At 68.6% G+C, this 57671-nt stretch carries 44 protein-coding genes and 1 pseudogene (1 of these 45 cut by a window edge); 23 read left to right on the top strand and 22 right to left on the bottom strand.

What is annotated here, in order from left to right; all coding sequences use genetic code 11:
- Positions 1-20 precede the first annotated feature (20 nt).
- A complete protein-coding gene (locus WME95_RS05765; RefSeq protein WP_437907428.1) occupies positions 21-3611 on the top strand; it encodes a hypothetical protein in 3591 nt (1196 codons plus the stop codon).
- A 153-nt stretch (positions 3612-3764) separates the two neighbouring features.
- Here the strand turns inward: WME95_RS05765 and WME95_RS05760 are convergent, their stop codons facing one another.
- From WME95_RS05760 to WME95_RS05735, 6 genes are all read right to left on the bottom strand, one after another.
- Entirely contained in the window at positions 3765-4304 is a 540-nt protein-coding gene (locus WME95_RS05760) for a hypothetical protein (protein ID WP_437907427.1), read from the bottom strand.
- A 280-nt stretch (positions 4305-4584) separates the two neighbouring features.
- Positions 4585-5148, bottom strand: a complete 564-nt coding sequence (locus tag WME95_RS05755; RefSeq protein WP_437893571.1) for a hypothetical protein — start codon at positions 5146-5148, stop codon at positions 4585-4587.
- Complete coding sequence (locus WME95_RS05750) at positions 5145-5912, bottom strand: hypothetical protein (RefSeq protein WP_437907426.1); 768 nt, start codon at positions 5910-5912, stop codon at positions 5145-5147. Before WME95_RS05750 ends, WME95_RS05755 begins: the two co-directional genes overlap by 4 nt.
- Positions 5909-6448, bottom strand: a complete 540-nt coding sequence (locus WME95_RS05745) for a hypothetical protein (RefSeq protein WP_437907425.1) — start codon at positions 6446-6448, stop codon at positions 5909-5911. The genes WME95_RS05750 and WME95_RS05745 overlap by 4 nt, the downstream gene beginning before the upstream one ends.
- A gap of 1251 nt (positions 6449-7699) precedes the next feature.
- Positions 7700-8194, bottom strand: a complete 495-nt coding sequence (gene tnpA, locus WME95_RS05740) for an IS66 family insertion sequence element accessory protein TnpA (protein WP_437910955.1) — start codon at positions 8192-8194, stop codon at positions 7700-7702.
- Positions 8195-9056: 862 nt separating this feature from the next.
- Entirely contained in the window at positions 9057-9524 is a 468-nt protein-coding gene (locus WME95_RS05735; protein WP_437907424.1) for a hypothetical protein, read from the bottom strand.
- 1295 nt (positions 9525-10819) lie between these two features.
- Here WME95_RS05735 and WME95_RS05730 point away from each other — a divergent pair.
- The 5 genes and pseudogenes from WME95_RS05730 (at position 10820) to WME95_RS05710 (ending at position 20674) form a co-directional block, all read left to right on the top strand.
- Positions 10820-11983 carry an IPT/TIG domain-containing protein gene (locus WME95_RS05730; RefSeq protein WP_437907423.1) on the top strand — a complete coding sequence of 388 codons (1164 nt, stop codon included), beginning with the start codon at positions 10820-10822 and terminating at the stop codon, positions 11981-11983.
- A 223-nt stretch (positions 11984-12206) separates the two neighbouring features.
- On the top strand, positions 12207-15689 hold the full coding sequence (locus tag WME95_RS05725) for a hypothetical protein (protein WP_437907422.1): 3483 nt from the start codon (positions 12207-12209) through the stop codon (positions 15687-15689).
- Complete coding sequence (locus tag WME95_RS05720) at positions 15659-19552, top strand: hypothetical protein (RefSeq protein WP_437907421.1); 3894 nt, start codon at positions 15659-15661, stop codon at positions 19550-19552. The genes WME95_RS05725 and WME95_RS05720 overlap by 31 nt, the downstream gene beginning before the upstream one ends.
- A gap of 400 nt (positions 19553-19952) precedes the next feature.
- Positions 19953-20060: pseudogene (locus tag WME95_RS05715) on the top strand (IS5/IS1182 family transposase); the annotation flags it as partial.
- 476 nt (positions 20061-20536) lie between these two features.
- Positions 20537-20674 carry a hypothetical protein gene (locus tag WME95_RS05710; RefSeq protein ID WP_437907420.1) on the top strand — a complete coding sequence of 46 codons (138 nt, stop codon included), beginning with the start codon at positions 20537-20539 and terminating at the stop codon, positions 20672-20674.
- Between the two features lie 300 nt (positions 20675-20974).
- Here the strand turns inward: WME95_RS05710 and WME95_RS05705 are convergent, their stop codons facing one another.
- The 6 genes from WME95_RS05705 to WME95_RS05680 form a co-directional block, all read right to left on the bottom strand.
- Entirely contained in the window at positions 20975-21616 is a 642-nt protein-coding gene (locus tag WME95_RS05705) for a papain-like cysteine protease family protein (RefSeq protein ID WP_437907419.1), read from the bottom strand.
- Positions 21617-22332: 716 nt separating this feature from the next.
- Positions 22333-24876 (bottom strand): protein kinase domain-containing protein, encoded by a 2544-nt coding sequence (locus WME95_RS05700; protein WP_437907418.1) that lies wholly within the window; start codon positions 24874-24876, stop codon positions 22333-22335.
- A gap of 515 nt (positions 24877-25391) precedes the next feature.
- Positions 25392-26738: a DUF1552 domain-containing protein gene (locus WME95_RS05695; RefSeq protein WP_437910954.1), complete on the bottom strand. Its 1347-nt coding sequence runs from the start codon at positions 26736-26738 to the stop codon at positions 25392-25394.
- A gap of 119 nt (positions 26739-26857) precedes the next feature.
- The gene (locus WME95_RS05690) at positions 26858-27649 is read right to left on the bottom strand and encodes a DUF1588 domain-containing protein (RefSeq protein ID WP_437910953.1); all 792 of its coding nucleotides are present in this window, start codon (positions 27647-27649) and stop codon (positions 26858-26860) included.
- A 37-nt stretch (positions 27650-27686) separates the two neighbouring features.
- Entirely contained in the window at positions 27687-28325 is a 639-nt protein-coding gene (locus WME95_RS05685) for an NADPH-dependent F420 reductase (RefSeq protein ID WP_437907417.1), read from the bottom strand.
- 28 nt (positions 28326-28353) lie between these two features.
- Positions 28354-29217, bottom strand: coding sequence for an inositol monophosphatase family protein (locus tag WME95_RS05680; protein ID WP_437907416.1), 864 nt, complete (start codon positions 29215-29217; stop codon positions 28354-28356).
- A 122-nt stretch (positions 29218-29339) separates the two neighbouring features.
- On the opposite strand from WME95_RS05680, the gene WME95_RS05675 reads away from it, so the two are divergent.
- Positions 29340-30248, top strand: coding sequence for a LysR family transcriptional regulator (locus WME95_RS05675; RefSeq protein ID WP_437907415.1), 909 nt, complete (start codon positions 29340-29342; stop codon positions 30246-30248).
- A 107-nt stretch (positions 30249-30355) separates the two neighbouring features.
- Here WME95_RS05675 and WME95_RS05670 read toward each other — a convergent pair whose 3' ends face one another.
- Positions 30356-31291, bottom strand: coding sequence for a LysR family transcriptional regulator (locus WME95_RS05670; RefSeq protein WP_437907414.1), 936 nt, complete (start codon positions 31289-31291; stop codon positions 30356-30358).
- 109 nt (positions 31292-31400) lie between these two features.
- On the opposite strand from WME95_RS05670, the gene WME95_RS05665 reads away from it, so the two are divergent.
- The gene (locus tag WME95_RS05665; RefSeq protein ID WP_437907413.1) at positions 31401-32132 is read left to right on the top strand and encodes an SDR family NAD(P)-dependent oxidoreductase; all 732 of its coding nucleotides are present in this window, start codon (positions 31401-31403) and stop codon (positions 32130-32132) included.
- Complete coding sequence (locus tag WME95_RS05660; protein ID WP_437907412.1) at positions 32122-32439, top strand: DUF1330 domain-containing protein; 318 nt, start codon at positions 32122-32124, stop codon at positions 32437-32439. Before WME95_RS05665 ends, WME95_RS05660 begins: the two co-directional genes overlap by 11 nt.
- A 9-nt stretch (positions 32440-32448) precedes the next feature.
- Here WME95_RS05660 and WME95_RS05655 read toward each other — a convergent pair whose 3' ends face one another.
- Positions 32449-32925: a hypothetical protein gene (locus WME95_RS05655; protein WP_437907411.1), complete on the bottom strand. Its 477-nt coding sequence runs from the start codon at positions 32923-32925 to the stop codon at positions 32449-32451.
- 376 nt (positions 32926-33301) lie between these two features.
- Between WME95_RS05655 and WME95_RS05650 the strand changes: the two genes are divergently transcribed.
- Positions 33302-34048: an outer membrane lipoprotein-sorting protein gene (locus tag WME95_RS05650; protein WP_437907410.1), complete on the top strand. Its 747-nt coding sequence runs from the start codon at positions 33302-33304 to the stop codon at positions 34046-34048.
- Between the two features lie 537 nt (positions 34049-34585).
- On the opposite strand, the gene WME95_RS05645 is transcribed toward WME95_RS05650, so the two are convergent.
- The gene (locus WME95_RS05645) at positions 34586-35521 is read right to left on the bottom strand and encodes a helix-turn-helix domain-containing protein (protein WP_437907409.1); all 936 of its coding nucleotides are present in this window, start codon (positions 35519-35521) and stop codon (positions 34586-34588) included.
- Between the two features lie 279 nt (positions 35522-35800).
- Here WME95_RS05645 and WME95_RS05640 point away from each other — a divergent pair, with 279 nt between their 5' ends.
- Positions 35801-36964, top strand: a complete 1164-nt coding sequence (locus WME95_RS05640) for a DUF418 domain-containing protein (RefSeq protein ID WP_437907408.1) — start codon at positions 35801-35803, stop codon at positions 36962-36964.
- 241 nt (positions 36965-37205) lie between these two features.
- Here the strand turns inward: WME95_RS05640 and WME95_RS05635 are convergent, their stop codons facing one another.
- On the bottom strand, positions 37206-37913 hold the full coding sequence (locus tag WME95_RS05635) for a helix-turn-helix domain-containing protein (protein ID WP_437907407.1): 708 nt from the start codon (positions 37911-37913) through the stop codon (positions 37206-37208).
- A gap of 250 nt (positions 37914-38163) precedes the next feature.
- On the opposite strand from WME95_RS05635, the gene WME95_RS05630 reads away from it, so the two are divergent.
- The gene (locus tag WME95_RS05630) at positions 38164-39366 is read left to right on the top strand and encodes a cytochrome P450 (protein ID WP_437910952.1); all 1203 of its coding nucleotides are present in this window, start codon (positions 38164-38166) and stop codon (positions 39364-39366) included.
- Between the two features lie 330 nt (positions 39367-39696).
- On the opposite strand, the gene WME95_RS05625 is transcribed toward WME95_RS05630, so the two are convergent.
- Positions 39697-41958, bottom strand: coding sequence for an SdrD B-like domain-containing protein (locus WME95_RS05625; RefSeq protein WP_437907406.1), 2262 nt, complete (start codon positions 41956-41958; stop codon positions 39697-39699).
- Positions 41959-43086: 1128 nt separating this feature from the next.
- Here WME95_RS05625 and WME95_RS05620 point away from each other — a divergent pair.
- Positions 43087-43545, top strand: a complete 459-nt coding sequence (locus WME95_RS05620; RefSeq protein WP_437907405.1) for a hypothetical protein — start codon at positions 43087-43089, stop codon at positions 43543-43545.
- A gap of 157 nt (positions 43546-43702) precedes the next feature.
- Here WME95_RS05620 and WME95_RS05615 read toward each other — a convergent pair whose 3' ends face one another.
- On the bottom strand, positions 43703-44278 hold the full coding sequence (locus WME95_RS05615) for an exonuclease domain-containing protein (RefSeq protein ID WP_437907404.1): 576 nt from the start codon (positions 44276-44278) through the stop codon (positions 43703-43705).
- Positions 44279-44325: 47 nt separating this feature from the next.
- Between WME95_RS05615 and WME95_RS05610 the strand changes: the two genes are divergently transcribed.
- The 4 genes from WME95_RS05610 to WME95_RS05595 all read left to right on the top strand — a co-directional run bounded on the left by WME95_RS05610 (position 44326) and on the right by WME95_RS05595 (position 47020).
- The gene (locus tag WME95_RS05610; RefSeq protein ID WP_437907403.1) at positions 44326-45333 is read left to right on the top strand and encodes a hypothetical protein; all 1008 of its coding nucleotides are present in this window, start codon (positions 44326-44328) and stop codon (positions 45331-45333) included.
- Positions 45334-45526: 193 nt separating this feature from the next.
- Complete coding sequence (locus WME95_RS05605) at positions 45527-46360, top strand: hypothetical protein (protein WP_437907402.1); 834 nt, start codon at positions 45527-45529, stop codon at positions 46358-46360.
- Positions 46361-46493: 133 nt separating this feature from the next.
- The gene (locus tag WME95_RS05600; RefSeq protein WP_437907401.1) at positions 46494-46826 is read left to right on the top strand and encodes a hypothetical protein; all 333 of its coding nucleotides are present in this window, start codon (positions 46494-46496) and stop codon (positions 46824-46826) included.
- 62 nt (positions 46827-46888) lie between these two features.
- Positions 46889-47020, top strand: coding sequence for a hypothetical protein (locus tag WME95_RS05595; protein WP_437907400.1), 132 nt, complete (start codon positions 46889-46891; stop codon positions 47018-47020).
- 40 nt (positions 47021-47060) lie between these two features.
- Here the strand turns inward: WME95_RS05595 and WME95_RS05590 are convergent, their stop codons facing one another.
- Positions 47061-48245 carry an FAD-dependent monooxygenase gene (locus WME95_RS05590; protein WP_437907399.1) on the bottom strand — a complete coding sequence of 395 codons (1185 nt, stop codon included), beginning with the start codon at positions 48243-48245 and terminating at the stop codon, positions 47061-47063.
- A gap of 205 nt (positions 48246-48450) precedes the next feature.
- Between WME95_RS05590 and WME95_RS05585 the strand changes: the two genes are divergently transcribed.
- Together WME95_RS05585 and WME95_RS05580 are read left to right on the top strand one after the other, a co-directional pair.
- Positions 48451-49410, top strand: coding sequence for a TetR/AcrR family transcriptional regulator C-terminal domain-containing protein (locus tag WME95_RS05585; protein ID WP_437907398.1), 960 nt, complete (start codon positions 48451-48453; stop codon positions 49408-49410).
- 365 nt (positions 49411-49775) lie between these two features.
- The gene (locus WME95_RS05580; RefSeq protein ID WP_437907397.1) at positions 49776-52028 is read left to right on the top strand and encodes a hypothetical protein; all 2253 of its coding nucleotides are present in this window, start codon (positions 49776-49778) and stop codon (positions 52026-52028) included.
- Between the two features lie 30 nt (positions 52029-52058).
- Here WME95_RS05580 and WME95_RS05575 read toward each other — a convergent pair whose 3' ends face one another.
- Together WME95_RS05575 and WME95_RS05570 are read right to left on the bottom strand one after the other, a co-directional pair.
- On the bottom strand, positions 52059-52949 hold the full coding sequence (locus WME95_RS05575) for a LysR family transcriptional regulator (RefSeq protein WP_437907396.1): 891 nt from the start codon (positions 52947-52949) through the stop codon (positions 52059-52061).
- A 169-nt stretch (positions 52950-53118) separates the two neighbouring features.
- On the bottom strand, positions 53119-54024 hold the full coding sequence (locus WME95_RS05570; protein WP_437907395.1) for a LysR substrate-binding domain-containing protein: 906 nt from the start codon (positions 54022-54024) through the stop codon (positions 53119-53121).
- 214 nt (positions 54025-54238) lie between these two features.
- Between WME95_RS05570 and WME95_RS05565 the strand changes: the two genes are divergently transcribed.
- From WME95_RS05565 to WME95_RS05555, 3 genes are read left to right on the top strand one after another with little or no spacing between them, the layout of a single operon-like run.
- Positions 54239-54694 (top strand): DUF6640 family protein, encoded by a 456-nt coding sequence (locus WME95_RS05565; RefSeq protein ID WP_437907394.1) that lies wholly within the window; start codon positions 54239-54241, stop codon positions 54692-54694.
- A gap of 16 nt (positions 54695-54710) precedes the next feature.
- Entirely contained in the window at positions 54711-55343 is a 633-nt protein-coding gene (locus WME95_RS05560) for a HupE/UreJ family protein (RefSeq protein ID WP_437907393.1), read from the top strand.
- Between the two features lie 23 nt (positions 55344-55366).
- Entirely contained in the window at positions 55367-55525 is a 159-nt protein-coding gene (locus WME95_RS05555) for a hypothetical protein (protein ID WP_437907392.1), read from the top strand.
- Here WME95_RS05555 and WME95_RS05550 read toward each other — a convergent pair whose 3' ends face one another.
- Entirely contained in the window at positions 55526-56746 is a 1221-nt protein-coding gene (locus WME95_RS05550; RefSeq protein WP_437910951.1) for an FAD-dependent monooxygenase, read from the bottom strand.
- An 84-nt stretch (positions 56747-56830) separates the two neighbouring features.
- Between WME95_RS05550 and WME95_RS05545 the strand changes: the two genes are divergently transcribed.
- On the top strand, positions 56831-57671 hold the 5' portion of the coding sequence (locus tag WME95_RS05545; RefSeq protein ID WP_437907391.1) for a LysR family transcriptional regulator. 116 nt of this gene lie beyond the right edge of the window; 841 of the gene's 957 nt are visible here — the first part of the coding sequence; the start codon lies at positions 56831-56833; its stop codon lies beyond the right edge, outside the window.

Genomic DNA, 57671 nt, shown 5'->3' with positions numbered 1-57671 from the left:
AGGCCGTCAGGAGGTGCGTCGTGACGCTGACTTCGAGTCAAGCATTGTTGCTGTTGATGGCGGGGTGCGCCTCGGCGTGCAGCGCGCCTGGACCGCAGGCGGCGGGGAATGGTCCTGCCGGGCGCCCCGCGGAGCGCGCGCTCCGGCCGAGCGGCGCCGCGCCGGTCGAGCTCGGGCGGATCGTGAGCAGGGCGCGGGCGAGCTTTCGATCCACGCGACAAGGGCTCTCCGCCGAGGGCGCCGCCCACCGGATCGACCTCGAGGGCGGCGCGGCGCGGATCCGCGCGAAGCCCTCGGCGAGGGCGGCACGCAGGGGGCGGGCGAGGCAGCTCCAGGCGCTCGCCGAGGCGCGCACTGCCGCCGAGCTGACGGCGCGCCGCCGCGCGCTCCGCGGGCCTCTCGTCGAGGGCGCGCCCGGCGAGCTCCAGCCGGGGAGCGCGCTCACGCTCACGACGCGATCGATCGCCCGCGCCGGCCACGAGTGCGTGAACGGCGAGGGCCGCGTGCGCATGGCGGCGGACGGCGGCGCGGAGCGCGCGTTCGGGACCTGCAGCGAGCTGTGGAAGAACCACGAGGCGAACGCCGAGCAGGCGTTCCGGTTCCCCGAGCGGCCCGGGGGGCGCGGCGATCTCGTCGTGCGCGTGAGCGCCCGGCTCGGCGCCGCGGACGCCGCGCCCTCGGTCGCGAGCGACGCCCGCGGCCTCGTCCTCGGCGCCGCGCCGGGGCAGCGGTTCGTGTACGGCCACGGCACGTGGATCGACGCGTCGGGCCGCCGTGTCCCGGTGCCCGCCCGCTGGGCGGACGGCCACATCGAGCTGCGCGTGCCCGCCTCGGTCGTCGAGGAGAGCGGCTATCCGGCGCTGCTCGATCCGGAGGTGGGCCCGGAGATCGGGACGGAGCCGCCCGTGCCCGTCCAGCACGACGTCGGGTTCGATCCGGAGATCGCGACCGACGGGACGGGCTACGTCGTGGTCTTCGAGGATCTGTCGCGCATCCGCGCGGTCCGCGTCGGCGCGCGCGGGGACGTGCTCGATCTCGACTGGCTGGATCTGGGCGAGGAGTCCGCCGGTCAGTACCTGCCCAGCGTGGCGTACGGCGGAGGCCGCTACCTCGTCACCTGGAGCCAGTACGGCGACGACGCCCGGATCACCATCCGCGGCCGCGTGATGCGACCCGACGGCACGCTCGAAGGGCCGGCGAGCTTCGCGATCTCGACGTCGGACGAGGGCGTGTATCCCTCGGTCGAGTGGAACGGGGCGCGCTTCGTGGCCGCCTGGCTCAGCCTCGCCGACGATGGGGCCGACGACGTCCGCGCGACCCTCGTCGACCCGAGCGGCAGCGCCGTTCCCGGCGCCGAGCGCGCCCTCTCCACGAGCGGCCGCGCGTCGCGCCCGGCGGTCGGCGCCGGGGCGGACGTCTCCGTCGTGGCCTGGGACGAGGACGTCGGCGGCGGCGCGCGCGCCATCCGTGCGACGCGGGTGGCCAGCGATGGGACGGCGCTCGACGCCGGGGGCGTTCCGATCTCGGAGGGTCCGGGCAACACGCGGCTGGCCGCGCTCGCCTCCGGCGGGGCGAGCTTCCTGGCCACGTGGGTACGGGACGATCCCACGAGCACGATCCGGGGCGCGGTGCTGCGCGCAGACGGCACGATCGCGGCAAGGGACTTCCCGATCTCGCGGCCGAGCCCGGGCACCGGGGCCCCCACCGCGGCGTTCGACGGCAGCAGCTATCTCGTGGCCTGGGCCGACGAGCGGGACGGTCGCTCGATGTACGGGGCCCGCGTCTCGGCCGAGGGCGTCGTGCAGGGGACCGACGACGTGAGGCTCGCGGACGGGTCGCCTCGCTCCATCTGGGATTCGGATCGGAGCTCGCTCGCGTGGAACGGCTCGCGCTTCCTGCTCGCGTTCCAGGGCCACGGCATCGAGGGCAGCCTGATCGGCCCGGATCTCGCGCTGGCCGCGGGCCGGCTCGGGCTCAGCCCCCTGCCGAACAAGCAGGGCGCCCCGCGCGTCGCCTGGACCGGCGAGAGCTACCTCGTCGCCTGGACCGACGAGCCGGACCCGGACCGGGAGCGGATGACCGCGCGCGCGGTGCGCGTGAGCGCGGCAGGCGAGGTCGTCGATCCGGTCGGGATCGAGCTCGCGAGCAGCGCCTTCGCGATCGATCTGGCCTCGAACGGCGGCGGCGCGTCGGTGCTGACCTGGAGCGCGCTCGGCGCCGGTGGGGATCACCTGCGGCGGGTGTCGAGCGACGGCGCGCTCGGGGAGAGCGTCGCCGTCTCGTCGCTCCACCTGTCGGCGACGCCGTCGGTCGCCGGCAACGGCGACGGCTATCTGGTGACCTTCGTTGAGAGGACCGCGGAGGAGCCCTTCGTGTACACCGCGTCCGGCCGCCTGCTCGGCGCTTCGGGGAGCGCTGGCCCGGTGTTCCCCATCGTGCCCTCGGTCGGGCCGGAGTCGCACGCGATGCCGCTCCACGCCGGGCGGGACTACCTGGTGGCCTACGTGAAGGCGGGCCTGCATCTCGTCCCCGTGAGCCGCACGGGAGGCGTCGGGGAGGGCTTCCTGCTGTCGAGCGCACCGGCCGCCATCGCCGGGGCGACGGACGGCACGGACACGCTCGTTGTCTGGACGGAGTCCGCAGGTAGCTGGCCGGAGGGCGGTGAGGGGCCGGTGCACGGTCGAATCTACGGCACGGGCGGCTGGCGGGGTGAAGCGTTCCTGATCTCGCCGACGAGCGCCGGTCATGCGGCGGCCGTGGCCTGGGACGGCGCGAGCTACCAGGTGGTGTGGGAAGAGGCGGAGACGCACCGGCTCCGGATCCGCGCCGTGGCCCCCGATGGGACGCCGGGCATGGAGGCGCTGCTCGTCGATGACGAGTGCAATGCGCCGATGCTGGCCCGCGGCGAGGATGGCCGGTTCCTCCTGAGCTATGACAAGCTCGGCCCTGCTGCGCGCACGCGGCGCGTCGTCTCGCGGCTGCTCAGCTGGGAGCCCTCACCCGGGCTGGCCGCAGCCGGCGGCGCGGGTGGAAGCGGCGGCGCAGGGCTCGGTACGGACGGAGGCGGCAGCGTGGAGCCCGGCGCGGGCGGGAGCGGCGGTGCGGAGCCGGGGGTTGGCGGAAACGGCGGTGCGGAGCCGGGCGCGGGCGGCCGAGCAGAGAATGGCGGGGGCGGCGGCACCTCCAGCGTGGCCGCCGGCAGCAGCAGAATGGATGGGACGGACGACACAAGCAACGACGCACAATGCAGCGCTCACGGCGCTGGCAGCAGGTCCGCGTACATCGGGCTCACCGTCGCCCTGTTCGGTCTCGCCCTCATTGCACGACGGCGGGAGGTTCCGGTACCGGAGCAGGGGCGCCGTCGTTCTGCGCCCCCTTCTCGAACGCACGCATCAGGTTGTCCTCGGACGCCACCTCTCCATCGTCATCGCCGGCAGGGCGATTCCCTTCGTGTTTCGAGCATTCGGCGCTGCGCGCGGCGCAGGCACGGGCCGGCCTGTGTCCACCCCGCCGAAGAGAATCTTCTCTTGGCGTCCTTGGTGTCTTGGCGGTTTATTTCTCGCTTGATCAACGTGATCGCTATTCTAGGGCAAAGCCCCTGGACCCGGTGATCGCTTCCGAGGTGCGAGCCGCCTGAGCTATCCCCGGCGAGTATCGCCGCGGACGCGCCGTCGTCGAGGGGGCGCCGCCGAGCTTGCCTCGAGCGCCTCGACGGCGAAGCGCCCGAGTTCGGCCACGCGGGCGGCATCCACCCAGGGGAACAGCTACGGATCCACCCAAGTCCACACGACCGAGAAGAGGCACACGTAGATTGTCGCCTGGCCCATCGACACCCCGTCCATGTCCACATCCGGCACCACCTCGTTCCCGAGTTCCGGCGGGATCAGCTGGTAACCGGGGTACGTGGCCTCGATCTCCCCAGCGATCTCGCGCGCCACCGGCTCCTCCTCCGGGATGCCGGCGAGGTGGATCCCGTAGTATGGCCCGAGCAGGGACACGTGGAAACTGAGCGCCGCATCATCGGTGAGCCAGATGCGGGCCGAGTACGCCGGTTCGACCCACCCCGCCAACAGGCTGAGCGACTCGTTCTGAAGGCTGCATCGCTCCCCCAGCCTGTCGATCATGACCTTCCACCTTGGGTACTCCGCTTGCCCTCGTTTTGCGGCTTCCACTAGGCGACGGCGCTCCTCCGTGTCCTCGTAGACGAGCTCGTCGGGGGGCACATGGATGCGCGTGATTTTATGCACACCGCGCGGGTAGAAGCGGTAAACAACGTCGAGGAGCTCGGAGCGAGTTATCATCATGGACTGGTCACCTTGGCGCCGAGTCTCTTGTACTTGGACTTGAACGCAGCGTCCGCCGCGCGGTGAAACCTATCGCAGAAGGATCACATAGAATCACGTAGTGTCGTTCAGAAAGTCCGAAAGCTTATCCGGACACCCATCCCTGGAGCAGATGATCCCTGCCGAGGAGCGAGCCGCCTGAGCTCCCCACGGCGCATAGCGCCGCCGAGCTCACCTCGAGCGCCTCGCCGTCCGTGCGACCGAATGCGGTCACGTGGACGGCGGCCGCCCGGGGCTGTGGTTACGGATCCACCCAAGTCCAGACGTCCGAGAAGAGGCACACGTAGATCGTCGCCTCGCCCATCATCACCCCGTCCATCGCCACATCCGGCACCACCTCGTTCCCGAGCTCCGGCGGGATCGGCTGGTAACCGGGGTACGTGGCCTCGATCTCTTCTGCGACCGCCGCCGGTATCTCGTCGGGCTCGCCCCTGCTGTGGATTCCATAATAAGGCCCGAGAAGGCTCACGTGGAAGCTGAGCGAAGCCCTGCTGCTGAGCGAAGGAGCGGGCTCGAAGTCCTTGGGGCGATAGATGCGGGCCGAGTACGCCGGGTCGATCCCCCCCGCAAACAGGTTGAGCGACTCGTTTTGAAGGCCGTATCGTTCGTACATACGGTGGATCATCGCTTCCCACCTCGGGTACTCCGCTCGCCCGCGGTTTGCGGCTTCCACCAGGCGGCCGTGCTCCTCCGTGTCCTCGTAGACGGGCTCGCCCGGAGGCACATAGATGCGCATGATTTGTTGCACACCCCGCGGGTAGAATCGGTAGATAACGTCGAGCAGCTCGGAGCGAGTTGTCTTCATGGACTCGTCACCGACGCGCCGAGTAGCGGGTACTTGGACTTGAACGCGGCTTTTGCCTGAGTGGCAAATCTTGTGCAAAAGATCCCTGGCGGCAGGTTGTAGTCCATGACGTTGGCAACATCCTCCGTGATCTCTTCGCTGAGGCTGGCTGCACGAAGTGGATCGATTTTCCCCATAAACTCAGTCCGGATCGGCATTTTGATGGTAACAGCGCAGGACCACTCGGTGGTGCCGCCTGAAAATACGTGCTTGAAATTCAGGTTTGTCTTGGCCTGTTGCCACCCGCCCGCCTTCCCCCGGCCGTCATCCTCGACAATGGTAACAAACGTAAAGAACGACGAATCGAAATCTACCCAGAGAAAGTGGGCCATTCCAGGCTTCGGACACTTCGGGCTGCATGCACCGCTACAGCTCAAGAAGGTCGCTCCGGCTCCCGCTACATCGCCGGCTCCGGGGCACTGGTCTCGCGGGCTCTCCGGGCGGTATGTCGTTGGGGTCTCCGAGCTGTCGCTCGGTCTCTCCTCTTCGTCTTCAAGCTCCCACTCGTTGCACGCGATCTTTCGCTCGCCGCCGCCTTGGGGGTCGGCCCCGAAGTCACCGGATGCGGAGGAGGTGAAGACGGGGCGTGGCTCGGAGCCCGGACCGGCCCCTGCACCCGAAGTTCCTTCCCCGACAGGATAGCAGTCGCCGAACGTCATGCTGCACGCCGCCAGCGCCCAAACCGCGATGACCAAGATCAATAATAGAAGTTTTCTCGCGTTCATTTCTCACTCCATCGAAGCACAGGACCAGCAACAACGACGACGGACACATAGCCCGGGAGCACCAGACTGCCCCGACCGACCCAATCCACGTTGACGCTCACCGACACCCCCAGCGGTCCGGCGACGTACGCGTTGGTCTGCGCGTGGCCGCCTACGGCCAAGCCACCGACCTGGCCGCACAAGGTGACGCCGCACGCCGGCATGAGGTAGAACGCGACAGACGGTCCCGTGCTGACGTTGCCGTCCTTCCACGCGTACCCGATGTCAACCGAGGTCTGGTTGTAGATCCCGAGCCCGTCCTCCTGGATCGGGGGTAGGATCGTGCACAGGTCGTGCACCGTGAACAGGATGTCTCGCTGGATGGGCCAAGATATGCCCGCGTGCGGCCCCACTGCGAGGCGCGGAACGGTACCGGCCTGGAGCCACCCGAGGCTCACACCAGCGCTCAGCTCGGAGGCCTCTCCTTGCGTCGGTACGACGACGAGCAGCGGGATGACCAGGATCGCCCATGGGATCCGCCGCCTTCTTGTGCCCATCGTCCCCTTCCCGTCTTCCGCAACTCGTGAGCAACGTGCCGACGCGGGGCATTCTTCTGATCAGAGGATCGGCGTCAAACGGAATCTAGGCGAGCACACTGCACTGGCCAGGGGTCGTACCGTCCAGAGCGTGCGCCGGCGAGCAGCTACCCGCGCGGCGCCAGCGCGTGTCGACGTGCTGGCGCCAGCTGCCTGGCCGCTCCGCCGCGGGTCCGCGCGACAGGCCACGCGCCCCGCGCTGCACGATGTCGGCTGCAAGCCCGACCCAGCGCGGCACCGTGCCCAGGCAGCGGTGACCGCGCGCCGTGACGCCCACGCGCGTGGCACCATGCGACGTCGCTCGCGCGGCCGCGCTGCCGCGAGCGCGGCGCCTGGCGATGGCCTGCACGGTCAACGATGACGACGCGCTAGCGCTCACGCGCCTGGAGCCGCACGACGTTGCTCGCGCGTCTGCGCCGCCCGCGAGCGCCACGCATCGCGGCGGCATTGGCGGGGAGCCACGAGACCGGCTACGGATGGCCCGATGGGGCTCCGCAGGCACCGCAGCCCGGATGGTCCCGCAGCCCTCGCCACTGCTCGAGGGCGTCGCCGCTGTTGCCCCGGCCGGCGGGTCTCTCGGCGTCGTCGAGTTGCCGAGCCGCGACTACGCCGATCACCTCGCGCAGGCGATGCAGATCGCCCAGGAGCGCCATCACCTCCATCACACCGCACGCGGTACACCGGCGAGCGGGGCCGGAGAACGGACGGATCAAGAGCTCGACCATACCGCTGCGCAGCCGCGGTCTTCGGTCGATGGCGCCCGCGGCGACAAGGGCGGCCGCACCGCGCCTCACGATTCTGCAGTGCCGCGACCACGCGCTGCTTGGACGCCCGCGTTCAACGAGCGACGGTCCGGCCCGAAGCGCTTGACCACGCGAACATCGATGGCCCCGAACTCGCCGGCGTCCACCTCGATCCCTGCGCGCGGAGCGGTCGCGGACCTCGACCCTGCGGCCTGTCTGCTCGAGCGCCATGTAGCGCGCCGTCGGCGGCCCCGCACACCTGCGGCCGCTCCGGAGCGAGAAACGCAGCATTCCTGTCTGCTCCGGCGCCATGTACGACGCCAGCGCGATCGCGGGCGCTCGCCGGCGTCCTCCTCGACGCCCGCGGCCGCTCCGCGGTCAACCAGGGGCCGCAGCGCCGAGCACGCACTCGAGGAGCTCGCCGGCGACGGCCACGAGCTCACGCGGCGCTTCTACCTGAAGGAGATGATCACTTCGCCGAGAGGCGAGCCTCTCGAACGCTCTCGGCGCGCTCATGCGCCGCCGGACGGCGCCGCAGCCCGCGGGATCTTGCGCCGCGCCGCTTCCCGGAGGGAGAAAACCCGCGGTCGTGTGCCTCGTGCTGCGCCGCCCGTGCCTGCCCGCGGAACGGCTCGAGGACCTCGTCGACCGAGAGCCGGCCGAGCGGTGCGCGAGGCATCGGGCCAGTGCTATCCCTATACGTCAGGGAAGTTGTCGCCTCCTCAGGCCGGCAGTCCGGCCCAAGGAGGCGACAACTTCCCTGACGTATAGGGACGACGAGCTCCGCAGCGCTGCTCGTCATGGCGGGCGTCTTCGGCACCAGGCGCAGAAAGCGCGGGGCCTCGGTCCGCGACAGTCGGCTCGACCAGCCGTGCAGCGTCGAAGCCGCAAAGCCACGGCTCCGCGCGAACTCCTCCGCCGTTTCACCGCTCTCGCGCCACGCCCGAACGCGCTCGGACCACATCGCTTCTGTCGCCTTCGTCCTTGTCATGCTCGCCATGATGAACTGGACGGCGCCGCCGGGGTGAGACGGCGCTTCGCGCAGCGCTTACAAACAGGCGGACGCCATGGAGACCGCTACCGTTTCCGGCGACCGCTCGTCATTACCGGTTTTTCTAGCGGGACTGTTCTGCGGGGGCGAACCGCCGTGAGCCATAGCTTTCCCCGGAGTTTCATGGGGCGTGACGACGGATCGCACCGGTTCGAAGGGCATGGACCCAACCCGGGCCCAACGGATAGGCGGTTGCGGGACTGCGCCTGAGCAGCAGCGGCGGCAAGGTTCCGGCGCAGTCCCGCAAACGTCGGGTTGGACCGGTCCGGTTCGCGGCCGGGCGAGGCGGTCGCGAGGCCTGTGGAGATCCTGCCCGAGAAGGCAGGAGGGGGCGGGCTCGGCGGGGCTCGCACGCGGGGTGCATCCCGCCGCCACGGCGTCGGGCGCGGACGTGCCGAGACAGAGCGCGGCGCCGACGCAGGCCCAGGAGCAGCCACGCCGCCGCCGTGGACGGCGCAGAAGACGGATGGATGCCTGACCGCCGCGCCACGGAAGTGGTGTTGTTGCTCCTGCCCAGGTCAGCGATGCTCATGACGTGCCCGGAGGAGCAGCGGAAGAGGCGACGACGCACGACGGCAGCAGTCGGCGAGCCATCGCAGCCTGACCGCAGCGAGGACAGATGGATGAGTCAATCCCCGTGAGCGCGACGAGCAGCGTGCACCAGTCGACCTTGACGACGGAGCACCATCCAAGCTCCGCGGGAGTCCTTCATCTCTCCGACGTAGAGGCGATTCTTCGGCCACGTCATGAATGAGAGACTTCTCCCTACCGCTGCTCAGTCGGGGTTGGTGACACTACAAGGAGGAGAGCCGTCGTAATGCGGATGGGTCCAGGCTCTCCATGGCGTCCATTTTTCACCGGCCATGCGCCAGATATCTCTAGCGCACATAGCATTCGAAACGGGGTCTTTCAATTTCTGTTTTCCGCCGCACATATTCCAATTTGCCGAATTAATCTGGAAGAGTCCAATATCGACCGTTCCGTCACTGTTTGTGTTCTCGACTTCAGTCCATCCGTCAGACTCGTACCGGATGATGCAAAGAGCCTGGTAAGCCAAATTGGGGTGCTGCGGCTGATCGCCCCAGACTCGAGCTATGATGCCCATCTGCTCGTCATCGGAGAGTTTGCGGCCACCGTGCCTGGCCTCCTTCATCGGCGACTTCCAGCGCTCGGTGCAGCTGGTGAGCGAGACGGCTGACGCAAAGCCGATTCCAAGGCACATCAAAAACTTCGACCTTTTCATACGTCTTCCTCTTCTAGAGTTGTGTGCAACATCCACACTCCGGCAGATTCCCGCTCTGGACCGGGAAGAATAGATTCACGAGAGGGCGACCGTGGGTTGGTTCACGGCGTCCTCTTCCCCTTGGCAAATCGGGCGCACCTGGCGGCGCGGTGTGCAAGTCGCCGCTCTTGCATCGGCTCGTGGCTCGATCACAACGAGTCTAAAGTCGGCGATCACCCCTGCAAAGGTCTGATGTCGTAAATGAAAAAAGGAACCCCGAGCTCTTCGGAAAGAGTCAAGCCTCAGTCGGGGAACCTGCCCCGGGTTGACAAACATTGTTCTATACAATCTAATAACCCCTGAAATGCGGCGCCAAGCCAACACTTTCCGTGCATCGAAGGAGCCGTCTTCACTCCACAGCCTTCGGGAGCTTGTCGATAGATTGATACGTCAGGGAGCTTGTCGCCTCCTCCCGATTGATCAGTCCTTCGGCAATAACGCAGGAGAGCAGAGGGGGTTGACATGCTGCTCGCTCCTTCCTTGCTCGCCTCCACCTCGCTCTCGGCTCGCCCCGCGCTCGCCGAGCCGCCACCGGCGCCTCTCGCGCCCTCGGTCACGCTGCCGTCGTAGCCCCCGCCGCCCGTTGCGCCTTGGGCAGCTCCGCTCGCCGGCACACGACGGCGCGGCTCCGGCGTCAGGGGCCGGGGTATCTCTACGGCAGTACGCGCACGGCGCGCGCTGGGCGCGTCGGTCCCCGGTCTCGGTGGCGGCGGCGAGCACACGACACATCGTGCGGATCGAGGCGAAGTAGACACCTCGAATCACGAGCGTTGGAGTGCCTCGACCTCGTCGCGCTGGGTGCATGCGGCCGCCTGTCGAACCATCCGCAGCTTCTCGGCAACCGTGAAGGACCGCCTCTTGCCCGGCTTCGGCTCGGCTTCAACGGTGACGCCGCTGGGGCGGTCAGCAGCGTTAGGCGACGCGGGGCGGGTGTAGGGTTGATCGATCGGAGTTGGGACGGCTTGGGCACGGGTCAGGTCCATTCTCCGCCCTCGGCTCACAGGTTACCAGGAGGAGGCTGTCTCGCTCGACATTGGCACAGAGGGCAAGGAGACGCGGAATGAGAGCTGACAGGCAAGTCTATACCAAGACGCTACCAGCATGAAAAACACCCCGAAATCAAACGGAGTTGATGGTGTGCCAATTCCGCCCACGGCCCCGCGGCGTGGAACCTGCACCCTTATGACGCACGAGAGCGCGCGCCGCGGCGGCCGTTACCTCGCGCGCACTCAAGATGGCCGACGAAGGGACAATCCATGGATATTCCGCCCGAAATGATCGCCGCGCTGGAGAGCCACCGCTACGAGATACTCAATATCAATGGAGTCCTTGGGATCGACATCGGCTTTACAGAGCCTGGTGGCGTGCCGACCGATGACATCGCGATCCGCGTGCTGGTGCCGGACCTCAATAACGTTCCAGCTGGCATCCCCGACGAGCTGGAAGGATTCCCGGTCGTCGTCATCCAACGCAATGTCGAGTTCGACCAGGATCTCGCGCGCTACGACCCCGTCCAGGGGGGCATTTCGGTGGGGCGCAGTGCGGGCATCCTCGGGTTCTCAGGCACTCTTGGTGGGATTGTTCTAGACGCCACCACCAAGGAGCTGCGCGGACTGAGCTGCAGGCATGTCCTTTGTCACGACCCTTTCGCCGTGGGAGATGTGATCCAGCAGCCGGAGCCCACCTCCAGCGTGGTCAATCACCTCGGCACGCTCCTCCGGTGGTCCCAGTGGACGCCTGGCGGGCCTCCGTGGCCGCCGGGCACGCAGCTCGCCTACTCCGACGCCGCCATCTGTACGATCGACCGCGTCGTGGGCTGGCCGACGATCGTGGACATTGGTCCAGCCATCCGCACGGCCACCCCTCGTCTGAAGGACCGCGTGCGCAAGCGCGGCAGAACCACCATGCTCACGCACGGGATTGTCAACGCGGTGATGCGCACCCACCTCAATCAAGAGGGGGTCATGCTGTTGGATGATTTCGAGGTGCGCGTCGACAGTGCCCTGTCCACCGTATGGTCGGATCACGGCGACTCGGGCTCCCTGGTCGTCAACGACACTGGCGATGTGGTCGGCCTCAACTGGGGTAGGGATCGATCGACGGGTATGGGATGCGTGAACTACATCGGCAGTCTCGCCACGGATCTCGGCATCTCGCTGGACTGGCCGATCCCGCAGATCTGGTTGATGACGCCCGCCGAAGGCTCGAGCTCCGGGGGAGAAACCGTCGTCATCTCCGGCGTTGGTTTCCAGCTCGCCTCCGAGGTGAGGTTCGGCGGAGTCCTCGTTCCAATGTTCTTGCGCCAGGGAAACAGCGATAATGTGATCGTCGCCACCACGCCCCCTGGGACGGGCACCGTGGAGGTGACGGTGACGGCGCCGGGCGGCACGTCGCTCGGGTCGACCTTCACGTACGTCTGACGCGGGACGTTTCGTCCTTCGCATGAAGGCGGCGACCGGCTCACGGCTGGGGCGCACCCGACTTGAGAGCGGGCTCGATCGGTGGATATTTCTCGTGGTGCTCGACGTCGGCGCCGTTCAGATCCGTTGAAGAACGGTTCGGCGATACCACGTCCAGGCCTGGCGCCGGCGGGCGCGGGCTGCACAACATCATCTTGGAACGACGCTTGCCAGTAACTGCAGCATGGCACGCAACGCCCGCCGTCGATCCCGCGCCCGTAAAGCGCCGGCACAGAGCGAAGACGCCGGCGCGCGATCCCTCTCGGTCGACGTCAGCGTGTTCGTCGTACGTCCCGAGGACCTGTGCGTACTGAGTCTTCGATTCATCAATCTGCGCAGCGACGACGGCGTGAACCTTCGGAAGGTGCGCGAGGGCGAGCCGAGCTTCGTCGTCATCGAGCTTCCCCCGCAGCACATCGCGGAGAGGGCGATATTCAAGGCGCAGAGCGTGCCGCCTCTCCCAGTCCCCCATGTCATCGCCGGTCCGTCGCAAATCGTGTATGAGCACCGGGGCGGAGTCCTCCCCTATTTCCTGGAGCTCCTCCTCCGGGATCTCTCGCACGGCACGCTCAGCGTGCCCGCCAACGCCAGGCCGCCGACCCTGCACGCCGCGCCCGTGTTCTCCGAGCCGCCGCCATTCTCCGAGGGATTTACGACCTTGCTGATCCGGGACAGCCGGGCCCGCACGGAGCGCGCCGTCGACGCCGAGCTCGGGGGCGGCGAGCTCCGCAACGTCGTCGATAGCCGTCCAACCACGCCGCTGGCGGCGCCCGCTCCTCACGAGACGGCGATCGAGCTGCCAACGCGCTTGATCCTCGCCCCCCACGTCGGCTCGGCCTTCGCCCACGTGAGGAGGCCCTATCGGCCGGAGGGCGCGCGCCGCGTCGAACTCTGGAGCACGCGCCTCGGCACGCGCGTCTTCGACGAGGCCGGCTGGCACGTCGATGAACGAGGCGGCGGCGGGAACAGGGTGCGCGCGGTGTGGACGCCCGACCTTACCGGCGCGCCGCCGCCGCCGTTCGAGATCCTCCCGAAGGCCGAGCATCGCAAGGCCATCGTCGAGCAGACCGCGCTCTTCCAGAACCCTGCGCGACCGGGGTACGAGCCCGTCGCCATCGAGGTGAACAGGCTCGCGCTCACCGCCCTGGGCGCGTCGTTTGACGCACACGTGCGGTTCCCCGACATTGATCCTGCAAACCCATTCCCCGTGGAGGAATGGAGCCACATCGCGACGATGGGACGCGACGAGTACGTGCGCGTCGTGAGCCGCGGCTTCCTCTCGTGCGGTCACCAGGCCACGATCATCGAGATCGCCGAGAGACGGCTCTCGCCGGCGGGCGCGGTCGACGCCCCGGTCGCCATGCTGGTGCAACGTCGCATGCTCGTCGTGCGCCAGCCATACCTGGACTACACGGGTGAGCCGGGGGGTGGGGCGGGCCCCTTCTACAAGGAACGGTTCAAGCGACGGTTTCCCTTCAAGAGCATCCGCATCACGACGACGACGACACCCGACCTCAGCAACGCGCCTCCCGAGGGGAGGGGGTTCTGGCCCGAGGTCGGCGGCAAGCCGTTGCTGTTCACGTGCGTCGCCCTCGACGTCGAGGGGAACGTCCTGCGCTTCGACGCGCCGTTCGCGTATTTTCCGGCGGGAGCGGAGAACGAGCACGACGTCCTCGACGAGGAGGGCGCACCGCGCAGCACCGCCGCGCTGCGCAGCCAGCGCTTCGCGGTCGCGCAGGCGAAGCGCCCGGGCGACACGGTCGTCGACACGACCGCGATCCGGTTCGGCGTCCTCTGGGACCGTGAGCACCTGTCGAACGGCGCGCGGTTCGTCCCCGTGGTCGCGAGGGTCACGGCGTCCATCCCTGCGCTCCGCCAGTGCGCCGGCCTGAACGAGGCGCGTGAATTCCGATTCCCGGACCCGTATCTGTGGGTGGGCTTCGACGCCGCGACAAACCCCCAGGAGCTATTCCTCCAGCTCGTCGACGAGCCGCCGCTCGATCTCGACTTCAGCAGGCAAAGCGATCGCTCCGGCGGCTTCGTGACGCCGAACTTGCAGATCCGCGGCGTCTCGCGCATTTCCGGCCCGTATGCGGGCACCGTGACGTCCGCCACCGGAGAGCTGCCGGCGACCGCCGACATCGATCCGAAGGAGTACTTTGCTGGCGTCCTGGGCCGCGAGGCCAAGCTCTTCGGCGTCATCAACCTCGCCGACCTCATCGTGAAAGGCCCCCTCTACGAGGCGGCGCCTTCGTTCGCCGCAGACGCGTTCGACGAGCTGCAGTCGTTCCTCATGGCCCTCGCGCGCCTCGAAGTTGCGTTTGTGGCGCTCCAGACCGCCTTGCAAGCGGCCTCGGGAGGCACGGACGTCGGGAGGGTGGCGGACGCGATGAATCAGTTGTCCGCGTCCGCCGAGCGCGTCTATGCCGACCTGGAGCAGGGCGCTGCAGGCTTGCAGCAGCTCGCGCAGGGCGATCTGGACATGTTCGTTACGGCCTCGGGCGCTCTCGCCCGCGCGCTCGAGCTCGACCGCGCGACCCCGGGCTCGCTCGGCCTCTCCCGACAAGCGGCAGAGGACATGAACGCCAGCCTGCGAGACGTCGCGCGCTTCGCCGGCGACACGCGAGCGTTCATAGGCCGCTTGCAGGGGGCGACGCAGGCCGTCGAGAACGCCAAGGGCCTCACGACGCGCATCGACTGGCGTCCGAAGATCCAGAAGGTCGCCATCTTCGACCCTAAACGCGCCGACGGCCTCCTGCTTCGCGCCGAGATCCGCGCCAAGCAGGTGGGCGACAAGAGGGCGGGCGTCGATCTCCTCGCCTGTCTCGAAGACTTCACCCTGGACCTGTTCGGCAGCCCATCCATCATCAGGATCCCGTTCAAGCGGCTCCAGTTCAGCATGGAAGCCGGCAAGAAGCCCGACGTCGACTGCGTGCTCGGCGACATGGAGTTCCTCGGAGCGCTCGCGTTCCTGCAGGCGCTCCAGAAGCTCATCCCGTCCGGCGGCTTCAGCGATCCGCCCTTCATCGAGGTCGACACCTCGAGCATCCGCGCGGGCTTCACGCTGGCCTTCCCGAACATCGGCCTCGGCATCTTCAGCCTCGAGAACATTGCGCTCTCCGCCGAGCTACAGATACCGTTCCTCGGGCGTTCCCCATCGTTTGCCTTCGCGTTCTGCTCACGAGACAACCCCTTCCGGTTGACGGTCTCGCTCCTCGGCGGCGGCGGCTTCTTCGGGCTCACCGTCGGGATGGGGGGCCTCGAGATGCTCGAGTGCGCGCTGGAGTTCGGGGCGTGCGTCGCGATCAACCTCGGCGTCGCGAGCGGCTCGGTGTCGCTCGTGGCCGGCATCTACCTGCGCATGATCGGCGACGGGACCAATCTCTCGGGCTACGTGCGCATCCGCGGTCAGGTCGAGGTCCTCGGGATCGTCTCGATATCGATCGAAGTGCGGCTCGAGCTGGGCTACGAGACGTGGCCCAAGAAGCGCGCTTATGGGCGCGCCGAGATCATCCTCGAGGTATCCATCGCGTTCTTCAGCATCAGCGTGAGCGCGAGCTGCGAGAAGAGCTTCTATCCGGACAACAGCGATCCCACGTTTGCAGAGCTCATGGCGCCCGAAGGCGACTACGTGCCTTGGAGGACGTATTGTCTGGCGTTCGCCTAGCGCTGCGAAATCCCGTCCACGAGTCAGGAGACCTCATGCTCGCATTAACCCTCATGTGCACCGCCCTCCCGCGCCGCACCCGGAACGGAGCGCTGGAGCTCACCGCGTTCCTGTCGATGCGGCTCGAGCCGGGTACGGCCGCCAACTACCCGTTCCTGAGCTCGTGGCCGGCGCAGCTCTCGACGGCGCAGTTCGTCGTCCTCTTCTCGGATGGAACCAGCGCGGTCGCGCGGGCGACGCTCGCAGGAGATCGCGCCGTCTTCGAGCAGGTCTTTCCGCTCTCGACGCCCATCCGCGACTACCGATCGGAGAGCCTCGTGAGCTCGGGCGAAGCGGTCACGTTCGACGCTGCGGGCCTCGACGCGCTCGTGCGCGACGTGTACGCGACGGTCGCGGCCGACCCCGCCACGTCGTCCGCGCCGCCGCGGCTCGCGGACTCGGCTCGCGTGAAGGATGTCGTCTGGGAGATCGGGCCGCTGGTCCGGCGCCGGATAGCGCGGGAATCCATCGACCCCCGCGACCTGTCGCCGGAAGCACGTTTGGCTCACGAATTCGAGGAATTTCATGGGCGCTACACCCCCCGGCAGCAGCTTCCCCTGGGCGATGTCCAGCCATTCGACTTCCACGAGCGCGCGACGCTGCTCGGTGACTTTCCAGCGCTCCTGCGCAAGTGCGGCTTCGCCGTCGACCTGACGGTCGATGATCCGGCCGTGATGGGCGCGCCGCCGATCGGCGAGCTGACCGTGACGGTGTCCTTCGGCTCGGCCATGGATCCCACGCCGACGATCCTCGCCAACTCCACCGCCTATGAGCTCGACGCCGCGCGCGGCGTCTTCCGCGCCGCGCCGCGCACGGCGTCCAGCGACGTGAGGGAGGGCATGCTTCGGCTCGGCGGCGGAGGCTGGTCGCTGGCCCAGGGCGAGCTCGACGGAGCCGCCTCGAAGCTCATCGATTTCTGCGCGAACACCTACAAGCGAGCCGTCGAATGCCCGGCGGCAGAGCGCGAGCCTGTGGCGCTGCCGGCGCTCGCATCGGGTGGGTTCACCGTGTTTCGCGCCGGGCGCCTCGATGCGGTGCGCGCCGCGCTGGACGAGTGGCGCAGCCGCGATCAGCACGTACGACAGGGGCGGCCGTCGCCGGACGCGCTCTACGCCGAGGACCTCGTGCGGGGGTACCGCATCGACGTGCAGCGCAACGACGAGCCATGGCGGTCGCTCTGCCGCCGCGCAGGCATCGTCACGTTCCCCGACGCGGCGCTCCAGATCCCCATCGACGACGAGGGCTATGTAAAGGCCGCGAGCGCCTCGGTGACGCTCAACGTCGACGGGCACCCTGAGCGCGTGAAGGTGCACGAGGCGACCTTCGGCTGGGATGGATGGTCTCTCTGCGCGCGGCGCCCGGGGCGGTTCATCGGCGAGCCGACGGGCGCCCCCGGCGGCGCACCCATCCAGCGGCTGCACAGCGTGACGCCTCCGGGCGCGGGCTTCTCGATGGGCACCGAGATCGACGCCGCGCCCGGTACGCTTCCGCGCCTGCGCTTCGGCGACAGATACCGCCTGCGCGCGCGCGTCGTCGACCTCGCGGGCGACGGCCTCTCGCTCGCGGAGGGCCTCGAAGCATACGCCACCCCGCGACAGACCTATCTGCGCTTCGAGCCAGTGCCGTCCCCCGTGCTCGTGCCGCGCGAGCGCATGGTCGAGGGCGAGTCGGTCGAGCACGTCGTCGTGCGCAGCATCGTCGACGACGAAGCCCTCGCGCACGCGTTCCCGGCCGTCTCGAAGGACAGCTCCGACCGTCACGTCGCGCCGGCGAAGACGAGCCAGGCGGAGGCGGAGATCCACGGCGTCTTCGACGCGTTCATGACCCGCGACATCGAGGGGGCTTATCTGCTCGCGCTCCGCGAGGAGGGCACGTTCCTCGATCGCGAGGTCCGCCTCTCGGACGGCCGGACCGTCCCTGTCACCGACATGGAGATAGTCGCGCCGCCCGGCGTGTCGACGAGTCCTCCCCGGGTGCGGGGAGACGGGCTCGCGCCGGGCGCCTACGTGATCCACAAGGGCGAAGAGGTGCGCGTGCCCTATCTGTCGGACGCGTTCGCCAGCGGCGTGTCGCTGCGCGCTCCGTTCGGCGACGTCGCTCGCGCCTTCGAGGGGAGCTGGCCCGGCGTGCGCGCGACGCGGCTCCGCGTCGTCAAGACGAGCGGCGCGGTCCCGACGATCTCCGCGGGCACGGGCTCGACGCCGATCGAGATCGCGCTCCCGCCGGCGACCATCGTGCGCGTCCAGGTAAGCTCGACGATGCGCGCGGACGACGTCTCCCGCATGTGGGTCTTCGGCCTCATCGAGGAGCGCGCCTCGGCGGCGAACGTGGCTCGCTCGCGACAGCTCGCCGTCGACGGACGCATCTGGATGATGACGCCGGCGCGCGAGCTCACCCTCGTGCATGCGGTCCAGAAGCCGCTGCGCGCGCCGAGGGTGACGGGCGCGACGCTCTCCCGCCCGCTCGGCGCTACCTGGGTCGATTGGACGTCGATCGCGCTGGACGTGGACGCGCACAGCACGGGCGTCGTCGACGTCACTGCGGAATGGACGGACGTCGTGGACGCCGGCGGAGTCCGTGCGGACATCGCGCGCAGCGGTCACGCGTGTCACCTGCGTGTCCCGTATGACGACACGACTGGCATCTACCCCAAGGAGGCGCCCGAGCCCGCTGGATGCCGTAGAGATGAAGGTGGAGGCGGGCCGCCGCCGCCGCGGATGCGGCAGGAGATCGGCGACACGAAGCACCACGCGGTCAAGCTGCGGGCCACGGGCACGACGCGCTTTCGCGAGTACTACCCGCGCGACCTGTGGCTCGACGAGCGGAACCTGGAGAGCGTGGGCGCAGTCTCCCCGCGCGAGGAGGACGTCCTCCACATCCCGAGCTCGACGCCTCCGGACCCGCCCAAGATCGCGTACGTGCTCCCGACCTTCGAGTGGAAGGAGTCGAGCGAGAACGCGCGCCAGCGCGTCGGCGGCGGGTTGCGCATCTACCTCGAGCGCCCCTGGTACGGCACGGGCGCGGGCGAGTTGCTCGCGGCGCTCGTCCCGGCGAGCGGCCAGAGCGTGAGCGCGGACGACGCGAAGTACGTCTCGCAGTGGGGACACGATCCGATCTGGTCGCCGGCCAACCGCAGCACTCTCCCGGCGCAGCTCACCGCGGCGCACTTCGTCAAAGCGGACGGCGATCCCTTTCCGATGACGGTGAGCGCGCCCCTCCTGCTGCCCGAGCAGCCCTCGCTGCGCGTCGTCGCCGTCGGCTTCGAGCCCAAGTTCAGCGATGAGCGCGGCCTGTGGTACGTGGACGTCGAGCTCGACGCTGGGACTGCGTACTTCCCCTTCGTGCGCCTCGCGCTCGCGCGATACCAGCCCCACTCGATCGAGTCGTCTCCTGGCGCGCCGGGCATCGCACTCTCGCGCGTCGTCCGGGCCGACTTCGTGCAACTCACCGCGAACCGGACCGCGACGCTCGCATACGACGTCGCGCGCACCGCCGTCGTCGTCACGGTCGCAGGCCCGACAGCCTCGAGTGCCGGTCGCGCGGAGCCCGGCGGCGCGCACCGCGTGTCCGTGGTCGTGCAGAGCCGGCCCCCGCTCGGCAGCGATCTCCTGTGGCGTGACGAGCCCGGCGGCGTCGACGCGCTGCCGCTCTCGGGGCTCGGCGGCGACGGTGTCGCGATGTGGAGCGGGACGGTCCCGCTGCCCGCGCGCGTGGGCGAGCGCGAGTACCAGATCTTGATTACGGAGCGGGAGATCTACGCGGCCGAGCCGGGCGCCGCCGAGCGCGCGCGCATCGTGTACGCGGACGCATTCCCACTCATGTGATTCGGCCGCTGCCGCCAGGCTGAGCTCGATCGGCGTCCGATGAAGCGAGGGCCGTGCGCGCAGGCCGCCAGGCCCCGCAGGTTGTGGAGTGAAGGCAGCCGCTTCCATGCATGGATAAATTATCAATATAGCGTCTTTCTTCAGGAGGGTCGGATCGCATAGAAGAATGTTCCGTCAACCGAGGGCAGGTCCCGCAGTTAGGGCTTGGTCTCTGGCGGCGAACCCCATCACGACGTGGCGCCCGCCGAGCCACGGCAAGGCGATCTCGGCCGCATTGAAGCGTCGGACCGGGGGAGGAGCCAGGCTCGACGCGCTGGGGAGGCCAGCACGACGAGCAGCTGCGAGGGCGTGAGGATCAAGTCGGCGTCGCGCATCAGCACCCAGCGCCGCAGCGTGCGCGGGCTGGATGAATCGCTTCCGGTGGTCGAAGCGCGCCGACACCTACCTCGCCCTTCTGCACTTCGCCCGCGGGGTCATTACCTGGCGCGCGGCCGGCCTACAGGGATAGGTTCTAAGTCAGTCCGCAGCCTACTATCCTTCCAGATTCGCCCACGTCAGACCTTGCCCATGGACGTTGGCTTGCATCACGTCGCCACCATGCAGACACTCATGAGATCCAGGTACAAGGCCACACACATCCTGCGCTGCGCCGTTACACTCGCGCTATTTGTGTACATCACGCGCGCGTGGTCACTATCGGAACATGCATTTGCTGTCGCTGATATGCCAAATGCGAAATCCGAATCAAAGTTTAACACAAGTACGCCTCAACAGGACGGAGCTCCACCATCTGAGCCTATACCAGAGCCGGTCGAGGAAATCTATTGCAGTGGCTGCTGCGAGAGTCAGTGCTACGCAACCTACTGCCCGTCCGGTCAGGAGTGCTTCCTGAGTTGCGTAGGTCCGTACATTGGCATGTTCTGCTATGCGCCGGCGTAGCTGTCCGATCGCACCATCACCCGCCGCGAATAATGAGAGTCATTCTTGAACCCAGGTCCCGTCCAGGTGACCTTCCTCGCCCCGCGTGCGGTCACGCCGGGAGCCACGAGCGTCGTCATCGACGCAGCCGAGCTCGCGAAGATCCTCGAGGGCATCACGCTTACGCCGTCTAAGCTGCGGTGAGATATCCGCCTCGCCGAGGCTGCACCGCCGCCAGCCTTGTGTCCAGGGAGTGCCTCGGTCGCAACCGCATCCCTACGCTCGCGGAGCTCCGGGCCCGCATCCAGCAGTGGAATGCAGCCGCGGACCGGGCTCGTCGCAAGATCAACTGAACCTTCACCGTCGGCGACTCCGAGCGGATTATCGGATTCGACTGGTTCAACAGAATCGTGTCAGAGCACTGGCCCATGGCGCTGCGACCGGTGGCACCATGACTCAACAACCTGCTAGACAGCTCGGGAACTCCGCGAATTCTCCGCTCTGCTACCAGTGAAATACCTGCGGATAAGCGAAACCGGTTGACGTGATCACGCTCTCGTACTGTACCTCGAAGGCGTAGAACGGTTCGATGACGATCCGTCCCGGCAACGGATCAGCCAGATGCATCTCTGTCCCGTCCTCAGTGCCATCCGTATCGATGCCCTCCAGGACCAACATGTGTGTGGTGGTGGCGCCTGCGCCCGGGCTGCCGTAGTTCACGAGAATTGGTCCAAACCCCCGGATGAAGTCGATCCAGCTCTGCAAGTTATAATTGACTGTCGGTTCAACGGCGAGGCGCGCGTCGGTCGCGAACCCGGATATCCAGTGCCAGGGTAGACCCTCACCACGATCGAATCGATCTATGTATTGGCTCTGGTTCCTTAGCGCGGTCAGCGTATCGCGGATCGGAAGCGAGCGCTGGTTCTTCCAATTATAGATGATGGCAAAACCGGCTGCCCAACAGGTTATCGTCGATGTCTGAGGGACTACCGCAAGCGGTGGCACGACGTGATAGCTCCCAGCGGTCGCCGCGGGCGCCGTGGACCGGCCTGCTGCGCGCCCGCCCTGCTGGGTTTTCCGGTGCTTCGACATCCTAAGGGGGTGAACGATCTGTCCAATGGGCGCGCAAACTCTCTTTTTCGGCATTGGCCTTCTCCTCTCCGAGCAGAATAGGGCTTGCGGGTTCGGCCGTGGACGGCTTCGCGCCGACCAGTGCCGCCGCTCTCATGATCCTGTTTAGTGCGAGCGGACTCGAGCGCAAGTGGCGATCCCGAAGCGCGATGTCGCGTACCGTCGCCGGTTCAACACGATCCCGAGGGCCTACGGTAATCTCGAGGGGATGAACGACTCCGGCCTCGACCCCGGACTGACCGATGACCATGAGGCGGAGCGAAGAAACGAATGACTCATAACGATCAAGGCGGACACGAACGTCTCGCCAGCCAAAGCGACCTATTAGGACGACTTGAACCGCGAGCGCGTCAAGCGAGAGTTGCTCGACAAGATCGGCGTGCTTCTCGGCGAGGAGGGCGGAGGTGGCCGACATCCGCGACGGCCCGAGCGTGCCTAGGTAGACGACGGCGTCCCCGAGTTCGTGCCCGGGGACCTCGACATCGGCTAGGTGCGGAACGGCCGTCCGGCGGCCCGACGCCCGCGCCGCGGCGAGGGACCGCGCCGATCGGCTCCGGCGCCATGCGCTCGACGGCAGCCGCGCCGAGTTCCTCCTTAGGCGGCCCGACGCCCGCGCCGCGGCGAGGGACCGCGCCGATCGGCTCCCGCGCCATGCGTTTCGACGGCGGCCGCGCCGAGTTCTCCTCGTCGAGTTGCTGGATGGTAAACGACCACAGCCCCGAGCGCGTGCTCTAGGCGCGGCGATCCGAAGCCGCGCCCTTGACGACCCGCGACCCAGCACCGGCACGGGCGCGCGCCCATGGCCCCGTACAGCTCCCCCGGCCTCCCCACGCTTGCCGCCCAGGCTGCCGGCCACAGCAGACAACCATTCGAAACCATTCAGAATTATTTTTGCGTCTCCGAATTGTTCTCCCCTTGCAGAACACCTCGCCGAACAGGCTCGCCGCCCGGAGGACCCGCCGCGCCTCGGGCGCGAGCGCCGAGAGGCGCGCCTCCACCATGCCCAGCACGGTGTCGGGCAGCGCCGCCCCCCGCCCCTCGGCCACCGCGCGGATCAGCTCCTCGATGTAAAACGCGTTCCCTCCGGACCGCTCGGCGATCGCCGCGGCCTGGGAGGGCTCCACGGCCGCACCGAGCATGCTCTGCACGAGCTCCGTCGCTGCGCGCCGCGAGAGCTCGTTAAGGCGGATCTGGTGGGCATTGCGCGTCGCCCACAGACGCGGGAAGACATCGTGCACGGAAGGCCGCGCGAGGGCGATCACCGCGAATGGCCGGTCATCAAGGTCGCGCAGCGCCGCGTCGACGATCTTGATCGAGGGCGCGTCTCCCCAGTGGAGATCCTCGAGGATCAGGAGGACCGGCCGGGTGCTCGCCACGGCGGAGGTGAGCCCGACGTACGCCGCCTCCACCTGCTCGGCCATGAGCTGCGGGCTCTGCCGGGCGGCGCGCAGGCGAGGGCTGTCCTCGTCCGGAAAGGGCGCACCCGCGAGCTCTCCCAGGAACTCCGTCATACGACTTGCCTCTTCGCCCGCATGAAAAACGGAGACGAGGTGCTTTATCTTGTCCTGTTGAGCGGAGAGCGGCTCGCCGGCCGTGATCTGGAGAGGCCCACGCAGCGCCTCCGACAGCAGCGCGAAGGACGAGCCCGCGCCGATCGCGTCGGGGCGGGCCATCGCGAGCGCCACGGTGGGGTGGCGCCCCCGGACCACGCGGACGATCTCCTGCCGAAGGCGCGACTTGCCCATGCCAGGGGGCGCCGTCACAAGGACCGCGACCGGGCGACGCTCCTCGAAGCTCCCCTCGATCAGGTCGACGACGCTCCGGAGCTCCCGGTCTCGGCCGACAAAAGGGCTCGGCTTGCCGAGGAGGGTACGCGGCTCGTCCCCGATCTGACTCTCGCGGTGGAGCAGGAAGCGACCTGCCTCCTCGACGACCTGAAAGCGCGGGTCCAGCAGCGCTCGGGTCACGTCGTCGATCCGCACCAGCACGCCTCGTCCCTCGAGCCCGCGTGTCTCGTCGAGCAACGCCGCCGCCCGCTCCAGGGCCTCTCCCACGGGCAGACGGTGGGTCGCTTCGGCGCGGCCCGTCACCAGCACGATCGCGGCATCCGTCGCCGCCCTCACCCAGAGCGCGCAACGCGCCGCCGCCGCCGCTTGATCCGTCGCGCTGCCCTCGCTCAGGAGCGCCGCCACGACGACGCCGTTCGCGAGCTCCTCGACCCGCGCCCCCAGCGGCACCGCCGCGCGCTTCACCGCCTCGACGAGGCCCCGCGACGCGCCCTGGGCGGGCCTCGTCGCTCCGGTGGTCCTCACCTCGCCGGCGGGAGCCGTCCGGGCCTCGACGGCGGACTGGCCGTGAGCCGAGGCCACCGCCACGATGGATACGAGCCGCCGCTCCATGCGGGTGATCGATCGGGAACCAGCGCCTATTTCGGCGCGGCTGCGCGGCTCCGCGTCCGACCCCAGCGATACGAGGGCCTCTATCACGGCCGCCCCGTCGGCCGGGCGCTCCGAAGGCTCCTTCGCGAGCATCCGCGCGACCAGGTCGGCGAGCCAAGCGGGCACGTCCGGCCGGAGTTCGCGCAGGAGCGGCGGCTCTTCCAAGAGGAGCTTCGCGAGCAGCGCCATCAGGTGCTCGCCCTGAAATGCAGGCGTGCCGGTCAAGCACTCGAACAGCACGCACCCGAGCGCGAACACGTCCGCCGGCGGGCCCACCTCGCGCTCCGTGCGTGCCTGCTCCGGGGCCATGTACCCGGGAGTCCCCAGGATCGATCCTGTCTGCGTCAGGCGCCTCGTCGCTCCTGGGTGCCACGCTATCCCGAAATCGAGCACCTTCACCTGCTCGACCTCGCCGCCGACCAGGAGCAGGTTGTTCGGCTTGATGTCCCGGTGAACGACGCCGAGCGCATGGGCCTTTGCGAGGGCGCTCGCGACGCGACGGGCGACGAGCAGGCTCTCTTCGAGGTTCAGGCCCGCCCCGTCAAGCCGGTCGGCGAGCGTCTCGCCGTCGAGCCACTCCATCACGAGGTAAGGTTCGCCCGAAGGCTCGAGCCCGTGCGTCACATACTGCACGATGTGCGGGTGCGAGAGCCCCGCAAGCACGCGCGCCTCGTGACGAAACCTCGCCGAATCGCGCTCGCTGACGCGGGTGAGGAGCTTGAGCGCCACGGGTCGACCCGTCGTCCGGTCCAGCGCGCGCCACACCGTCCCCATTCCCCCCGTGCCCGCGCGGTCCACCAGCTCGAAGCGGCCGCCGAAGAGCTGCCCCCTGTGCATCGAAGGAGGAGCGTGCCGCAGCCGGGGTCAACACTCAACAGAGATTTACTCGCCAAAGGCGCGATGAGGCGCTTCAGCCCGCTGGACCTCTTCAGGGACGGCCGACCAAGACGTGGGGCGGTAGGTCGACCGGAGGCATGCGGCGCGCTCGTTATGCGCCACAAGTACGCGTGTGTCTCATCGCCGATTTCATCCCTGGAGAAAGAAACCGTTCGCCGCACGTCGGAGAGAGCGCACTCGATCTGGCTCAGCCAGGGAGCGTGCCTGCGGGTGAAGAGCAACATCCAGCGCGGCTCTCCTCAAGCCAGTCCATCACCTCGTCGACGATGCAAGGCGATGTCGCCAATGGTATTCATTGTGCCGTCTGGCTGAGCCATGTCCCCCCGACGGACGGTATCGGTCAATCGGTCCGTGTCGAGGAGTAGGCCTTCTGAGCGTGCCCTCGAGGTCTGCCCGCTGCGTGGTGCCTCCAAGCGGCTCGCCCGGTTTGGCTCGGACGCGCCTCGTTCTCGCTGCTATGTCAGGTTCGTGAGCGGCCCGGTGCAGTGCTCCGGGGTGCCGAACGTGGTCCGGGGGTCGCCGAACAGGTTCAAGATCGACACGAGCAGGTTGTTGTGCGGAAGGTTCTTGTACCGGAGCCAGCGCCCCGTACGCAGACCGCCGCCGCCGCCGGCCAGCAGGAACGGCATGTTCGTCTTCTTGTGGCTCGGCGGATCCGAGATCTCGGAGCCGAAGAAGACGACGCTCTCGTCGAGCAGCGAGTGTCCGCCCATGTCGACCTTCTCCATCTCCTGCAGGAGATAGAGGTGCTGCTTCGAATACCAGTTGCAGATGAGCTCGCACTCGGCCGCCCTGAAGCCGCCGTCGTGCTGGTAGTAATGGTGGTGCTCGCTCAGGTTCAGCCAGGGGAAGGTGTGCTTCGCCTCGGTGTCGCTCCACTGAAGGGTGCCGACCGCGGTGATGTCGCAGGCGAGCGCCATCACCAGCATGTCTGTCATGAGCTTGCCGACCTTGGGGATCGCCGCGTCGGTCGACGTGTCCTTGATCGAGCCGTTGTCGGCGGAGTTGCGCCCCGTGCGCGGGTTGTAGTCGGACGTGTCGACCTTCGCCGGCGCCTGGCAGGCGCCCGCCGCGGTCGGCGCCTTGCTGAGGCTCTCCTCGATCTCGCGGATCTTGGTCAGGTGCTGATCGATCTTCTGCCTGTCAGCGGCGCCGAGCCGCGAGGACAGGGCGGAGTAGCGCCGGTCGAGGAAGTCGAGGATCGACTGCTTCCGCGCGAGACGACGAGCAGCGTCGTTGTCGGCGCCGGGGTTCAGCGTGCCGAAGAGATCGGTGAAGATCTCCACCGGATCGATGCGCGGCGGGATCGGGCTGTAGGGCGCGTCGTTCTCGAAATTCGCGATGTTCATCGGAGACAGCAGGCCGTGCGATTTCCCGGTCGCCCAGCGCACCGCGATTTCGAGGCTCGCCTTCGCCTTTTGCCCCCCCGAGATCCGGGAGGCGATCACCTGATCGATCGACGGCCCGCTCCCGTAGGCGCGGCCCGCGGCGCCGTCCTGCGGCGTGCCCGTGAGCCAGGCGATGATCCCGGCCTGGTGCTGCTCGCCGAGCCCGCTCTTCATGTCGAGGCCGTCGACGACGAGCAGCCGGCTCTGCACCGGCGCGAGCGGCGCCAGGATGGGGCTCAGCGTGAAGCTCGTCTCGGAGCCCGTCGGCCGCCAGCGGTCCATCACGGTCCCGCCGGGCGTGTAGACGGCGAGGAAGCGCTTCGCGGGGGCGGCCTGCGCGCGCGCCGTGGGCTCGGCGCCCATGATCTCCAGCCACGGGAGCGCGATGGCGATGCCGCCAGCACCTCGCAGCAAGGCACGCCGGTTCAAGCGAAACGTCGAGCGAAACGTCGAGCGAAACGTCGAGCGAAACGTCGAGCGAAACGTCGAGCGAAACGTCGAGCGAAACGTCGAGCGAAACGTCGACATAGCCGTCACTCCTCCCGGGGAGCCATGGTGTGGAAGGCGTCCGTCTGTGTGAGCTCGATGAGGAGCTGTTTCACGTTGTATCCGGACGTCTTGAAGGCGGCCGTGACGGCCTCTCGTGTGCACTTGTCCTCGGCGCGCAGCGTGAGGCCGTAGGCGTATTCGATCCAGTGCGTCGCGAAGCAGCTCTGTACGTCCTCCGTCTCGGCGAGCTTGCGCACCAGCTCGATCGGCCCGCTCACCGTCCCCTCCGTGCCTGGCACCGAGCCGCTCGCGTCGATCGCGACGTCGTTCTCGGTCGCGCGGAACAGCCCGACCGCATCGTAGTTCTCGAACGAGAAGCCGACAGGATCCATGAACTGGTGGCACGTCGCGCAGACCTGATCCTCGCTGTGCTGACTGAAGCGCTCCCGCGCCGTCTTGCCGGTGTACGGGTCCGGCGGCTTCACCTTCTCCAGGATGTCGCCCGTGGGGAGCGGGATGACATGGCACATCAGCTTCTGGACCACGAAGGAGCCGCGGACCACGGGGTTCGTCATGTTCGAGTGCGTCGTCCCGGCCATCACCCCCGCCTGGGTGAGGAGCCCGAGGCGCTGGGTCGTATCGAGCTCCACGCGCTGGAACGCGTCGCCCGTCACGCCGGAGACGCCATAGAACGCCGCGAGCGGGCCGTTCATGTACGAGTACGGGGCGGTCAAGATGGATGGCCAGGTGCCGGCCTGCTCGAAGATCTCCTGCTCGGGGAACCGCTGCGTCTCCTCGCGCACCAGCGAGCCGATCGTGCGAGAGAAGGTCGGGATGGATTGGGCTCCAGATCCGTGATGCGCGTCGTCGCGTTTACCGGGCGAGCGCGACGGCGAACGGCGCGAGCCCTCGCCTTCGCAGCACGGAGGGGACGAGCAAGGCGACCGCCTCGGGGCCGCGAGCGGTCTCGATGTCTCCGAGATCTTCGATCCAGTCGGCCGGCCAGCCCAGATCGCCGAGCAACCGCCCGACGACCGCCTTCGCGCCCTCGTCGTTGCCGGAGAGGAACGCGGTCGGGGCGGCGCGCAGGCTCGTGGGATCCGCCATGACGGTGAACAGCATGGTATTCAGCGTCTTGACGACGGCCGTCTCGGGCAGCACAGCCTGCAGGCGCTCGGCGACGCTGTCGTTCGGGTAAAGCAGGCTGCCGGGGAGGCCGTCGCGGCCGCGCAGCGTCGCGTTGGAGACGTCGACAAGGATCTTTCCCTTCAGCGCGTCGCGGAGGGCGCCGAGCCGCTCCACGCTCGTGTCCCCGGGGGTGGCGTTGATGACGATCGCGGCCAGGCGCGCGGTCTCCGCGTGATCCCTGAAGTCGACGCGCCCTCCCGACCATTTCAGCGCCGCCTGCGCCGGGTCCCTGGTGCCGATCGTGACGGCGCGCCCGGCGCCCGCGAGCTTGTTGGCGAGGACCGTGGCGACACGGCCCGAGCCGAGGATTCCAATGTTTCCCATGAGTTGATCCATGTTCAGCCTCCTCCTCTCATCGGATGGTCGACAGGACGCCTACCGCGCCGGCGTGGAGCCCGGGCGCTGCAGCCAGGAAGTCCTCGCTGGCGAGGCTCCACCGCTCCCCGCGTGTGTCCGTGACCGCGCCCCCGGCCTCCGCGACGAGCAGCGCCCCGGCGACGAGCCCGGAGCGGATCTGGCTGTACTGCCAGAAGACGTCCATCCGGCCGGCCGCGACCTGAACGAGCTGGAGGGTGGCCGGCACCGAGACGCGCAGGACGAGCGCGCTCCCGAGCATCGCGGTGACGGACATGCCGATCCGCCGGTAGGTCTCCGCGTCCTCACCCGGCATCGCCTGGCCGGTCCCGACGAAGGCGGCGCCGAGCTCCGTCTTCGCCGACGCGCGGATCCTCCTCGTCCCGAGGTACGCGCCGGCGCCCTTCCGGGCGGTGTACGTGTCGCCGGTCAAGGGCAGGTGCACCGCCGTCAGGACCGGCTCGTTGTCGCGGACGAGGGTCGCCGTGACGCACCAGTCCGCCATCCCGTGAACATGGTTGATGTTCCCCTCGACGGTGTCGGTGACCCACCACTCCCCCGGCGGGAGGGGCCCGCACTCGAGCTCGTCCTCGACCCACCGGGCCTCCGGGCGAGCGCGCGACAAGGGCTCGCGGAGCGCCTCGAGGGAGACCGCATCGTTTTCGCCGAGCGCGGCGAAGATGTCCTCCCGGCTCCTCGGGCGCGGCTCTGTCGAGAAGCGACCGACGAGCCGCTCGCCCGCCGCGGAGAGCGCCGCGACGACCGCGGGCAGCAGGAGCTCGTCCTCCGCGCGGCCCGGGCCTCGGTCTCGCCACATCACATCGTTGTTCCTCTGCTCGGAATGCTCGGAATGAATCGACATGAATCCTCCTCGGACGAGCGGCGCGCGCGTGGTCGCAAACCGCTGAGCCACCGTGCGGAGGAATAAACCCTGGACGACTCATACCGTCCAATGCATAGTTGCTATGAGGAAGAATTACCGCCATGCATGTGGACCTGAACCTGTTGCCGGCGCTGGACGCGTTGCTCGAGGAGAGGAGCGTCAGCGCCGCGGCGGCCCGCTTGCACCTGTCCCAGCCCGCGATGAGCCGGACGCTGGGGCGCATCCGGGACGCCACGGGGGACCCGATCCTCGTGCGCGCCGGCCGGACGATGGCGCTCACGCCCCGCGCGCTGGCCCTGCGACAGGAGGTCCAGGCCATCGTCCAGCGAGCGCACGCGGTGTTCGCGCCCGAGCGGGAGCTCGACCTGGCGAGGCTCGATCGGACCTTCACCGTCCGCTGCCACGACGCGCTCACGACGGCGCTCGGTACGCGGCTCTTGCGAGCGGTGCAGGAGCAGGCGCCTCTCGCGAAGGTCCGGCTCCTGGCCGAGCCTGCGGGAGATACGGACGACCTGCGCCAAGGGCGCGTGGATCTCGAGATCGGCTCGACGGAGCCCGCGCTCCCCGAGATCCGTGGGGAGCTGGTCGGCGAAGATCGCGTCGTCGTCGCCCTCCGCCGGGCCCACCCGCTCGCGCGCGGCCGGCTCACCGCCAGGCGCTACGCCGAGGCGCTCCACGTCATCGTCTCACGCCGTGGCCGTCTGCGCGATCCGATCGACGAGGCGCTCGAGGCGCTGGGGCTGCGGCGGCGCGTCGTCGCGGCGGCGCCCACGTGCTCGGCGGCCATCCATTTCGCCCACGAGAGCGACCTCGTCGTCGCGCTGCCGGCGCGCGTCTGCGGGCCCATCGTGCGGGCGCTGGGCCTCAGCACCCGTCCGCTGCCGCTCGACGCGCCGGAGCTCAGGATCGTCCAGCTGTGGCACCAGCGCTGCGAGGGCGACAAGGCGCACGCATGGCTGCGCGGACACACGCGCGAGATCCTCCGGGCGATCTGCCGTGGAGAGGCGTGACCCAGCAGCAGCGTGCCGGTCGGCCGGCGCTCGCGGGCATGGCGTCGACCCGCCTGGCGAGCGCGCTCCGCCGCCGGAGGTCGGGCCGGCGCGGCCCTCAACCCCTCTCAACCCCTCTTCCGGCGGCGCGGGGCCTTCGCGGCCGCCGCGGGTGCCCCGGCGCCGTGACCGCAGCGCAGCAGCGCCTCCCAGAGCGCCTGCGCGACGACGCCGTGCGGGCGGTCGCGGCGGCGGATCACGAAGAGCTCCATGGTGTCGGCCACGAACTCGGGGACCTGCAGCGCCACGAGCTCGCCCGCCTCCAGCGCGCCGGCGGCCACGTGCTCGGGCAGCCCGCCCCAGCCCATGCCCGCGAGGAGGACCTCCTTCTTCGCCGCGACGTCGGTGACCGTCCAGCGCAGGCCGCCCTCCAGCACGTTCAGGGACGGCGAGGAGCTCCCCCTCGCGCTGTCGCGCAGGATGATCTGCGCGTGCGCCCGCAGCAGCGCGGGCGGGATCGGCGCGCCGCAGGTCGCCAGGGGGTGATCGAAGCGCGCCACCGGGATCACCCGCACGTCGCAGAAGCGCGCCGTCTCCACCGCTGAGCCGTCGATCCCGAGCTTCGTGGCGACGGCGAGATCGGCGCGGTCCTCGCGCAGCGCGTCGGCGGTGCCCGCCAGCCGCTCGGTGCCGAGCTCGATGCGCACCAGGGGATAACGCACCAGGAGCCCCCGGAAGATGTCCATGATGGGGCCGAGCGGCGTCACCGCGTCGACGGCGAGCCGCACGATCGGCTCCACCTTCCTCGAGAGGCGCATGCCGAAGCTGCGCAGCGCCTCGGTGCCCTCGATGACGGCCGCGGCGCGCTCGTGGAACAGGCGGCCTGCGTCGGTGAGCGTGGCGCGGTACTCCCGGCGATCGAACAGCTCGATCCCCAGCTCGCGCTCGAGGTTGCGCACCAGCTTGCTCACGGCCGGCTGGGACTTGTGCAGCCGCGCGGACGCGGCGCTGAACGTGCCCTCGCCCGCGACGGCGAGGAAGGCGACGAGCTGATCGTAGGTCATGGCGGGGCCCGCAGGATCAAAACCTGGAGTTATGAAGTCGATAGAAACATACCACTTTCTCGGTTCGAGGGACGGTCCTAGGTTGTCGGCGCGAAAGGAACGACACTCCATGTCCACCAGGATCGATCGCGTCATCATCACAGGCGCCAGCAGCGGTATCGGCCTCGACCTCGCCAGGAGCTTCCTTGCCGAGGGATCGAGCGTCGTCATGAACGGCCGCGACCCGGAGAAGCTCGAGCAGGCGCGGCGGAGCCTCGACGGCGGGGCGCGCGTCGTCGCCGTGCCGGGCCACGTGGGGGATCGGGCCACGGCGCGGGCCGTCGCCGCGGCCGCGCGCGAGCGCTTCGGCGGGGTCGACGTGCTGATCAACAACGCCGGGATCTTCGGCGTGAAGCCGTTCCTCGAGAGCACGGAGGAGGACCTGGAGCGGTTCTTCACCACCAACGTGAAGGGGACGTTCCTGATGACGCAGGCGGTGGTGCCGCTGATGATCGAGGGCGGCGGGGGCTCGATCATCAACATCGGCACCGTGCTCGTCCAGCAGGCCATGGCGCGGATGCCGGCCTCGGCCGCCATGGCCAGCAAGGGCGGCGTCCACGCGCTCACCGTCTCGCTGGCCGCCGAGCTCGCCGCCCACAACATCCGCGTGAACACGCTGGCGCCCGGCATCATCCGCACGCCGCTCATCGGCGAAGGGGCCGATTCGATGGCCTCGATCCACCCGCTGGGGCGCATCGGCGAGGTGCGGGACACGACGGAAGCGGCGCTGTTCCTGGCCAGGGCCGGCTTCGTGACCGGCACGACGCTCGACGTGGATGGAGGTTACTCCCATGGGCGCTGAGGGCCGACAGCACGTGCTCCTGGTGGGGCTCCAGATGGCGGACGAGACGTCCTACGCCCGCTACCGCGCCGGGATGATGCCGATCCTCTCGTCCTATGGCGGCGCGTTCGGCCACGATTTCGTCGTGGCGCGCGTGCTGAAGGGGGATGAGCGGATCAACCGCGTCTTCACCCTCCTGTTCCCCGACCGCGCGACGCGGGAGCGGTTCTTCGCCGACGCGCAGTACCGCGCCGTGCGCGCCGAGTTCTTCGAGCCCGCGGTCGCGGCGACCTTCATCCTCGGCGAGTTCGAAGCGACGGCGGAGTGAGCTGCCTCCTCAAGGCGTGTAGACGATATCGCCGTCATCGAAGAGGCCGCCGGGGATCGAGACGCCGACCGCGCCGTAGTAGTTCACGTCGACGGCGTCGACGCCCGCGCCTGGGCTGCCGAGGTCAGAGAAGGTGAAGCGGTTCGCCGCAGCGAACGCGCCGCCCGAGGTCCAGCACGTGCCATGGCCATCGAAGCTCCAGCTTCCGCCGCTCACGGTATGGGGACGGAAGCGCAGGTAGCGGCAGGTGACGGGGGCTTCGCCGGGATTGTGGATGATGATCGTGAAATGCCCCCTGAGCGAGCCGTCGACCTGCTGGCTCACCGAGCCCATGAAGCTGGCATGGCCGCGCACGCCCCATCCGGAGAGCGTCGGCAGCGGCCCGGCCGCCGCAGGGGACGAGAACGCGGTGACGGCCAGGCCGGCGGCCATCGTGAGGGACATGACGAGGGAGCGTGTCTTCTGGGTCGTGTTCGTGGGCAGCATCGGTTCTCCTTGGTCATTGCAGCGTCGTAGCAGCGTCGTCGCAGCGAGCCTCGCGGGAGGCTTCCTACGTGCGGAGAGCAGGCGGACACTGGCATGAGGCGTACCAGGGCCCACGAGGCGAGCGGGTCGCGCGGGGGCGGCTAATTCAGCCGAGATCCTGGGACGGGCGCGGCGCGAGGAACGCGGGATGGAGGGACGCGCCTCCATGTCCGGTGGTGGCTCGCGGCACCACCGGGGCGCGGGCCGCCGTGCGCAGGATTGACCTTGCGGACGCCATGTTCCTATCATGCCTATCCCCCGCGCTCATGCAGGTGGAGCCGCGACGGCGGCTCCGCCCCGGCAAGCGGCGGGCCCCACCAAGCTCTCCGAGGTCCCGATGAGGTTTTCGCGCTTCGTTTCCATCCTCGCCATCGCGGTCGCGCTCGGTCTCTCGCACGCCCCCGCGGCGCTGGCCGACGACGCCGCCGACAAGGCCCTGGCGGCGACCGAAGCGGCCATGAACAAGGCCAAGACGCTCTACTTCGACTACGAGGCCAAGACGGCGGAGAGCGGCAGACCCGACAAGACCGTCGGCATCAACGTGTGGATGAAGGGCGAGAAGCGCCTCGCCGAGTTCACCGCTCCGGCGGACCTCAAAGGCACCAAGGTCCTCATCCTCTCCCCTACCGAGATGTACGTCTATCTGCCGTCCTTCGGCAAAGTCCGCCGTATCGCCAGCCACACCAGCGATCAGAGCGCCTTCGGCATGGCCTTCAGCCAGGAAGACCTGGCCACCCAGAAGTACGGCAGCTACACGCCGGCCGTCAGCTCCTCCAGCGGCAAGGAGGTCAAGCTCACGCTCACCCCCAGGAGCGGCCAGACGACCTCCTACGCCAAGATCGAGATGACGATCACGAAGGACAAGAACGTCCCCAGCGAGCTCAAGTATTACAACACCGAGGGCAAGCTGGTGAAGACCGAGACCCGCACCGGCTACTCCTGCGACGGCGACGTCTGCACCCCCGGCACCCTCAAGATGGTGGACCACACAAAGAACCTCACCACCACGCTCACGCGCAAGAAGGTGAAGGTGAACGAGGCCATCAACGACGACACCTTCTCCAAGCGCAACCTGGAGAAGTGAGCGACACGGCTGTCGAAAGCCACCATCTCCCCCGCCCGCCTCTCCGCTTCAAAAGACTCATTCCCGGGTTCTGAAACCCCTGGAAGTGTAGTATTCGCCGCTCATAGCGATTCGATCTCGGGCGATGCGCGCAGCGGGCTTCGCCCTCGCGCCGGCCCGCTCCGCGCTCCCCTTCGCCGCTCCCGCGTCGGCGGACGACGAGCTCTCCATCAACATCGGTGGCTCCGTCCAGTCCGACCTGCGCTTCCGCCTCGAGCGCAGGGCTTCGGCGAGTATTACGACCGCGTCGAGTTGCCCAAGGGCCCCGAGCGTAACTGGGACACACTCTCGGTCAAGGCCGACGCCTCCTACGGCCGCTTTAACACCACTGTGTCACAGCCGGAGGGACTGGAGCCTGGGGACATCGGCGTGTCGACGGTGGCAGCTGGGGCACCGGGGCAGCCAGCGGGTCAGCACGCGGGCGATGGCGAGACGACAGGCAGCGTGGCTGTACGGTGGGACCGGTGATGCCGCAAGGGCTCGCCCTGCGCGGCGGTTCTACCGGGGGTGGCTGAGGGCCTCGCGCTGCGCCGCGGTGAGCCGGTCGAGCCTGGCGGTGATGGTGAAGCTGCCAGGCCCGACGCGCTGGAGGGCGACCGGATCGGTCACGTCCGGGTGTTGCTCGGCGTCGCGCAGGGCGCTCGCGACGCGGTCCGTGGACCAGCCCAGCGCGGTGGCCAGTTGCTGGACGGTGAGCGGCGCGCTCGCGTGCACGAGCGCGGCGAGCACCGTCAGCGCGTCACCGACGGCGCCTGCCGTAGGGCCGCCGGCCATGTCGTCGCTGAGGCGCGCGAAGAATCGGCCCATCTGGTCCAACCGGGCGCCGGCGGGGGTGGCAGCCCTGAAGATCTCGACTCCCTCACGGGCGGCATCCGCCCACATCGCGTTCGCGCGAGCGCTCGACATCCACGACCGGACCCAGACATCGTCGTCGAAAACGTAGCGCTCGCCCCGCCGCGGGCCGCGCTCGCGCCGGACCAGCTCGAGCCCTTCCAGATAACCGATGGCCTTGGACACCGACGCGGGGCTCACCCGCAATCGCACGACCAGCTCGACGGCAGTCAGGGCGCCCGCGTCGGTGGTGAACAGGGAGGCGAGCACCCGGGCCGCCATCCGTGGAAGCCCTGTCTGGACCATCAGCGTCGAGAAGCGCTCGATATACCCGCGCACCGCCTCGGGGTTCCGCCCGTCGGCGCCGGCGGCGCCCCGTTGCTCCGGGGACGGGGCCGGCCTGCGCCGGCGGGCGCGCCGCCCGGTGGCCTCGTGGGCGTGCTCCGCCCGGTAACCGGCGGGCCCGCCGTTGCGGGCCACCTCCCGGCTGATGGTCGACGTCGGCCTGCCCAGCCGCCTGGCGATCTCGGCGTACCCGAGCCCCTCGGCCAGCCCTGACGCGATGTCCCGGCGCTCCTGGTTGCTCAACCGGCCTCCCGGCATCCTCGCCCGCCTCCTGTGGGTCGATGGTCCAGCCCAGTGTGCGTTCACCCTCAGTACATTGCAACGCCGATCGCCCGATCGTTGCATTCATCGACAAGGCCATTGCAATATTCACCATGAATTCGCTGCGCAACGCGACAAGTCCATGGGTCGTCCATTGACGATCAATGAAACGCGACGTAGCGTTCGCGACTGTTCAAAGGGCCACGGCGAGGTGCCGGCGTGTTCTGCCCGCTTCCCGGGGCGGCGCAGCCGGGCTCCGGCCTGTGGGTGACATTCATGGACCTTGCCATCAACACCCAGGCTCCCACCGACGTGACCAGTCGGTCGCTGGCGCCGGACATCGCCCGTGGCTTCATGCTGCTGCTGGTCGCCCTGTCCCACGCGCCGACGTTCGTCAGCCGCTGGGATCTCGGGCCGGCCGCGCTCAACACGATCGCCGCGTTCATCCGATCCCTCGTCGCCGAGAACCAGGCGCGCGTCATGTTCGTGTTCCTCTTCGGCTACGCGCTGGGACAGCTGACCGAGCGGTGGCGCGCGCGGGGCAGCGACTGGGCCTCGATCCGCAAGCTGCTGCGGCGCCGGAGTCTCTGGCTGATCGTCATCGGCTTCGCGCACTCGACCCTGCTCGTGCCGTTTGACATCATCGCGGTCTACGGCCTGACGCTGCTCCTGCTCGCGCCGCTGGTCCGGGCCCGGGACTCGGTCCTGTGCTGGACCAGCGCCCTCATGCTCGTCCCCGCGACGCTGCTGCTCTCATGGCAGAGCGTGACAGCGCAGAGCGCCGCTGCCATGGGCGCGCCCATGACCATGGCGCAGCTCATGGCCCCCGATTACTGTGCTCACGTCCTCGCGAGCGTCCCGTTCTGGCCGCTGAAGACGGCTGTCTCCACCATCGTGGTGGTGCCGGACATGCTGCTGGGCATCTGGGCCGCCAGGCGCCGGATGCTCGACGAACCGGAGCGCCATGCGTGGTTCCTGCTGCGCGCCACCGCGATCTTGATGGCCGTGTCCGTCATCGGCAGGCTTCCCATGGCCCTGCAGCTGGCGGGCGTGTGGACGACATCGAACCGCTGGACGGTCGCCGGCGCGCACGCCCTGACCGGATACGCCGGCGGTCTCGGCATGGCCGCCGCCTCTGGGCTCGTCGCGATCAGGCTCGGACGTGACCATGGACGCCTCACCGCGGCCCTCGCCGCGCTGGGCCAGCGGTCGATGACGTTCTACCTGTTCCAGTCGGTGGTGTGGGTGGCGCTATTCTACCCGTTCACGCTCGACCTGAGGGACGACATGAGCTTCGCCGCCAGCTGCGCGGTCGCCGTCGCCCTGTGGATCGCCTCGATCCTGCTGGCCGACTGGATGCGCCGCACAGGCTACCGCGGCCCGGCGGAGGCGCTGCTGCGACGGCTGTCCTACGGCCGCACCGGGCCTGTCAGCGCGTGATCGAGCCCCAAGACGGCGCATGCCGCCTTCTTCCTCTTGTTCGTCAGCTTGCACATTGGCGCAAATGGAATCACATCACACTTCGCCACGATCAACGCAGATACATTCAAATGCACTCCCATAGAGGAACAGTATCTCAAGCTCGGGAGCGAGCTGACCTCAATCCAACGCCGCCGACGTTCTAGCGAGGATTCGGTACGTACCGCTCCTCGACCCGCTCCTTCCGGTCTTGAGGCGCGACTCAGGCGCCGAAGACTTCGCGCGCCCGGCGTTCGGCCGAGTCGGCCAGGTCCTGCGAGATCAGGAGCAGGAAGGTGCTCACCTTGTCCAGTCGGGCACCCGCGGGCGTGGTGCGACCGAGGATTCCGGCCCCCTGGCGGCTGAGCTCGGCCAGCAGCTCATTGGAGCGGACACTGGCGAGACAGGAACGGTACCCGACCTTTCTCTCTAATGTGTACCTCTGCTTGCCCCGGGCTCCGCGTTCGCGGACGATCAGGCCCTGCTCCTCGGCCCATCGGGTGGCTGTGGAGACGGCGGCCGGGCTGACATGGAGCCGCCGCACCAGCTCGGCGGACGTGAGATCGCCGGAGTCGGTGGTGAACAGGCACGACAGGATCCTCGCCACCATGCGCGGGCATCTGGTGGCGATCATCAGCTCAGCGAGTTGCTGCTCGAACGCGAACACCGCCTTGGGGTCGCGTCCGTAGGCGGCGGCGGTGGCCGGAGTCGCGGGGAGCGGTATCGGCTTGCGGCGGCGGGCACGCAGCCGCGTCAGCTGGTGCGCATGGTCGGCGCGGTAGTCCTCGGGCCCGCCGTTACGGGCCACCTCTCGGGTGATCGTTGACTTGGGACGGTTCAGCCGCCGGGCGATCTCGGTATACGTCAGGCCCTCGGTGAGCCACGCGGCGATGCGCCGACGATCCTCCTGGGTGAGTCGGTCTCCTGGCACGGCGGGCGCCTCCAATGTGGTGCGAGCGTCGAGCAGTATGCATTCGTTGGCATGTCATTGCAACCGTTGGATGGTCCGCGTTGCATTCGTCTCCATGCTCATTGCAACACGCCCCCAATAGTTGCACAATTTTGCTGAATTTTGGCCCAACAATCTTGACGATTTTACGAATGCAACGTAGCCTTTGATTCCTCGCTAACGCTTCGCTGTTTCAACACGACGCAATTCGGCGAAGAAGAGAGGAATGAACATGACGGAACCCGTACACACCGTCGGCCTGCTGCCGGCGGCGCGTGAGCCTGGCTGTCCCTTCGACCCGCCGAAGGAGCTGCGTCAGGCGCGTGAGCGCGGCCCCATCAGCCGGTACCCCTTCCCCGGCGGATACGAGGGTTGGCTGATCACCGGCTACGACCTGGTCCGGTCGGTGCTGGCCGACTCACGCTTCAGCTCCCGCAAGGAGCTCATGCGCCACCCGTTGATCGACCTGGGCGACATGAAAATCCCTCCGGCGCCGCCCGGCGAGTTCCTCCTGATGGACGAGCCGGAGCACGGCCGCTACCGGAAGCTGCTGACGGGCAAGTTCACCGTCCGGCGGATGCAACGGCTCACCGAGCGCGTCGAGCAGGTCACCGCCGAACACCTGGATGCCATGGGAAAGGCCGGCCCGCCGGTGGACCTGGTGACCGCGTTCGCCAAGCCCATCCCCACGATCATGATCTGCGATCTACTCGGGGTGCCGTACGAGACCCGAGACTCTTTCCAGGAGCATGTCGACGCGATCGTCTCCGGGGTGAGCAAGCAGGACCAGCTGGCCGGCTACGTCGCGACCCAGCAGTACATCGCACAGTTGGTGGCGGCCAAGCGCGCCAATCCCACCGACGACGTGCTCAGCGACCTCACCGACACCGACCTGACCGACGAAGAACTGATGGGTGTCGGCCTCCTGCTGCTGGCAGCCGGGCTCGACACCACCGCGAACATGCTGGCGCTGGGCACCTTCGCCCTGCTGAGCAATCCCGCGCAGTGGGCCACGCTGCGTGCTCGCCCCGAGATCGCCGACCAGGCCGTGGAGGAACTGCTGCGGTACCTGTCTGTCGCCAAGACCTTCCAGCGGACGGCGCTGGAGGACGTCGAGCTGGGCGGCCAGACCATCAAGGCCGGCGCGACGGTCATCCTGTCGTACCACACCGCCAACCGCGACCCGGAGCGCTTCGCCGATCCCGACACGCTCGACATCCAGCGGCAGGCCATCGGGCACCTGGCCTTCGGCCACGGCATCCACGTGTGCCTTGGCCAGCAACTGGCCCGTATCGAGATGCGGGTCGCCTTGCCCGCGCTGGTAAAGCGCTTCCCGACCCTCCGCCTGGACGTAGCGGCCGAGGACGTCGACCTGCGCCCCGAAACCGCGGACATCTTCGGCGTGAAGAGCCTCCCGGTCACCTGGAACGCGTGACCCATGAGAGTCACTGGGCCACATGCCCCGTTACCGGTGGCGGCCAGGCTCCCGCAGGCTGTGCAGCGAACGCGGCCTCCTCGATGCGTGGGAATGCACCCGCTGCCGTTCAAGATCGCCAGAGCATCCGAGCGATGAGGCTGCCGATCGCGGACCAGGACGCTCGGTAAGGAGGAGCTCGGGGGAGGGAGCGGCGCAGGAGGGGAAGCGGCCGAGGAGAGGGGGAAGGGCCAGCGCAGGTCGCGCTCGATGCGGTTCGCTCGGGGCGGGCGCTGGCCTTGGGGAGGTCTCGTCGTGCCGGCCGATCACCGGCTATCGGCCGAGCGTCGGTCAGTCACGGTGCGGCGCGCAGAGGAGGCCGTTGTTGTAGTTGTCGAGCTTCGTGGCGAGCGGCTCGCCGGTCGACCAGGGCGAGCTCTTGCCGCCCTCCTTCACGTTGCTGGCGAGCGGGTACTTCTTGAGCCAGGCGTCGGCCGCGGCGATGGTGTCCTCGATGCAGCTCGACTGGTTGCCGATACCGACGTTGAGCTTGGCGACGATGAGGTGCTTCGCGATGATGTACGTGACGTCACCCTTGGTCGGACGGCTGATGATGTCGAGGAGCTGGGACTTCGTGTACGTCTTGCCGCCGATGGTCAGCTGCGAGACCTTCCAGGCGCCCTCGTGGTTCTTCCAGTAGCCGGGGGTGCCGGTGCCGGGGGAGGCGCACTGGCAGGCGCCGCAGTCGGCCGCGCAGCTCGAGCAGTCCTCGGAGCCGGCCTTGCAGACGCCGTCGCCGCAGACCGGCGGGCACTCGCCGCAGTCGGCCGCGCAGCTCGAGCAGGTCTCACCGGCCTCGCAGACGCCGCTGCCGCAGACCGGCGGGCAGATGCCGACGTCGCTCGGGCACTCGAGGCAGTTCTCGCCGGCCTCGATGACGCCGTTGCCGCAGACCGCGGGGCAAGCACCGCAGTCGCCGGTGCAGGTCGAGCAGTCCTCGCCGTTCTCGCAGACGTTGTTGCCGCAGACCGCGGGGCAGGCGCCGCAGTCGTCCGAGCAGCTGCCGCAGTCCTCGCCGGCCTCGCAGGTGCCGTTGCCGCAGACCGGCGGGCAGGTGCCGCAGTCGTCCGAGCAGCTGCCGCAGCTCTCGCTGCCGTTGCAGGTGCCGTCGCCGCAGGCGGGCGGGCAGACGTCGCAGTCGGCGCTGCAGCTGCCGCAGTCCTCGCCGGCCTCGCAGGTGCCGTTGCCGCACTGGGGCGGGCAGACGCCGCAGTCGACGGCGCAGGTGGAACAGCTCTCGTCGCCGCCGCAAACGCCGTTGCCGCAGGAGAGCTGGTAGCCGAAGTCCGCGTCGAGCAGGTCCTGTGCCCAGCCGAGCGAGACAACGCCCACGTTGTCGAGCCCGCCGTCGGGGTCGGCCGTCGGCTCCTGTCCGGCGAGCGGACCGCTCGTCATGAAGTTGTCGGGCGTGATGACCACCGAGTAGGTGCCCGCCGGGAGCGTGTCGAAGAGGTAGAAGCCGGGCTGGCCGGTGTAGGGGCTCGTGCCGGTGATGGTGAAGTCGACGAGCTGGGCCCCCTGGAACAGCTCGACACGGACGCCGTTGACGCCGAGCTCGCCGGTCTCCGGCTCGTAGAGCCCGTCGGCGTCGCTGTCGAGCCACACCGTGTCGCCGATCGACGAGTACGTCACGTAGCCGAAGTCGGCGTTGGCCACGTTCTCACCCACGCCGAGGGACACGCCGAGCGGCTCGTCATCGCTGGTCAGGATATGGCCGAGCGGGAGCGTCGTGTCGTCGACGTCGACGACGTAACAGCCCGCATTGAGCTCGGTGAAGCGGTAGACGCCGTTTGCGCCGGTCACCGCCGTCTGGAGCATGGCGCCGTCGGCGACGCCGTCGCAGTTCGCGTCGCCGAAGAGGTCGACGACGACGCCGGAGATGCCGAGCTCGGAGGCGTCCTCGATGCCGTCCGCGTTGGCGTCGAACCACACCTTGTCGCCGATCGAGCCCTTCGGCACCGTGTAACAGACCTCGAGGAGAGGGCGGTAACCCATTTCGGTGTGGGCGCTGCCCTTGTACGACGTCTTGCCGCTGGCGCCCTCCTCGAGGAGGATCCCGTAGCTCGGCGCCGTCCCGCTCACCCACTGCTGCACCATCGCGGTGAGGTCGACGGTGGTCCACCCGGTGACGTTGGGCACGAACGTGGTGAACGCGGCGGGGTCCATGCCGCCGAAGTTGTTCCACGTGACGAGCGACTCGCTCCAGGGGGCGAGCACCTGGTGGACGTACACGGTCTTCGCGGTGCTCGTGTACGTCAGGGCGTAGAACTTGGCCGACGTGACGAGAGAGCCGGCGGGGATGGGGCTGAGATCGAAGCGGAACAGGGCGCGCTTCTCTCCGACCGAGCTGGAGTACCCGGTGTTGACCTCGAACGGGGACGGGACATGGTAGCTCGGGGCGAGGCTCCAGATCTCCGCGTTGTAGATGTCGCCCAGGACACCCCGCTTGATCACGGTGCACGTGGGAGACGGAGCGGTCGTGTTGGCGAGGCTGGTGGCGGTGATGAACAGCGTGGCGAGCGCGGCGGAAGATGCGATTGCGATCTGCTTCATTGGTAGCTCCTCGAGGTCCTCACGGGTGAACCATTGCTGGAGCGTCATCCGAATAGCAGGCGCCATGACACACGGGTCAGGCGAGGTCGGTTTCGCGGGCTCCGGTCGGAATGAGCCCCCGCGTGCTGATCAGGATCGGATCAAGTACGCGGGTGCTCGTGCTTCGATCGGAGGGCGGATGCGCAAGGTGACAGTGTTCAAGATAGCAACTCGACTACGAAGGTGTCCAGATCTTTTTGAAGACAGACCAGAAAAATATATCGAGTTGCGCAGTGACAATTTTGGGTCGTGTGGTGACGTTTTTCGGCGTCTCGCGTCGTCTCGAGATCTGTGGGGAGGAACGCAGAGACGAGCGTGGTCTGTCGCATCGATGTCTCATCGACATCGATGGCCAGTGCGCAGCTCGCGGTCCGCGGGTCGCGGCGTGCCCCGGGCGGCGCGTGCGGCGGCGGCACGCTTTCACGCTCAGCACGCTCAGCCGGATCAGCAGCCCTCGCCGACCCTTCGCGGAGGCCGAGGGACGAACAGGATCGGATCAGGTACGCGGGAGTGTCTGACGAGATTTGATGCAGAATGCGCACGGGACCATTTTTCAAGATACCGAGTCTTCGCTTCGCCTGTCTAGATCCTTTTTTCGCCGCGTGAGCTTTTTCTTTTTATCTGGCTCTTGGTCTCGCGTGCGGGCTCGTGTTCTCGCGTGCGGGCTCGCGTGCGGGTGGGTGTCAGGCGGCGGGCGCAGCTCATCGCGCACCGTTCATCACATGCCCGCAAGCTGCTGCGCGCTGCCGCTGCTGTGGGGCGAACTTGATGGTCCGCCGCCGCTGGTACGGCTGCACACCAAAGCCGGCTCACCGAGGCGCCCGGCCCAGGATGGTGGGCCCGGCCACGCGCTTCCCGCTGCCCGAGACGCTGAGCGGGACCCGGCCGAGCGGGCGCTGCTGGCGGCCGATTGGCGCGACGCCGGGCGGCCATCGAGCGGCTGGAGCGGCTGGAGAGGGACGGGCTGCTAGCGTAGGCGTAACCGCGTCCGCCGGGTCCGGCGAGCGCCGAATAATCGGCATGGGCTTGACGACCATCCCCCCGGCGGAACGACAATACGCCACAATGATAACGGTCCGTCCTCCTCCGATGACGGCCGAGCTACTCGAGCGCACGGACGGGTACGTGGTCGCGGTGTGGCGGCGGCTCATGCTGCTGATCTGGCGGGGCAAGGCCACCGCGGTCGGGATCGATCGCTCGCGAGAGCTCTTCGCTCGCTGGTCGGCGGGCCAGCCGGGCGGCGCGGCCTTCGTCGTTGTCCTCCCCCTTCAGGGCACCCTACCGCCGGACGAGGAGAGCCGGGCCGCGATGCGGCGGGCGGCGAGCTCCCCTTCCCGGAACCTCAGGGGCACGGCCACGCTCGTCGAGTCGGAGGGGTTCATCGCCGCCTCGGTCCGCTCCATCATGATGCTGCTGCAGACGGGGCGGGCGCCGAACGTCTTCCGGACGACCGGCGAGCTCGCGACCTGGGCGGCGACGCTCCTGAAGGACCCCAACCTCACCTCCGCCGGCATCGCGGAGGCGATCCGCATGGCGCGCGAGGGGTGAGCCAGCCCGCGCGCGGGCGGTTCTCCGGCCTCGCGCGCCACGTCCTCTCCCGTGTGCGGGTCCCGCTCGACCAGCGACCCCGGCTCAGCCCCTGCTGGTCCGGGTCCAGGGGCGGACAGCCCCTGGTCGGGTCTGGAGCGAAGCCCCAGCGAGGCGCTCACCCCGCGGGCCCTGCCTCCGGGATGGGCGCGCGGCCAATCGCGTAAGGCAGGATACGCGCGATGTTGCGCGCGTCGTCGATCCCGCGGTGGTGTGTCCCGTGGAGCGGGAGTCCGAGCCGCTCGAGCGCGCTCGCCATGCCGTAGCGCTGGGTCACCCCGAGCGCCGCGGAGAAGCGCTTCTTGATGTTCATGTGCCCCTGCAGCGGCAGGGGCACGCCCCAGCGGGCCGCGTCGATCTCGAACTGCTTGCGGTCGTAATCGCCCCACGAGCAGAAGAGCGCCTCCCGCTGGCCGACGAAGCGCCCGAGCGCCGCGATGGCTTCGGGGAACGTGGGCGCGGCGTCGACGTCTGCTTGCGTGATCGTGGTGAGCTTCGTGCAGAACTCCGTGAGCTTCGGCCGGATGACCGGGCGCACGAAGGTGGCGAGCTCGCTCACGGGCTCGAGCGTCGCGCCGTCCACGAGGACCGCGCCGATCTCGATGATCTCCATGATGCGCTCGGGGATGCGACCCTCCTCGTCGCACGTCGCCTCCAGATCGATCACCAGGAAAAACGCAGGTTCCTTTCCCATGTCCGTCCTCCTCTCTGCTGAAGCTTGATAAGATCCGCGCGAAGAAAATGCCCGGACACGAAACCGGACAGGCCGCTCCCGCGGGCTTTTCCTGGGAGGATTACGTCGCCTGGCTCGTCGCGCAGCACGGCTCCTTGACCGCGGTCGCCGAGCGGCTCTCCTCCCTGCGTGGCTACGAGGACGACGTGACCTCGATCGAGCGCGCCCTGCGCCGGCTGCGGACGCGCGGCCAGCGGGACGGCGGGACGTGGGGGGCGCGCGCGCTCGCGGCCTTCGGCTTGCCGGACGCGCTCACCGAGCGCGCCCGCTGGATGGGCGCCTATCACTCGCGGTTCACCGACCTGCCCCTGCCCCTCGCCCAGGACCTCTTGCGCCTCTGGGATCGACCGCCGGTGAGCGAGGATCCGACCTCCCACGTCTTCCTCGCCCTCGCCCACGCCACCTGCGTGCTGCGCGGCGACGACCGCGAGGCCGGAAAGACGCACCTCGCCCGCATCCGGCCGCTGCTCGGAAAGGCCCCGCCCGAGGCGCGGGTGGAGGCCCTGCTCACAGAGGCCTTCGTGGCGAGCCGCGATGACGTCGCGCGCGTGCCTGGCCTGCTCGACGAGATCGAGCCGCTCTTCGAGCTGCCGATGCCCACCTGCGACCGAGCCTGCCTGTTCGCGCGGTGGATCGATCAACGCGCCTTCGAGCGGAACCGCTCCTGGGGCGGCAAGCAGCCGGATCCGGCGGCCGCGGAGGCGCTGTACCGGCGCATCCCGGAGGACGGCCCGGCCTTCGCGCGGTCGCGGCGGGCAAACGGGCTGGCGTATGCGCGGTGGAAGCAGGGGTTTCCCGAGGAAGGCGCGGCGCTCGCGCGCGAGGCGTGCCGGCACGCGGGGGACGGCGGGCACCTGCGGATGCGCGCGATGGCGCTGAACATGCTGGCGCGGATCGTGGGCGGCGACGAGGGCGCGGAGGCGAGGCGGCGAGCGATGGCGATCGCGAACGAGCTCGAGGACGAGGTGCTCAGGCTGCGGTTCGAGCGGCGGGCGGAAGCGGGAAACAAGCGCTGAGGCGGATCAAGCCGCCTTCTCGACCTCCTCCTTTTCCTTCCGGGAGACGGGCCGCACCCCGGCGAGGGAAGCGTCGGAATCGTGCCAGATGGCCCGCGACGCCCGGACGGCGCGCTCGTGCTCTCCGAGAGGCCTTTACGCAGGGCGCGACTTCGCCGATCCTGGTGGAATGAATTTACGTCTTGTTTCAGCTTTGGCTTTTGCTGTCGCGCTTCATGCATCCGGGTGTTCGGACGCCGGCACCGATCCTGGCGATTCCGGCGCCGGCGGCGGCGGTAACGGGGGCGCGGGCGGGGAGGACGACAACGGTCTCGGTGAGATCGCCGGCGTTGGCGGAGGGACCGGGCTCTCGACCGCGGTGAGCGTGATCATCACGGCCGACAATGCGTACGGCTTCGGCTACGGAACCGGCGACGGGCTCCTGAACTATTTCGGGGGCATCGAGAACACCCTCGCCGGCAAGATCTTCTCCTGTCCCATCGGCAACGGGCCGGAGTCGTACACCGTGCCAGCGGCGTCCGCGAACGCCGGGCATTATCTCTACATCATCACGTACGCCGACAAGTCCACGACACAGGGCGTGATCGGCCAGTTCTTCCGCGAGGGGGCCGCTCCCGTCTTCACCGGCAACGGCGCGTGGGAGGTCTGCGCGACGGGCGAGGACTACGACCTCGGCTCGAACGGGCCGACGCTGGAGACCATCGACCAGTATATCGCGCGCTGCAACAGCGGTGATCTCGACCCGCAGACGACAAGCGCCGGCTGGGTGACCACCGAGGCGTCCGCGCACGGCCATGTGGCGTTCGGAGAGACGAACGACACGGAGCGCTCGGTCCCGGAGCCCGGCAATGAGTTCTCCATCGTCTGCGACATCGACGAGGCGGCTCGCTGGATGTGGTACGAGTGGGATCCGGACCGCAGCGGCGGCAGCCCCTTCATGTGGCCTGGCAGCAGCAGCGGCAACGTCACCAAGGACTTCTTGATCTTCCGCCTGGGTGCCGAGTTCATCCCCGAGGTCCCGCGCTAGTACTACAGCCGTACCTGCGGCTCATCTGCGGCTGTAGACGGGCAAACGGACTGGAATTTTTCGACGATTTTGATGCCTTCAGCCGCACCTCGGACCGGCTTCGGTTTCCCAATCGACGGATAGTTGGGCCGCCATGGAAGACAGCGACATCATCACGCTTCAAAACGTAGACCGGGTGCGAAGCATCACGGTCCGCGCCGCCCGGCGCGTTCTCGTGACAGTCGCATCGTCCGGGCTTTTTGTCGCCGCTGCGGCAGCAGGGCTTACTTATGTCCTGCATGGGCCCGAGCGCATAGCCATTGTATGTCTCTGCACTGGCATATTTGTGGTGATTTTCCTGTTTCAGTTCGTTCATTGGGCGCGGCACTACAAGGCTCTCATGCGCCAGCTTGACGACCTGGAGCATCGAATCAACAAGGGCGAGATCATCTACGGGTCGCAGGTGCGATTTCGCTCATACCGTTAGTGGCCTCACGATTCATTCAAGCCGGCGCCGCTTCGCGGCGCGCCCGCAAGGAGCGGCTGATCTTGGTCTTCCACCAGGTGCCGCTCTCGGAGAAGCGAGCGGGGCTCCGCGCCGTCCACGACGCCCTCGTGCCCGGCGGCGAGCTGCACGTCGCCGACTATGGCCAGCCGCCGTCGCGGGACCGAGACTCATGACGCGGTGAGTGCGTCTCCGCCGAGGTGCCTCACGCGCGCGTCAGCACCCCGGGTACGCGGGGAGCACGAGGTCGCTGGCGGCGCTCGTGACCATCTTCTCGAACCAGCGGGCGAGCGGGCGCGAGGTGAGCGCCCGGTACATCGCGTTGCGCAGCGCGAGTTGCACGCGGGTCGGCGGGGCGAAGAACGAGCCGACGTGCTTCGCCCCCTGCTGGCAGCGCCGGGCATATCGACGGATCCGCGCTTCGTAGCGCTGGAACGCGGCGCGATGGTCTCCCTTCGCAACGGCGAGCTCACCCGCGAGCACATACGCGCAGACCACGGCGAGGCCGGTCCCCTGCCCTCCGATGGTGCCGCCGTAGCCGGCGTCGCCCAGGAGCACGACGCGACCCCGCGAAGTGCGATCCATGTCGATCCACCCCACGGCGTCGAAATACAGACTCGGACTCTGCCTCATCGCCTCGAGCAGACGCGGCACCTCCCACCCCATCCCCGCGAACCGCTCGGCGAGGATCGCCTTGTGCTGCGCCACGTCGCGCGGATCGTGGTCGAGCGGCCTGGAGGCGAACATCAGGAGCGCCGTCGCCTCCTCGGGGCGGCGGGCGCTCGCGATGCTGGCGGCCCGCCCCGGCTCGCTGAAGATGAGGCCCTGGTGATCGAGGCCGAGGTGGTTCGGCGCGGCGAACGTCGCCACGTAATGGCCGTGGAAGCGCAGGAACCTCGACTCGTCGCCGAACGCGAGCGCGCGCACGCGGGAGTGCAGCCCGTCGGCGCCCACGACAAGGTCGAAGCGCCTCGGCCGGCCGCGTTCGAACGTGACGTCGACGCCGTCGGGCGTGTCGGTGAGCGAGGCGATGCTGTCGCCGAACACGAACTCGGCCGCGTCCTTCGCGGCCTCGTGGAGGATGCGGCTGAGATCGCCGCGCTCGATCTCCACGTCGCCGCTCGCGAACGCCGCGGGGAGCGTGACGAGGCGCCGGCCGGCCTCGTCCACCATCGCGAGATCCCGCATGTGGGTCTGATGCTGTCGAATCGCGTCGAGCACCCCCATCTCGCCGAGGACGCGCAGGTGCGTCGGCCCGCGGAAGTCCACGGCGTTGCCTCCTGCCCGCAGGGCGGGGGCGCGCTCGACCACGGTGGGGGTGAACCCGCGACGCGAGAGCCAGTAGGCGAGCGCGGGGCCTGCGATGCCTGCGCCGGAGACGAGAACGGTGCCATTCGACATGGGGACCTCGGGGGGAAGCTTGCGTACGACGTACGCAACCGACCGCGTACGGCGTACGCACCAGCATGGCGACGACGGCGGCGCTCGGCACCCCGCGAACGGCGCATTAGCCGAGATTCTAGGCTAGAACAGCTGCGGTCGCGGACTGCGTCCCGGCAACCATCCCGCGCGCTATCAACCGCCCATCTGTGCTAGTACAGTCACCATGGCTCCGGTGAAGCGCGGCACGTCGACGAACCGCCGCAAGTCGGCCGACGGACCGCCCTACCTGCAGATCGCGAACGACTTGCGCGCGCGCATCACGTCCGGGCGCCTCCGTGCGGGCGATCGCGTCCCTTCGACGCGCCAGATCGTTCGCTCCTTCGGCGTCGCGCTCGCCACCGCCACCAAGGCGCTGTCGACCCTGCGCCACGAGGGGCTCATCCGATCGGTCCCGCGCTCGGGCCACGTGGTGGCCGAGGGCGATCGCGCGGCACGTGAGCCGTCCGAGCGAGGCGGCGCCCTGACGCGCGAGCGGATCGTGCAGGTCGCCATCCGGCTCGCCGACGACGAGGGGCTCGACGCCCTCTCCATGCGCGGTGTCGCCGCGAAGCTCGGCGTGCCGACGATGTCGCTTTACCGTTACGTGGAGGGGAAAGAGGCGCTCGTGCTCCTCATGATCGACGCGGTGTTCGGCGAGCACCCGCTGCCGGGGTCGCCTCCTCGCGATCTGCGCGAGGCCCTGAGCCGCGCGTCCCGCGCGCAGTGGGCGCTGTACCGGCGGCACGGATGGCTCGCGCACGTGCTGCCGCTCGCGCGGCCCGTCGCGCTGCGCAACGTGATCGCGCACGCCGAGTGGATCCTGCGTGCCATGGAAGCCCCCGGGATCGACGCGGCGACCCGGCTCGAGGCGCACATGACGCTCTACAGCTACGTTCGCGGCGTCGCCGTGAACCTCGAGTCGGAGCGCGAGGCCGAGGCCACCACGGGGATGACCGAAGCGCAGTGGAACGAATCGCAGGGGGCCGCGTTCCTGGCGATCGCGACGTCGGGGCCGTATCCGAGCTTCGCCAGGCTGCTGAACGAGCTCTCGGGCGGGTACGATTTCAACCTCGATCGCGTGTTCGAGTTCGGCCTCCAGCCGATGATCGACGGCCTCATGAAGACATTGCGACCGCGCGAATGAACGGGCGCGCGGCGCAAAGCGCGCGATGAGCGAGCGGGCCGCCGTCGTGAAGGCGTAGCGCCGAGGCCTCGACCCGGCAGCCGAGGCGTTCACCAGGGCGAGGGGGGCAGTAACTACCCCCGTGTCGGTGTGTGCATTTTTGCACGGGCCTGGGCGCACATTGCGAATCGACGGTTCGTCCGCCGGCGGGTACCAAAGCATTGCAACGACGGCAGGGCAGGCCCCGCGCCCCCCGCCCCTTCGCGGGGGCGCGCGCCGCCCCGACCCGTTCAGGGCGCCGTCATTTCACGCACCAAGGAACCCCAATGACATTTCGATCGACTCACCTGTCTCTCCTGGCACGCTCCCTTCCGGCATCCATTCTTTTGCATACAGCTTGCGGCACCCCCGGCGTCGATCTCGAGCCCGCGCCCGACGACGCCCCCGTGGCCGAGGTGTCGGCCGGGCTATCGTCCTCGACGGCCGTCATCCACCGAGAGATCCCAGTCCGGTTCGTTCAGTTCGTCGACGGCACCGACGACTCGCTCGGCCGGAGCGCCCTGAACGAGCAGATCGCCGGCGCGAACGCCGCCTTCGTCAAGGCGGGCATTCGCTTCTCGCTGGCCGCATCGGTCGTCGTCACGAGCCCGACCTTCACCACGATCGGCGGCAGCTACGCCTGGCCCTCGCCCCCCTCGTCGGCGCCCCCCGTCGCCTTCAACCCCGGCTGCGCGGCCCCGGGGCTGAGCGGCACCGAGTCGGAGGAGATGGCCCTCTTTCGCGCCGCCTCGCTCTGCGGCAACGAGAACGAGATCGTCGTCTTCACCGTGCGCTCGAGCAGCCAGGCCTGGGGCGCCTACCCGTGGGAGGGCAACGGCATCATCATACAACGCTACAACATGGGCGCGGGCAACCGCACCTTCGCCCACGAGCTGGGGCACTACTTGGGCCTCTCGCACTCGTTCCGCGGCGCGGGCCTCGGCTACGATCTGTCGAACCCCAACCTGAAGAACCCCGCGACCGGCGCCCCGGCCAAGCTCGCCGACTTCTGGGACCTCGTCTACAAACCCGCCGACCTGCCCCCGGCGACCACGACCAACCTCTACTTCTCGAGCCGAGCGCAGGCCGCGAGCTACCCCGAATCGTCGCTACGGCCCATTCAAGGCAACAGCGGCTGGGCGCAGAACCCGCTCGGCTTCGCCTGCTACGCCTCGCTCGACAACTGCCCCCCGGCCGAGCCCGACCGCACGTTGCGCTTGGCCGTGCCGCGCACAGGCTTCGAGTATGCCGACTGCAACCAGGCCGAGCCCGGTTACAGCCAGACGTGCCTTTGCGTCAGCTTCCCTTCGGCCTGCGACATTCTTTATACGGGCGACGACGGCTTGAAGGGCCTCGGCCTCACGCTGCCCGGCCACACGCCGTCGGCGCCGAACCTCGGCGCCAACCTCATGAGCTATAACTACGATCCGGGCTACACCGGCGACCGCTGGTCGCTCAGCGACTCGCAGGTCGAGCAGGTGAAGCGCGTTCTGACCTACGACGTCGACTCGTCGTGGTTCGCCGGCGCCCGGGGCAAAAGGCCCGCGCTCGGCATCGGCAGAGGCTGGGAGGACTGGGAGTCCGTCGGCGCCGGGGCACGGGGGCTTCCGGCCGCCGTGACCAAGCCGTCCGGCCAGCTCGATCTCATCGTCAGGAACGCCGACGCCACCTTCGGCAACAAGGTGCAAATCCCCGGATCGCCCCCCTCGTGGTGGCCTTCGCAGCTCGGCCTGGCGGGCCTCGGCGGCTCGTCGAGCAAGGCGCCGGCGCTCGTCCGGCGGGGCGACCACCTGAGCGCCTTCATGCTCGGCAACGACAACTCGGTTTACCACAAAGTGTGGGATCCACTCCTCGCCGGCTGGTGGCCCTCGCAAACCACGTGGGACTCTCTCGGGGGCCCCGCCTCGGCACCGCCGGTCGCCGTCTCGCCCGACCCCGACTCGCTCGACGTATTCACGCTGAGCGCGTCGGGCAAGGTCTTGCACAAGTCGTGGTCGACCTCGACGGGCCAGTGGTCGCCCTCTCCCTCTGGCTGGAACGACCTTGGCACGATGGGCTCCGCGCCGACGGCCGCCTCGTGGGGCGCCGGCCATATCGACGTCATCGCGCTCGACGCGGGCAAGCGGGCGTACAACAAGGTCTATAATGCGTCGGCCGGCTGGTGGCCCTCCCAGACGGGCTGGCAGGGCCTCGGCGGCAAGCAGTTCGCCGAAACCCCGGTCGTCGATTCGTGGGGCGCCGGCCACCTCGACATCGTCGGCCGCGGCGCCGACGGTCGCGCGTACAACAAGGCCTGGGACGCGTCGGGTTGGTCGCCCAGCCAGACCGAGTGGTATGACATGGGCGGCAACCTCGCGGGGCCCCCGTCGGTGGTCTCGTCGGACGTCGGCCACCTCGAGGTCGTCGCCCGGAGCACTGACGGTCGATTGCTTTACAAAGAGTGGAGCGCGGGCAGCTGGTGGCCCGGGCAGACCGAGTGGGCGACGCTCGCCGTCGATGTCGGCGGCGACCCCATCCTCGTGAGCTCGGCCCCGGGCAGGCTCGACGTCTTCGTCGTGGGTCCCGACGGCACCCTCTGGCACCGTTCGCGGAACCTTTAACCCCGAATGGCCCGGGCAGGGCGCCGCTCGTCAGCGGCGCCCTGGGGTCCCGAGGTGCCCGCGCAACGCCTCGGTGACGAGCTCGATGACCGCCCTCACCGGCTCGGCGAGGGACGCCTCTTTGCGGTACACGATCGAGAGCCGGCTCTTCCCGAGGCTCTCGCCCGTGAGCCGCCGGAGCGAAGGCTCGAGCGAGGCGAGCAGGCAAGGCAAGATGGCGATGCCCATGCCCGCGACGCAGGCGGCCAGAAGGTCGCTCACCTCGCGGTACCGCATGAGCACGCGGGCGCCTTCGCTGCGCTCTTCGAGCCACCGGGCCAGAGGGGCGTTGCTGACGCCCGCCTCGAAACCCAGCAGATCGTGCCCCCGGAGGTCGCACGAGCCGGCCGAAGCCGGGTGCCGCGCCAGGTAGGCTTCCGAGGCATACAGCGACCAATCGAGCTCGCCGACCTTCTTGGCGATCAGATCGTCGCCGTCGACCGTGCCCGAACGCAGCGCGACATCGGCCTCGCCCTTTCTTAGGTCGGCCGGGCGGCTACCGCTGAGTATCTCCAGGACGATTTCGGGGCGGGCGGCCTGGAAGGCGCCGATGTGCGGGGCGAGCAAGCGGCCGAAGGCCGAGGGGGTGGCCAGCTTGACCCGGACGGTTTGCGACCGCACGGCCGCTTGCACCGCGAGCGCCGCCTGCTCCATTTGCTCGAGCAGCGGCGCGACCGTCTGGCCTATCGCCGTGAGCGAAAGCCCCTCGGGGCCGCGCGTGAGCAGCGGGGCGCCCAGCGCCGTTTCGAGCGCCACGAGCCTGCGACCTACCGTCGAGTGCTCGACGCCCAGCGAGCGCGCCGCGCCAGCCAATGTTTTGGCCCTCACCGCGGCGAGGGCGTAGCGAAGGTCGTTCCAGTCGAGGTCTGACGGCTTGGTCACGAGGGGTCGAGCTTAGCCCAGTGTGCCTTCAGATGGAACGCCACGAGGCTGGCCGGCACGGACAGCGCCCCGGCATTTCTGGCGGGACTGTTCCGCGGCGCTGAACCGTCGCGATCCGTCGTTATCGAATCCATTCTGTGCGTGCATGACGACATCGACGAAAGGAAGCCTACGACCGCGAGGTGGCCCGATCCGAGGAGCCGGAGGCTAGCTTCACGAAGGCGCGTACAGCGCCGGCGGTCTCGTCAGCGCGGCCGATCAGGTGCAGCTCGGCGAAGACGTTCTTCGGCGCGACGAACGGACGATAGACGACGCGGGGAACCTTCACCTGAATCAGCGGTTTTGGAGCCAGCGCCACGCCCAGGCCTGCGCCGGCCAACGACAGCATGCTCAGGGTGGTGTCGGCGCGGTGGACCCGGCGCGGCTCGCGTCCTGTCAAGAGGATCAATCTCTTCAGCACGTCGCCACCGGCCTCTTCCGATGGGAACATGATGAGCGGCTCTCCGGCGAGCATCTTCGGCGTCACGCGCCTGTGCGCCGCGAGCGTGTGCTCCTCTGCCATCGCGACCACCAGCGGCCAGGCGCCGATCGGTTGGACGCTCAACCGCGGATCTACCTTGAGGGCGAACGCCGAGCAGTAGCCGACGTCAACCTCGCCGGTCAACACGGCCTCCGCCTGCCTCGAAGGTGGCATCTCGCGCAGCTCGATCTCCGCGGCAGGATGGGCTTTGCGGAACGCTCGCAGGTGGTCCGTCATCTTGCCAGTGAGGATCGCGTTGCCCGCGTAACCGATGCGAACTTTGCCGATGTCGCCGCGCAGCGATTGCTGGACGATCGCCTTGGCCCGCTCCGCCTGGGCGACCGCCCGCTGCGCCTCGACGACCAGCAATGCGCCGGCTTCGGTCAGCTCCACGCGCCGACTCGTCCGCACGAACAGCGCGCCGCCGATCTCGCTTTCGAGCGCCCGAATCTGCATGCTCAGCGCCGGCTGAACGATGTGCAGTCGCTGCGCGGCGCGGCCAAAATGGCGTTCTTCGGCGACGGCCAGAAAATAGCGAAGGTGTCGCAGGTCCACGACATTCGACCGTACCACGGATCAATCAGAAGATCAAATCGATCGATTGGATCAATATATTGTTATTCTGGTGAATGGGCGGCTATGGTCTTCCTGGCCGGCGCGCCCGCCACCTGCTGGCCAATGCCGATAGCCAACGGAGTCACCGGTGTGCGGGGAATGGGTGGCTCGTCACAGCGGATCGATCGTGCCCGCCGGTCAGGAGCCTATCACCATGAACCGAAGTACCCTGGGAAGAGTCGTTCTCACGTTCGCGCTGGCGAGCGGCGCCATCGTCGCTGTCGGCGTGGACTGGAATAAAACCCACCTGTTCAACCCTGCATGGCATGAGCATGCGCGCTTTCATGGCGCCCTCATGCTGCTCATCCTGTGTGGCGTGACGATCGTCGGATTGTGGATGGTGTGGCGGCGGTCCATGGAGCCGCAGGTCGGGTTCAACGTGGCGGCCTGGATCGTCGTCATCACCTGGACGCCCTTCTTCTACATTACGTGGCTCATCCCGGGGACCAGCCTGCTCGCGGGCCCCGACGTGCCGCTCCCGGTCGTGGCGGGCATCCCGCTCTACCCGAACGTGATCATCGCAGGTACCGAGCTCTTGCTCGCGGCGCTCGCCTACAAGCTCTTCCACAGCGATCCTGCATCGACGGCAGCGCGCGTGGCGAACGCCTGACGAGGAGAGGCGCTTCATGAAATCCACGATTCAGAAGACGATGGGATGGGCTTCATGTCCCGGCGCGCGCGCCCTGCTCGTCGCCACGCTCGTCTCGTGGCCCTCCGTGAGCTGGGCGCACCCGGGCGGCGCCGATGCGGGATTTCTGAAGGGCCTCTTCCATCCGGTGTTCGGCGCGGACCACCTGCTCGCGATGGTGAGCGTCGGTGTCGTCAGCTCGCAGCTCGGCGGAAAGCACCTCCTCCGGATCCCCGCCACGTTCGTCGCCGCGATGCTGGTCGGCGGCCTCCTGGGGATGGCGCGATGGCCCATGCCCCTGGGTGAGCTTTGCATCGCGGCGTCGGTCGCGGCGCTCGGTCTCGGCATCGTCACCACGACCCGTGGCTCCTCACCGTTCCTGCTCTCCGGATGCGTGGCGATGTTCGGTGTCTTTCACGGACATGCCCACGGCCTGGAGATGCCTCATGCGGTCAGCCCGGCGCTGTATGCCATGGGCTTTCTGCTGAGCACGACCGTGCTTCATCTCTGCGGTCTCGTCCTCGGCGAGCTCGCCGCCGGTCGAGAGTCCCTGTCGCGGGGGCTGCGCTATGCCGGCGCCGCCGTGATGGGGACGGGGATGGTCCTTCTGGTGCGCGGGACCGGCATCTGACTGGAAGCGGCTCGCCGCGACGGATGAAGCTCGTCGCCATGGTCACTGAGCCCCGGAACATCGCCCGCTTCCTCTCCGCGCTCGGCGAGCCGACCGATGTTCCAGCACGCTCTCCCATCGTCCACGCGGCGGCCGCCGTACTGGAATCCTGGTGGACGTCCAGAAAGATCGCAGGCCCCTGACTACCGCCGCTTCGGATGGGCATCGCCGTCGCCGCCATCGTAGCTCTTGAAATCGAACGGCAGCGTCAGCGCTCCGAAGTCCGGGATGCTGCCGGCGGGGGCGGTCTGCCCCTCGTCGGTCGGTTCGTCAGGCTTTGCGTTCTGGTCCAAAGCGATGTCCTGATTGCGGATCACGTAGGCGCGCAGGGCGTCCTCGTACGCGGCGATGCCACCCACCAGATCATCCTCGTGCCTGGCGAGCTCACTGGCCAAAACGTAAGCGCCGACCATCGCGACCGAGGTGGCCTGCCCCGTACCCAGAGAGACGGCGTAGCCAGCATCGCCGACCAGCACGATCCGCCCGCGTGACCAGCTGCTCATGCGGACCTGGCTCAGCGAGTAGAAATGGAAGTCGGTCGCGCGCAGCATATGCTCCACGATCTGCGGAATGACCCAGCCTGCGCCTGCGACGCGGTCGGCGAGCAATCGCTTCTGTGCGTCGATGTCGCGGGAGTCGTGGTCGATCCCCTTCGGCGCGTTGAAGCCGAGATAGGTCCTCGCGTGGACATCCCTCCGCAGGCCCATGACCAGCGCGCCGACGGAGTCCGGCTGCCGGTACATGACCTGCCAGCGCTCGAGACCGAGGAAGTTCGGCATGCCGAACGTCGCGACGTACAGGTCGCCGAAGGCGCGGATGAACTGCTCATCGGGGCCGAAGGCGATCCGCCGCACCCCCGAACCCAATCCGTCGGCGCCAACCACCAGCTCGAAGCGGCGAGGCGCAGCCTTGAGGAACGTGACGTCGACGCCCGACTCGTCCTGGGTCAGCGACGTGATGGAATCGGCGAAGAGGTACTCGACCCGGGGGCCCACGGCCTCGTGAAGCACGTGACACAGGTCGTCGCGCAAGATCTCGACGTCGGGGCTGTCGAGCCGGCCGCCTGTCAAGGTGCTCTCCGTGCTCCGAAAGATCTCCTGACCGGCCGAGTCGACCACAGAGATGCCCGTCAGCCTCGTGCTTCGATCGCGAAGCGTGGCGAGGATGCCCATCCGCTCCGCGACCTCCAGGGCCGGCCCCCGAACGTCGAGCGCGTGCCCGCCCGGGCGTAGATGCGGCGCACGCTCGACCACCGTGACCGCGAAGCCGTGGCGGGCGAGCCAATAGGCGACGGTGAGACCGGAGACGCTGGCGCCGGAGACCAGCACCCGGGAGGCGGGACGCGTCGGGATCGTCGAGTTCATGGCGAGCACGGTATGTTTCTCGAACCGAGCCGTCCAAGACATTGATCGCACGGCTATGATGCCTGTAGGGTAACGGTCGAGACCATGGAGCTCCGACACCTGCGCTACTTCGTCACGATCGCCGAGGAGCAGAGCTTCCGCCGAGCCGCCACCAGGCTCCACGTCTCGCAGTCTCCATTGAGTCGGCAGATGAAGGACCTCGAGGAGGAGATGGGCGTCGAGCTCTTCGCGCCCGAGGGACGCGGGATCAAGCTCACGGCCGCCGGGAAGTCCTTCGCGGAGAGAGCCAGGAGCATCCTCGCGAGCGTTGACGCGGCCGTCGACGAAGCCAAGGGAATCGCCGAAGGCAGGCTCGGAACCGTGGTCATCGGCTTCGAGACGGGCACGACCTTCATGGGCTTGTTCTTGTCCCTCGTCGCGGCGTTTCGTCGGCGAACGCCCCGCGTCGGCCTCCAGCTTGTCCCCATGAGCAGCCTGGAGCAGTGGACGGCGCTGCGGCAGGGGACGATCACCTTCGGCTATGGGGCCTACGCGCCCGAAGACGACGCCCTCGGCCACCTCGAGATGACCCGCGATCGACTGGGGCTGCTGCTCTCCCCTGAGCATCGGCTCGCACGGCTCAAGAAGATCCGGCTTCGAGATCTCGAGAGCGAGCGCGTGCTGCTCCAGCCGCGTCAGCTCTATCCGAGGCTCCACGCGGACATCATCACGGCGGCGCGCGCACAGGGCGTGACGCTGCACGTGACGGCGGAGGTGCTCGACCTGGAGGCGCTCATGGCCCTGGTCGTGATCGGCGACGCGGTCACCTTCCTCTCAGAGAAGTTCTGGGAGCTGGCTTCGCAGACGTCGTTGCTGTGGCGGCCCGTCGAAGATCTCCACATCGATCTGAGCGAAGTCGTCACATGGCGCGCGGAGGACGACGGCG

Origin of the sequence: Sorangium sp. So ce327, assembly GCF_051530205.1 — a bacterium.
Classification (GTDB): Bacteria; Myxococcota_A; Polyangia; order Polyangiales; family Polyangiaceae; genus Sorangium; species Sorangium cellulosum_B.
Note: the sequence above shows the minus strand (reverse complement) of the source record. Positions and strands in the feature narration are given on the sequence as shown.

What these genes read in the sequence shown, in the direction of transcription:
- WME95_RS05750 (WP_437907426.1), bottom strand. Translation starts at nt 5,912, where the DNA reads ATGAACGCGAGAAAACTTCTATTATTGATCTTGGTCATCGCGGTTTGG.
- WME95_RS05645 (WP_437907409.1), bottom strand. Translation starts at nt 35,521, where the DNA reads ATGCCGGGAGGCCGGTTGAGCAACCAGGAGCGCCGGGACATCGCGTCA.
- WME95_RS05655 (WP_437907411.1), bottom strand. Translation starts at nt 32,925, where the DNA reads ATGCTGCCCACGAACACGACCCAGAAGACACGCTCCCTCGTCATGTCC.
- WME95_RS05725 (WP_437907422.1), top strand. Translation starts at nt 12,207, where the DNA reads ATGGCACGCAACGCCCGCCGTCGATCCCGCGCCCGTAAAGCGCCGGCA.
- WME95_RS05650 (WP_437907410.1), top strand. Translation starts at nt 33,302, where the DNA reads ATGAGGTTTTCGCGCTTCGTTTCCATCCTCGCCATCGCGGTCGCGCTC.
- WME95_RS05610 (WP_437907403.1), top strand. Translation starts at nt 44,326, where the DNA reads ATGCCCGGACACGAAACCGGACAGGCCGCTCCCGCGGGCTTTTCCTGG.
- WME95_RS05565 (WP_437907394.1), top strand. Translation starts at nt 54,239, where the DNA reads ATGAACCGAAGTACCCTGGGAAGAGTCGTTCTCACGTTCGCGCTGGCG.
- WME95_RS05660 (WP_437907412.1), top strand. Translation starts at nt 32,122, where the DNA reads ATGGGCGCTGAGGGCCGACAGCACGTGCTCCTGGTGGGGCTCCAGATG.
- WME95_RS05730 (WP_437907423.1), top strand. Translation starts at nt 10,820, where the DNA reads ATGGATATTCCGCCCGAAATGATCGCCGCGCTGGAGAGCCACCGCTAC.
- WME95_RS05700 (WP_437907418.1), bottom strand. Translation starts at nt 24,876, where the DNA reads ATGCACAGGGGGCAGCTCTTCGGCGGCCGCTTCGAGCTGGTGGACCGC.
- WME95_RS05625 (WP_437907406.1), bottom strand. Translation starts at nt 41,958, where the DNA reads ATGAAGCAGATCGCAATCGCATCTTCCGCCGCGCTCGCCACGCTGTTC.
- WME95_RS05680 (WP_437907416.1), bottom strand. Translation starts at nt 29,217, where the DNA reads ATGTCGATTCATTCCGAGCATTCCGAGCAGAGGAACAACGATGTGATG.
- WME95_RS05760 (WP_437907427.1), bottom strand. Translation starts at nt 4,304, where the DNA reads ATGATGATAACTCGCTCCGAGCTCCTCGACGTTGTTTACCGCTTCTAC.
- WME95_RS05550 (WP_437910951.1), bottom strand. Translation starts at nt 56,746, where the DNA reads ATGAACTCGACGATCCCGACGCGTCCCGCCTCCCGGGTGCTGGTCTCC.
- WME95_RS05600 (WP_437907401.1), top strand. Translation starts at nt 46,494, where the DNA reads ATGGAAGACAGCGACATCATCACGCTTCAAAACGTAGACCGGGTGCGA.
- WME95_RS05640 (WP_437907408.1), top strand. Translation starts at nt 35,801, where the DNA reads ATGGACCTTGCCATCAACACCCAGGCTCCCACCGACGTGACCAGTCGG.
- WME95_RS05735 (WP_437907424.1), bottom strand. Translation starts at nt 9,524, where the DNA reads ATGAAAAGGTCGAAGTTTTTGATGTGCCTTGGAATCGGCTTTGCGTCA.
- WME95_RS05630 (WP_437910952.1), top strand. Translation starts at nt 38,164, where the DNA reads ATGACGGAACCCGTACACACCGTCGGCCTGCTGCCGGCGGCGCGTGAG.
- WME95_RS05555 (WP_437907392.1), top strand. Translation starts at nt 55,367, where the DNA reads ATGAAGCTCGTCGCCATGGTCACTGAGCCCCGGAACATCGCCCGCTTC.
- tnpA (WP_437910955.1), bottom strand. Translation starts at nt 8,194, where the DNA reads ATGTGGTCCGAGCGCGTTCGGGCGTGGCGCGAGAGCGGTGAAACGGCG.
- WME95_RS05560 (WP_437907393.1), top strand. Translation starts at nt 54,711, where the DNA reads ATGAAATCCACGATTCAGAAGACGATGGGATGGGCTTCATGTCCCGGC.
- WME95_RS05585 (WP_437907398.1), top strand. Translation starts at nt 48,451, where the DNA reads ATGGCTCCGGTGAAGCGCGGCACGTCGACGAACCGCCGCAAGTCGGCC.
- WME95_RS05590 (WP_437907399.1), bottom strand. Translation starts at nt 48,245, where the DNA reads ATGTCGAATGGCACCGTTCTCGTCTCCGGCGCAGGCATCGCAGGCCCC.
- WME95_RS05745 (WP_437907425.1), bottom strand. Translation starts at nt 6,448, where the DNA reads ATGGGCACAAGAAGGCGGCGGATCCCATGGGCGATCCTGGTCATCCCG.
- WME95_RS05705 (WP_437907419.1), bottom strand. Translation starts at nt 21,616, where the DNA reads ATGCCGAAAAAGAGAGTTTGCGCGCCCATTGGACAGATCGTTCACCCC.
- WME95_RS05670 (WP_437907414.1), bottom strand. Translation starts at nt 31,291, where the DNA reads ATGACCTACGATCAGCTCGTCGCCTTCCTCGCCGTCGCGGGCGAGGGC.
- WME95_RS05665 (WP_437907413.1), top strand. Translation starts at nt 31,401, where the DNA reads ATGTCCACCAGGATCGATCGCGTCATCATCACAGGCGCCAGCAGCGGT.
- WME95_RS05685 (WP_437907417.1), bottom strand. Translation starts at nt 28,325, where the DNA reads ATGGGAAACATTGGAATCCTCGGCTCGGGCCGTGTCGCCACGGTCCTC.
- WME95_RS05675 (WP_437907415.1), top strand. Translation starts at nt 29,340, where the DNA reads ATGCATGTGGACCTGAACCTGTTGCCGGCGCTGGACGCGTTGCTCGAG.
- WME95_RS05615 (WP_437907404.1), bottom strand. Translation starts at nt 44,278, where the DNA reads ATGGGAAAGGAACCTGCGTTTTTCCTGGTGATCGATCTGGAGGCGACG.
- WME95_RS05755 (WP_437893571.1), bottom strand. Translation starts at nt 5,148, where the DNA reads ATGAAGACAACTCGCTCCGAGCTGCTCGACGTTATCTACCGATTCTAC.
- WME95_RS05620 (WP_437907405.1), top strand. Translation starts at nt 43,087, where the DNA reads ATGACGGCCGAGCTACTCGAGCGCACGGACGGGTACGTGGTCGCGGTG.